This is a genomic window from Paucilactobacillus vaccinostercus DSM 20634 (genome assembly GCF_001436295.1).
GTDB lineage: Bacteria > Bacillota > Bacilli > Lactobacillales > Lactobacillaceae > Paucilactobacillus > Paucilactobacillus vaccinostercus.
Map to the genome: position 1 here is coordinate 1 of NZ_AYYY01000011.1, position 56227 is coordinate 56227.

76 protein-coding genes (1 of these 76 cut by a window edge) are annotated in these 56227 nt (G+C 40.1%); 69 read left to right on the forward strand and 7 right to left on the reverse strand.

Annotated elements, in window-relative coordinates; genetic code table 11:
* Window positions 1-51 precede the first annotated feature (51 nt).
* Complete coding sequence (locus FC26_RS02995; RefSeq protein ID WP_057777733.1) at window positions 52-300, reverse strand: Arm DNA-binding domain-containing protein; 249 nt, start codon at window positions 298-300, stop codon at window positions 52-54.
* Window positions 301-499: 199 nt separating this feature from the next.
* On the opposite strand from FC26_RS02995, the gene FC26_RS03000 reads away from it, so the two are divergent.
* Complete coding sequence (locus FC26_RS03000; protein ID WP_057777734.1) at window positions 500-1261, forward strand: hypothetical protein; 762 nt, start codon at window positions 500-502, stop codon at window positions 1259-1261.
* Between the two features lie 10 nt (window positions 1262-1271).
* Here the strand turns inward: FC26_RS03000 and FC26_RS03005 are convergent, their stop codons facing one another.
* The 4 genes from FC26_RS03005 to FC26_RS03020 all read right to left on the reverse strand — a co-directional run bounded on the left by FC26_RS03005 (window position 1272) and on the right by FC26_RS03020 (window position 3702).
* Window positions 1272-1961 (reverse strand): hypothetical protein, encoded by a 690-nt coding sequence (locus FC26_RS03005; RefSeq protein ID WP_057777735.1) that lies wholly within the window; start codon window positions 1959-1961, stop codon window positions 1272-1274.
* Window positions 1962-2018: 57 nt separating this feature from the next.
* Entirely contained in the window at window positions 2019-2837 is an 819-nt protein-coding gene (locus FC26_RS03010) for an HIRAN domain-containing protein (RefSeq protein WP_057777736.1), read from the reverse strand.
* Window positions 2838-2906: 69 nt separating this feature from the next.
* Window positions 2907-3332: an ImmA/IrrE family metallo-endopeptidase gene (locus FC26_RS03015; protein WP_057777737.1), complete on the reverse strand. Its 426-nt coding sequence runs from the start codon at window positions 3330-3332 to the stop codon at window positions 2907-2909.
* A gap of 13 nt (window positions 3333-3345) precedes the next feature.
* The gene (locus tag FC26_RS03020; RefSeq protein WP_057777738.1) at window positions 3346-3702 is read right to left on the reverse strand and encodes a helix-turn-helix domain-containing protein; all 357 of its coding nucleotides are present in this window, start codon (window positions 3700-3702) and stop codon (window positions 3346-3348) included.
* Between the two features lie 261 nt (window positions 3703-3963).
* Here FC26_RS03020 and FC26_RS03025 point away from each other — a divergent pair, with 261 nt between their 5' ends.
* On the forward strand, window positions 3964-4179 hold the full coding sequence (locus tag FC26_RS03025; RefSeq protein WP_057777739.1) for a hypothetical protein: 216 nt from the start codon (window positions 3964-3966) through the stop codon (window positions 4177-4179).
* A 16-nt stretch (window positions 4180-4195) separates the two neighbouring features.
* Window positions 4196-4816, forward strand: coding sequence for a BRO-N domain-containing protein (locus FC26_RS03030; RefSeq protein ID WP_057777740.1), 621 nt, complete (start codon window positions 4196-4198; stop codon window positions 4814-4816).
* 129 nt (window positions 4817-4945) lie between these two features.
* On the opposite strand, the gene FC26_RS03035 is transcribed toward FC26_RS03030, so the two are convergent.
* Complete coding sequence (locus tag FC26_RS03035; RefSeq protein WP_057777741.1) at window positions 4946-5275, reverse strand: hypothetical protein; 330 nt, start codon at window positions 5273-5275, stop codon at window positions 4946-4948.
* Window positions 5276-5366: 91 nt separating this feature from the next.
* On the opposite strand from FC26_RS03035, the gene FC26_RS03040 reads away from it, so the two are divergent.
* From FC26_RS03040 to trmB, 52 genes are all read left to right on the forward strand, one after another.
* Entirely contained in the window at window positions 5367-5576 is a 210-nt protein-coding gene (locus FC26_RS03040) for a hypothetical protein (RefSeq protein ID WP_057777742.1), read from the forward strand.
* Between the two features lie 117 nt (window positions 5577-5693).
* Window positions 5694-6314: a hypothetical protein gene (locus FC26_RS03045; protein ID WP_057777743.1), complete on the forward strand. Its 621-nt coding sequence runs from the start codon at window positions 5694-5696 to the stop codon at window positions 6312-6314.
* A 2-nt stretch (window positions 6315-6316) separates the two neighbouring features.
* Window positions 6317-7054, forward strand: coding sequence for an N-6 DNA methylase (locus FC26_RS03050; RefSeq protein ID WP_057777744.1), 738 nt, complete (start codon window positions 6317-6319; stop codon window positions 7052-7054).
* Window positions 7026-8147, forward strand: a complete 1122-nt coding sequence (locus FC26_RS03055) for a site-specific integrase (RefSeq protein WP_057777745.1) — start codon at window positions 7026-7028, stop codon at window positions 8145-8147. Before FC26_RS03050 ends, FC26_RS03055 begins: the two co-directional genes overlap by 29 nt.
* Before the next feature lie 142 nt (window positions 8148-8289).
* Window positions 8290-8484 (forward strand): hypothetical protein, encoded by a 195-nt coding sequence (locus tag FC26_RS03060; RefSeq protein WP_057777746.1) that lies wholly within the window; start codon window positions 8290-8292, stop codon window positions 8482-8484.
* Window positions 8468-8995 (forward strand): AP2/ERF family transcription factor, encoded by a 528-nt coding sequence (locus FC26_RS03065; protein WP_057777747.1) that lies wholly within the window; start codon window positions 8468-8470, stop codon window positions 8993-8995. The genes FC26_RS03060 and FC26_RS03065 overlap by 17 nt, the downstream gene beginning before the upstream one ends.
* 97 nt (window positions 8996-9092) lie before the next feature.
* The gene (locus FC26_RS03070) at window positions 9093-9719 is read left to right on the forward strand and encodes a DUF1351 domain-containing protein (protein WP_057777748.1); all 627 of its coding nucleotides are present in this window, start codon (window positions 9093-9095) and stop codon (window positions 9717-9719) included.
* 3 nt (window positions 9720-9722) lie between these two features.
* Window positions 9723-10436, forward strand: a complete 714-nt coding sequence (locus FC26_RS03075; RefSeq protein WP_057777749.1) for an AAA family ATPase — start codon at window positions 9723-9725, stop codon at window positions 10434-10436.
* Window positions 10436-10966 carry a DUF669 domain-containing protein gene (locus FC26_RS03080; protein ID WP_057777750.1) on the forward strand — a complete coding sequence of 177 codons (531 nt, stop codon included), beginning with the start codon at window positions 10436-10438 and terminating at the stop codon, window positions 10964-10966. The genes FC26_RS03075 and FC26_RS03080 overlap by 1 nt, the downstream gene beginning before the upstream one ends.
* Window positions 10967-10974: 8 nt before the next feature.
* On the forward strand, window positions 10975-11157 hold the full coding sequence (locus tag FC26_RS12665) for a hypothetical protein (RefSeq protein WP_157061022.1): 183 nt from the start codon (window positions 10975-10977) through the stop codon (window positions 11155-11157).
* 109 nt (window positions 11158-11266) lie between these two features.
* Window positions 11267-12019, forward strand: a complete 753-nt coding sequence (locus tag FC26_RS12670) for a hypothetical protein (RefSeq protein WP_157061023.1) — start codon at window positions 11267-11269, stop codon at window positions 12017-12019.
* Complete coding sequence (locus tag FC26_RS03090) at window positions 12003-13259, forward strand: DnaB-like helicase C-terminal domain-containing protein (protein WP_057777752.1); 1257 nt, start codon at window positions 12003-12005, stop codon at window positions 13257-13259. The genes FC26_RS12670 and FC26_RS03090 overlap by 17 nt, the downstream gene beginning before the upstream one ends.
* Window positions 13256-13666 carry a hypothetical protein gene (locus tag FC26_RS03095; RefSeq protein WP_057777753.1) on the forward strand — a complete coding sequence of 137 codons (411 nt, stop codon included), beginning with the start codon at window positions 13256-13258 and terminating at the stop codon, window positions 13664-13666. The genes FC26_RS03090 and FC26_RS03095 overlap by 4 nt, the downstream gene beginning before the upstream one ends.
* A complete protein-coding gene (locus FC26_RS03100; protein ID WP_057777754.1) occupies window positions 13666-13875 on the forward strand; it encodes a hypothetical protein in 210 nt (69 codons plus the stop codon). The genes FC26_RS03095 and FC26_RS03100 overlap by 1 nt, the downstream gene beginning before the upstream one ends.
* Window positions 13868-14287, forward strand: coding sequence for a RusA family crossover junction endodeoxyribonuclease (locus FC26_RS03105; RefSeq protein WP_057777755.1), 420 nt, complete (start codon window positions 13868-13870; stop codon window positions 14285-14287). Before FC26_RS03100 ends, FC26_RS03105 begins: the two co-directional genes overlap by 8 nt.
* Before the next feature lie 3 nt (window positions 14288-14290).
* Window positions 14291-14590, forward strand: coding sequence for a hypothetical protein (locus FC26_RS03110; RefSeq protein WP_057777756.1), 300 nt, complete (start codon window positions 14291-14293; stop codon window positions 14588-14590).
* Window positions 14591-14708: 118 nt separating this feature from the next.
* A complete protein-coding gene (locus tag FC26_RS03115; protein WP_057777757.1) occupies window positions 14709-14960 on the forward strand; it encodes a hypothetical protein in 252 nt (83 codons plus the stop codon).
* Window positions 14961-14962: 2 nt separating this feature from the next.
* A complete protein-coding gene (locus tag FC26_RS03120) occupies window positions 14963-15433 on the forward strand; it encodes a hypothetical protein (RefSeq protein ID WP_057777758.1) in 471 nt (156 codons plus the stop codon).
* Complete coding sequence (locus tag FC26_RS03125; protein WP_057777759.1) at window positions 15433-15669, forward strand: hypothetical protein; 237 nt, start codon at window positions 15433-15435, stop codon at window positions 15667-15669. The genes FC26_RS03120 and FC26_RS03125 overlap by 1 nt, the downstream gene beginning before the upstream one ends.
* Window positions 15670-16122 carry a DUF1642 domain-containing protein gene (locus tag FC26_RS12435; RefSeq protein WP_083483731.1) on the forward strand — a complete coding sequence of 151 codons (453 nt, stop codon included), beginning with the start codon at window positions 15670-15672 and terminating at the stop codon, window positions 16120-16122.
* Window positions 16119-16358 (forward strand): crAss001_48 related protein, encoded by a 240-nt coding sequence (locus tag FC26_RS03135; RefSeq protein WP_057777760.1) that lies wholly within the window; start codon window positions 16119-16121, stop codon window positions 16356-16358. Before FC26_RS12435 ends, FC26_RS03135 begins: the two co-directional genes overlap by 4 nt.
* Window positions 16359-16395: 37 nt before the next feature.
* A complete protein-coding gene (locus tag FC26_RS03140) occupies window positions 16396-16623 on the forward strand; it encodes a hypothetical protein (protein ID WP_057777761.1) in 228 nt (75 codons plus the stop codon).
* Between the two features lie 190 nt (window positions 16624-16813).
* Window positions 16814-16966, forward strand: a complete 153-nt coding sequence (locus FC26_RS12910; RefSeq protein ID WP_164478248.1) for a hypothetical protein — start codon at window positions 16814-16816, stop codon at window positions 16964-16966.
* 294 nt (window positions 16967-17260) lie between these two features.
* Window positions 17261-17689 carry an ArpU family phage packaging/lysis transcriptional regulator gene (locus FC26_RS03150; RefSeq protein WP_057777763.1) on the forward strand — a complete coding sequence of 143 codons (429 nt, stop codon included), beginning with the start codon at window positions 17261-17263 and terminating at the stop codon, window positions 17687-17689.
* A 1010-nt stretch (window positions 17690-18699) separates the two neighbouring features.
* On the forward strand, window positions 18700-19200 hold the full coding sequence (locus FC26_RS03155) for an HNH endonuclease (protein ID WP_057777764.1): 501 nt from the start codon (window positions 18700-18702) through the stop codon (window positions 19198-19200).
* 260 nt (window positions 19201-19460) lie between these two features.
* Window positions 19461-19928 (forward strand): phage terminase small subunit P27 family, encoded by a 468-nt coding sequence (locus FC26_RS03160; protein WP_057777765.1) that lies wholly within the window; start codon window positions 19461-19463, stop codon window positions 19926-19928.
* A 31-nt stretch (window positions 19929-19959) separates the two neighbouring features.
* On the forward strand, window positions 19960-21798 hold the full coding sequence (locus FC26_RS03165) for a terminase TerL endonuclease subunit (RefSeq protein WP_057777853.1): 1839 nt from the start codon (window positions 19960-19962) through the stop codon (window positions 21796-21798).
* 12 nt (window positions 21799-21810) lie between these two features.
* Window positions 21811-21984 (forward strand): DUF1056 family protein, encoded by a 174-nt coding sequence (locus FC26_RS12440; RefSeq protein WP_083483733.1) that lies wholly within the window; start codon window positions 21811-21813, stop codon window positions 21982-21984.
* Between the two features lie 4 nt (window positions 21985-21988).
* Window positions 21989-23134, forward strand: a complete 1146-nt coding sequence (locus FC26_RS03170; protein ID WP_057777766.1) for a phage portal protein — start codon at window positions 21989-21991, stop codon at window positions 23132-23134.
* A 20-nt stretch (window positions 23135-23154) separates the two neighbouring features.
* The gene (locus tag FC26_RS03175) at window positions 23155-23859 is read left to right on the forward strand and encodes a head maturation protease, ClpP-related (RefSeq protein ID WP_057777767.1); all 705 of its coding nucleotides are present in this window, start codon (window positions 23155-23157) and stop codon (window positions 23857-23859) included.
* The gene (locus tag FC26_RS03180) at window positions 23852-25030 is read left to right on the forward strand and encodes a phage major capsid protein (RefSeq protein ID WP_057777768.1); all 1179 of its coding nucleotides are present in this window, start codon (window positions 23852-23854) and stop codon (window positions 25028-25030) included. Before FC26_RS03175 ends, FC26_RS03180 begins: the two co-directional genes overlap by 8 nt.
* 67 nt (window positions 25031-25097) lie before the next feature.
* Window positions 25098-25439: a head-tail connector protein gene (locus FC26_RS03185; protein ID WP_420835217.1), complete on the forward strand. Its 342-nt coding sequence runs from the start codon at window positions 25098-25100 to the stop codon at window positions 25437-25439.
* The gene (locus FC26_RS03190; RefSeq protein WP_057777770.1) at window positions 25402-25746 is read left to right on the forward strand and encodes a phage head closure protein; all 345 of its coding nucleotides are present in this window, start codon (window positions 25402-25404) and stop codon (window positions 25744-25746) included. The genes FC26_RS03185 and FC26_RS03190 overlap by 38 nt, the downstream gene beginning before the upstream one ends.
* A gap of 3 nt (window positions 25747-25749) precedes the next feature.
* Complete coding sequence (locus FC26_RS03195) at window positions 25750-26142, forward strand: HK97-gp10 family putative phage morphogenesis protein (protein WP_057777771.1); 393 nt, start codon at window positions 25750-25752, stop codon at window positions 26140-26142.
* Complete coding sequence (locus FC26_RS03200; RefSeq protein ID WP_057777772.1) at window positions 26142-26522, forward strand: DUF806 family protein; 381 nt, start codon at window positions 26142-26144, stop codon at window positions 26520-26522. The genes FC26_RS03195 and FC26_RS03200 overlap by 1 nt, the downstream gene beginning before the upstream one ends.
* Window positions 26523-27176 (forward strand): phage tail protein, encoded by a 654-nt coding sequence (locus tag FC26_RS03205; RefSeq protein ID WP_057777773.1) that lies wholly within the window; start codon window positions 26523-26525, stop codon window positions 27174-27176.
* Window positions 27177-27246: 70 nt separating this feature from the next.
* A complete protein-coding gene (locus tag FC26_RS03210) occupies window positions 27247-27735 on the forward strand; it encodes a hypothetical protein (RefSeq protein WP_057777774.1) in 489 nt (162 codons plus the stop codon).
* Between the two features lie 212 nt (window positions 27736-27947).
* Window positions 27948-32990 carry a phage tail tape measure protein gene (locus tag FC26_RS03215; RefSeq protein ID WP_057777775.1) on the forward strand — a complete coding sequence of 1681 codons (5043 nt, stop codon included), beginning with the start codon at window positions 27948-27950 and terminating at the stop codon, window positions 32988-32990.
* Window positions 32991-33083: 93 nt separating this feature from the next.
* Window positions 33084-33839 carry a phage tail domain-containing protein gene (locus FC26_RS03220; protein ID WP_235809459.1) on the forward strand — a complete coding sequence of 252 codons (756 nt, stop codon included), beginning with the start codon at window positions 33084-33086 and terminating at the stop codon, window positions 33837-33839.
* Window positions 33840-33852: 13 nt separating this feature from the next.
* Window positions 33853-35718 (forward strand): phage tail protein, encoded by a 1866-nt coding sequence (locus FC26_RS03225; RefSeq protein ID WP_057777777.1) that lies wholly within the window; start codon window positions 33853-33855, stop codon window positions 35716-35718.
* 17 nt (window positions 35719-35735) lie between these two features.
* Window positions 35736-36419 carry a hypothetical protein gene (locus FC26_RS03230; RefSeq protein WP_057777778.1) on the forward strand — a complete coding sequence of 228 codons (684 nt, stop codon included), beginning with the start codon at window positions 35736-35738 and terminating at the stop codon, window positions 36417-36419.
* Window positions 36419-36847, forward strand: a complete 429-nt coding sequence (locus FC26_RS03235; protein ID WP_057777779.1) for a hypothetical protein — start codon at window positions 36419-36421, stop codon at window positions 36845-36847. The genes FC26_RS03230 and FC26_RS03235 overlap by 1 nt, the downstream gene beginning before the upstream one ends.
* A 15-nt stretch (window positions 36848-36862) precedes the next feature.
* Complete coding sequence (locus FC26_RS03240) at window positions 36863-37276, forward strand: hypothetical protein (RefSeq protein ID WP_057777780.1); 414 nt, start codon at window positions 36863-36865, stop codon at window positions 37274-37276.
* Window positions 37276-37398 (forward strand): XkdX family protein, encoded by a 123-nt coding sequence (locus tag FC26_RS12445; protein ID WP_083483735.1) that lies wholly within the window; start codon window positions 37276-37278, stop codon window positions 37396-37398. The genes FC26_RS03240 and FC26_RS12445 overlap by 1 nt, the downstream gene beginning before the upstream one ends.
* A gap of 33 nt (window positions 37399-37431) precedes the next feature.
* Window positions 37432-37686: a hemolysin XhlA family protein gene (locus FC26_RS03245; protein ID WP_057777781.1), complete on the forward strand. Its 255-nt coding sequence runs from the start codon at window positions 37432-37434 to the stop codon at window positions 37684-37686.
* A gap of 14 nt (window positions 37687-37700) precedes the next feature.
* Window positions 37701-38150 (forward strand): phage holin, LLH family, encoded by a 450-nt coding sequence (locus FC26_RS03250; protein ID WP_057777782.1) that lies wholly within the window; start codon window positions 37701-37703, stop codon window positions 38148-38150.
* 11 nt (window positions 38151-38161) lie between these two features.
* Complete coding sequence (locus FC26_RS03255) at window positions 38162-38776, forward strand: hypothetical protein (protein WP_057777783.1); 615 nt, start codon at window positions 38162-38164, stop codon at window positions 38774-38776.
* Window positions 38777-38780: 4 nt separating this feature from the next.
* Window positions 38781-39302, forward strand: coding sequence for a hypothetical protein (locus FC26_RS03260; protein ID WP_057777784.1), 522 nt, complete (start codon window positions 38781-38783; stop codon window positions 39300-39302).
* Window positions 39303-39314: 12 nt separating this feature from the next.
* Window positions 39315-40355 carry a GH25 family lysozyme gene (locus FC26_RS03265; RefSeq protein ID WP_057777785.1) on the forward strand — a complete coding sequence of 347 codons (1041 nt, stop codon included), beginning with the start codon at window positions 39315-39317 and terminating at the stop codon, window positions 40353-40355.
* 715 nt (window positions 40356-41070) lie between these two features.
* Window positions 41071-41817 (forward strand): ABC transporter ATP-binding protein, encoded by a 747-nt coding sequence (locus FC26_RS03270; protein ID WP_057777786.1) that lies wholly within the window; start codon window positions 41071-41073, stop codon window positions 41815-41817.
* On the forward strand, window positions 41801-43003 hold the full coding sequence (locus FC26_RS03275) for an ABC transporter permease (protein WP_057777787.1): 1203 nt from the start codon (window positions 41801-41803) through the stop codon (window positions 43001-43003). The genes FC26_RS03270 and FC26_RS03275 overlap by 17 nt, the downstream gene beginning before the upstream one ends.
* A gap of 23 nt (window positions 43004-43026) precedes the next feature.
* Entirely contained in the window at window positions 43027-43674 is a 648-nt protein-coding gene (gene trmB, locus FC26_RS03280) for a tRNA (guanosine(46)-N7)-methyltransferase TrmB (protein ID WP_057777788.1), read from the forward strand.
* A gap of 85 nt (window positions 43675-43759) precedes the next feature.
* On the opposite strand, the gene FC26_RS03285 is transcribed toward trmB, so the two are convergent.
* Window positions 43760-44101, reverse strand: coding sequence for a PepSY domain-containing protein (locus tag FC26_RS03285; protein ID WP_057777789.1), 342 nt, complete (start codon window positions 44099-44101; stop codon window positions 43760-43762).
* A gap of 174 nt (window positions 44102-44275) precedes the next feature.
* Here FC26_RS03285 and FC26_RS03290 point away from each other — a divergent pair, with 174 nt between their 5' ends.
* From FC26_RS03290 to rplT, 14 genes are all read left to right on the forward strand, one after another.
* Window positions 44276-44596 carry a thioredoxin family protein gene (locus FC26_RS03290; RefSeq protein WP_057777790.1) on the forward strand — a complete coding sequence of 107 codons (321 nt, stop codon included), beginning with the start codon at window positions 44276-44278 and terminating at the stop codon, window positions 44594-44596.
* Between the two features lie 51 nt (window positions 44597-44647).
* Complete coding sequence (ytpR, locus tag FC26_RS03295) at window positions 44648-45286, forward strand: YtpR family tRNA-binding protein (RefSeq protein ID WP_057777791.1); 639 nt, start codon at window positions 44648-44650, stop codon at window positions 45284-45286.
* 18 nt (window positions 45287-45304) lie between these two features.
* Window positions 45305-45739, forward strand: a complete 435-nt coding sequence (locus FC26_RS03300; protein ID WP_057777792.1) for a hypothetical protein — start codon at window positions 45305-45307, stop codon at window positions 45737-45739.
* 21 nt (window positions 45740-45760) lie between these two features.
* On the forward strand, window positions 45761-47092 hold the full coding sequence (gene murC / locus FC26_RS03305; protein ID WP_057777793.1) for a UDP-N-acetylmuramate--L-alanine ligase: 1332 nt from the start codon (window positions 45761-45763) through the stop codon (window positions 47090-47092).
* Between the two features lie 109 nt (window positions 47093-47201).
* Window positions 47202-47921 (forward strand): Bax inhibitor-1/YccA family protein, encoded by a 720-nt coding sequence (locus FC26_RS03310; protein ID WP_057777794.1) that lies wholly within the window; start codon window positions 47202-47204, stop codon window positions 47919-47921.
* 115 nt (window positions 47922-48036) lie between these two features.
* Window positions 48037-50703 carry a DNA polymerase I gene (gene polA / locus FC26_RS03315; protein WP_057777795.1) on the forward strand — a complete coding sequence of 889 codons (2667 nt, stop codon included), beginning with the start codon at window positions 48037-48039 and terminating at the stop codon, window positions 50701-50703.
* A gap of 25 nt (window positions 50704-50728) precedes the next feature.
* Complete coding sequence (gene mutM, locus FC26_RS03320; protein WP_057777796.1) at window positions 50729-51574, forward strand: bifunctional DNA-formamidopyrimidine glycosylase/DNA-(apurinic or apyrimidinic site) lyase; 846 nt, start codon at window positions 50729-50731, stop codon at window positions 51572-51574.
* Window positions 51567-52166 (forward strand): dephospho-CoA kinase, encoded by a 600-nt coding sequence (gene coaE / locus FC26_RS03325; RefSeq protein WP_057777797.1) that lies wholly within the window; start codon window positions 51567-51569, stop codon window positions 52164-52166. The genes mutM and coaE overlap by 8 nt, the downstream gene beginning before the upstream one ends.
* Window positions 52167-52197: 31 nt before the next feature.
* A complete protein-coding gene (gene nrdR / locus FC26_RS03330) occupies window positions 52198-52662 on the forward strand; it encodes a transcriptional regulator NrdR (RefSeq protein WP_057777798.1) in 465 nt (154 codons plus the stop codon).
* A gap of 17 nt (window positions 52663-52679) precedes the next feature.
* The gene (locus tag FC26_RS03335) at window positions 52680-54083 is read left to right on the forward strand and encodes a replication initiation and membrane attachment family protein (RefSeq protein ID WP_057777799.1); all 1404 of its coding nucleotides are present in this window, start codon (window positions 52680-52682) and stop codon (window positions 54081-54083) included.
* A gap of 2 nt (window positions 54084-54085) precedes the next feature.
* Entirely contained in the window at window positions 54086-55018 is a 933-nt protein-coding gene (gene dnaI, locus FC26_RS03340; protein ID WP_057777800.1) for a primosomal protein DnaI, read from the forward strand.
* A 223-nt stretch (window positions 55019-55241) separates the two neighbouring features.
* Complete coding sequence (gene infC, locus FC26_RS03345; protein ID WP_083483736.1) at window positions 55242-55754, forward strand: translation initiation factor IF-3; 513 nt, start codon at window positions 55242-55244, stop codon at window positions 55752-55754.
* Window positions 55755-55775: 21 nt separating this feature from the next.
* The gene (gene rpmI, locus FC26_RS03350) at window positions 55776-55970 is read left to right on the forward strand and encodes a 50S ribosomal protein L35 (RefSeq protein ID WP_057777801.1); all 195 of its coding nucleotides are present in this window, start codon (window positions 55776-55778) and stop codon (window positions 55968-55970) included.
* A gap of 41 nt (window positions 55971-56011) precedes the next feature.
* Window positions 56012-56227 carry the 5' portion of a 50S ribosomal protein L20 gene (gene rplT, locus FC26_RS03355; protein ID WP_057777802.1) on the forward strand. 138 nt of this gene lie beyond the right edge of the window, so 216 of the gene's 354 nt are visible here — the first part of the coding sequence; the start codon lies at window positions 56012-56014; its stop codon lies off the right edge, out of view.

Below are 56227 nucleotides of genomic sequence, written 5' to 3' on the forward strand. Positions count from 1 at the left end.
GGAAAACCGACAATTCTTAATTGCCTTTTTCCTGCATTTTACCGCTGCTATTTACAGTTCCGTTGTTGGTTTAAGGTTGCCATACTTATAATCCTTAACCCATTGTTCATAATATTCGGCATACGTCATTGATGACCCAGCAATACTAACGCCATCATTGCGTTCAGCTTCCATCTTCACAGCCCACTTTTGAGCTTCTTTCTTGGTTGCAAACGTTCGGCTAACTTTCTTTCTAACTGTTCCTTCCGTGACAGATACAACAACACGTGTTTTCTTGCCACGTTTTTCATAACTTGCCATAATTATTTCTCCTTTTTAGCTTCGTCCCCGTGTGCTAAAATAGAGTACACAAAGAGACCACTAGTAATAGTGTTTTCTATCGTTTAGCCATATCCTTAAGCCGTCCAAAGTTTAGGGGATATGGCTTTTAACTTAAAAGTTTGATAACAGAGTTAGGTGTGTTAAAATACGCCTAGTGATAGGGAGGTGCAGATTAAACATGAAAAAAATCTTTATATTCGTGCTAATATCCCTAACTTCAATCATGACGGTTATAAACATTTATAATGCTGTGGCAAACAATATTGTAATTAATTGGATGAGCTTAACCTCACTGGCACCTGTGATAATTGCAATGTATAGTGAATTTGATTGGATATACGTAACTTGGAACAAGCTGCGCTCTTGGGCCAAAAACAATACAGTTGCATTTAGCAGCAGTTTCTTCGTGTATACAGATGAACAAAAAAGCTATGCGGAATTGCAACAACGAGTCTCAAATGCCATGAAGACGTGTAAGTTTACATTTCAACAAGGCGTTTCAAGGGAGATTACGTCGAATTATTACAAAACAGGTTTGAAAACTTGTAATGGCCTGAATTTTTACCTGAGTATTAGCATAGACCCTTGCGAAGAACTTAATGTTATTAATGTAAAGCTTGACTATCAAATTTCAAGTCGAACTGTAAAAAACAGTTGGTCAGATTTTAAAAAATTTAGAGATGAGTTTATTAATGGGTTAGCAACTCAGAAAAAACGCTATAATATAGTTATTGATATGAAAGAGACGGGATTAAACCCTTTTTACCGTTTAACTTTAAAACCAATCAAAGCTAAGCATCTTGATGATGTTTGTTTGAAGTTTAATGAGAACGGCTTAAATGTTGAAATAACTAAGAATAGAATAGCTGCTTCGGCTCAAGACCCTGATTTAATAGACAAAATTATAAAACAATATATTCCGTTAACCTCAGTGTATTAAGATCAACTATTTATTTTAAGTAGTTGATCTTTTTTAGTACATCGATTGCAAAAGATAGCATGGGAATTTCGAATTTTTCATATCCAATTAATTTACTAAAGGACATAATCGTTCCGGATTGAGTTAACATAATTGTGTATGATTGTTGTCCAATGTCCATAGCACCGATAATTTGTGTTGCATCATCATTTTCAAGAGCCGTAAGGGCTTCAGGATTAATATCTACTTGATAGCCACTTAACGATTTGCTATTTACTCCTTGATCAGTACTGCTAAAACGGACCCCCTTTGTCTGACCAAACATATTTGAGATATCGTCTAAATCGAAGTGGATGGAATCGAAACCAAGATCAACTCCATCTGTGTTTGATAAGGCCTTTAAGAACGCTTTTGTAATAGGAGTAGTAGAGCTTGAAAACAATAGTTTTTTTGATTCGCTGTAGTACATTTTAAATGAAAATTGTTTTTTGTAGGTATCCAATTCTTTGTAGTCTTCTAATTCACGAATAAAAACAGTAATATCGTCTGATATGTCCTTTGAATAAGTACAGTCAAATACATCAAAAGTAAGCCCAGAAATATTTAAGGTGTTAGCACTTTTAATGATACTTCCCAGCGGAACTTTAGCTTTTTTAACTTCTGTTTTGCCTTCAGGAATTGAAAATTCATTGATTTTTCTAATAGATATTGAAGTTGCCATAAAGTTACTCTCCTTTTGAATTTCAGCTTTTAGCGTCATCGGAATGTGGACGTGGCGTTATATATTATTATCAAATAATCTTATATTAAATCCATACTCACTTTTACCGGTATGGATTTTTAATTTTGGATCATCTGAAAAATCATTTTCATCATCATCAGCTATTTTAAATTTTCCACCTGTTAAGTCATATTCTATTCTTAAAGAAATTTCTTTATTATTATGTTTTTCCAAAATATCAGCAATTTCTTTTGTTTTTTTTGCTGGAACATAGCCTATCATGTATTTTTTATTATCAAGAGTAGCTAGTATTTTAATAGCATTACTGTCATATTCGTTTTCAGGTTCAGGGACAAATTCTATTGAACTTATGATTCTAGATAAGTCTGTTTCAAATACTTTCTCGTATGGGGAGTATTCTTTTATTTCAGATGCAGAATATCCATCATATGGATCAAACATATCATTTTTTCTAGCGTAGTTAACCATTTTTGATAATTCATGATAGGCGATTCCGTGAACTTTAAAATGAGATATTTTTTGGCTTTTAGCATGCTTTATTATTTCTTTTGCCATTGCTAAATTTCGAGCGTGTTCTGTTTCTTCCTCGGCTATTTTTTCACGCTCAATTTTTTCTTGTGCCTCTTTTTTTCTTCTCATATCGGAAGGGCTTTCTTCTCCTATACTGTGTAAGTAATTATCACCGATTGAGTTATCCATAAAATTAGCAACATCTTTTGCCGAGGTTGATTCAGCCCAAAGCAGAACGGGGTCTACGTTGCTAGTACATGATTGACAGATGATTTTTTTATCACTTGTTTTAAACTTTTCAGAGAATAAACCAATTTTATTACCACATATTTCACACTTAGACACATTAATTCCCCCATATTGATAGCTTTTTACATTGATAGCTTTTAGCATCGATCACGTTTGGACGTAATATTAATAGATTATATTGTCAGCTGGTAGTCCATAAGAGCCAACTAGTTCGAAATAGTTATTAGGAATTCTGCAATTTTCTTCAATATATAGTTGTCCTAAAAGTGAAACGGCAAATTCATTAGCTTCATTTTCTAACTTAGCATGACCAAATCGAACGCCAACGTAGTATCCTACTAAACCTTCTTGTAAAATTACATGACCCAATTCATGGGACAAAGTGAAATACTGGATAGGTTTATTTTTTATTCTTTCATTGAGGACAATGAGTGGCGCTGAATTATCGTAAATAGTCTTACCTAATGGAAAATTACCCAGTGGCATCCAATCTACTTCAACATTCAATTTTTCAGCTAGAAGGAAAGGATTAGCCGTTTGGTAACGATCTACTATTAACTTAGTTGTACGAATAATGTCTTCTTTTTTCATAGAATAAGAGCCTCTAGTTGTGTTTATGACGACGCCAGAATATTTGTGTCATTGCAATTTTTAGTTTTTCCTTATCTTCTTCGGTAAGCTTCTCACCACCATAGGTCATTGACCCTTCGTTTTGTTCAAGAAATTTCTGCAAATCATGGGTATCTTTTTCGGTAGCCCATTCTGGTGTGTCGTTTCTGCCCAGTAAATATTCAACGGAAACATTCAAAACTTTCGCAACCGATTCAAGTGTTTCTGGATTGGGTTTTCGTTTCTTCCATTGGTACATGTAATTGGTACTAACTCCTGCCTTGCGTTCGACTTCCGCAATAGAGTAACCACGTTTTTGGGCAGTTTCTTTGATTCTATCAAACAGCGTCATTTCAGTGTTCCTCCGATATCATCAAAGACAATCTAAGAGAAGTTATAGAATTTTAGTTGCTATATTCTAAAACATGTTGTAGAATAGTCTTTGTTAAGAAAAGTTATTAAGAAATTGACCAAACTAAAAACCACTTATAAATCATCTTGACGGGCGATAGATAAGGATTTGTTGGCTTATTTCGTTATGTCTACATTCTAAGATATGTTGTAGAGAATTACAACAACTTTCTTAATAAAAATAAAGAAAAGGAGGCCACACATGTTTATTCATATGGAAACAAACAACAAGGCAGAAGCGATTAAGTCATGGCTTACTAATCATCGTGACTTAGAAACACAAGGATCACTTGCTGAACATTTTGGAAGATCGACCACATTCGTGAATCTCTCATTGAACAAGCGGATGACTACTAAGGGTGCCGAATCATTAGTAACAGAAATTTACGAATACTTGCATGAAAAATACGGAATTTAAAAAGGAGGCGTAGCAAATGAAAACAGAACTATGGAATGGACATCCAATTCGATTTGTTGAAGTTAATAACGAATGGGTTGCAGTTGCTAAAGATGTTTCCGATGCGCTGGATTACTCAGATACAAAGCAAATGACTAAACGAATTCCAGAAAAATATATCTGGACTGTCAATTTGCAAGTCCAGGGTCAGAGACGTAAATCACTTGTTTTGACAGAATTCGGAATTTACAAAGCGATCTTTGGAAGCCATAAAAAAGAGGCAGAAGAATTTCAAGAATGGGTATTCAGCGTCATCAAGCAGTTGCGTGAACAATCAGGACTGCAAGGCTTTGAGATTTTCCGAACGCTTGATAAGGAACATCAGCGTAAGACAATGAACCAACTTTGCCAATCACTATCACACCCAGTACGAATGGACTTCATGAAAGCCAACACGATTGCTAACAAGGCGGTATCAACTAAATTTGGTTATCAAAAGATGGTTAAGAAAAGTGAAATGACACCGCAAATGCTAACGGAACGTGAGCCAATTTTGGAAGACACTGTTAGCTTGATGGCTTTGCAGGATAAGTATCATCTAAATTTATCGGTGAGCAAGGTAATCTATGACGGATTAGACCAGCAAGCAACAGCATAGCGGCCTAACCGCAGAAAGAAGGTGCGATATGAAGCTTAAAGGTAAACAAAAAGCCGCAACTATTAAGAAAATTGGGCTTGGATTTATTTGTGGAACTATGGGAGGAATGTTTGGAAGCCTGGTCGTTATTTATTTCATGAGGAGATAGGTAGTGAGAGAGCCTATACCTGCTCCTAATATTGCAGTGATGGTTGGATATAACAAGTTTGTTCTTAATTCTTTGTGGAGGCTAGATTGCTGGCGTAACGCTATGGATTCAATTCGTTCCTTAGCGGTGACGGTGGGAAACAATTGAGATTCGACAATGGGGTATCCTGCATATTTAACGTATTTTTGTTTAAGTAATGGATATAGATAAGAGTAAAGATCTTTTTCATTCATGTCCATTTTGTCCGCTAAATCACTGAATTTTGGTGATGATTCCACAATGATTTTTAAAATTTTTTCTTCAGTTGTCACAAAATATCACCTCACTTTCCTATAAGTGAGTTAAGTATATCGCAACAAGCAGCACAGGAAGCGGCAAATTACAGTAAAGGAAGTGAATCACATGGCAGCAAGCGAACGTAGACCAGATGATCAATTTCCGATGATCATGAACAGAACGGAGCTAAACGAATACTTAGGTCGTAAAGGTAATGTGATTGATTTTTACATTGATCAAATGGGCTTAAGCAACGCAATGATTAAGTTAGAAGGCCGAGACACAGTGTTTGTACGTCCGAAAGTATACAAATGGTTGTGTGAAGTTGGAGCGTAGAAAGGAGTGATAAATATGGCAGCACAGATTGGATTTGTAATCGTAGTTGCTTTGATTGGTGGGTTCATTGGTTGGCACGCAAGTAAGGGTGATCTGTTTGATTAAGGAGTGATTGTGATGATCGAAAACACTTGGAACGACGCAAATATTGCTAAGCTCAAACGAATCATGATCACTGATCCATTTACGAATGAGTGCTTGAACTTAGACGAGTGTGCTGACTCATTTGGGATCACGTTAACAACTATGCGACGCCGAATTTATGAAATGCGACGAAATGGGCAACTACCACAATTTAAACCAACTGAATATCATGACGCTTATCAACGGCCGTATACCGAAAGAGAAATTAAAACAATTGCTACAATGCTTAATGCAGGCAGAACGACGATTGAGGTTGCTGACCAAATGGAACGTACGAAAAAAGGAATTGAATTTTTACGAATCAAATTAGTCGATCAAGGACGAGTTGCACCGGTTTGTAAACGCTGGTCAGCAGCGGAAGACCAATTCATTCTGGAAAATATTCAGTTAGATAAAAATGGCATCTGCGTTAATACAGCATGGCTTGCTCATGAACTCGTACGAGCACGTTCAGGTGTTGAACATCGACTTACCAAGTTACGCAAACAGAATAAATTGCCTAAGCCCACACGTCGGGGTGCGTCTGATCCAGGTATTGAAATATGGCTAGATTTTAAGAAAAAGTGGTTAAAACAAACATTTAAGAGGTGGTAATTATGGAAACTGATTTCACATTAAAAAATGTGAACAAAATTTTAGGAATCAAAGAATCATTCAAAGCACCGGATCGACTAATGGAGATTCTATTTGATCCAAAAGAACGTTTAAGAGTATTTCAAGACTTTTTGGAATTGTCCACGGATATGAGCTTCGACTGGTTTCACCAATATTTTCAGGAAGAACAAGCAGAACGAAAAACCAATAAACAGGACTTCACCCCGATGGAAGTAACACAGCTCATGAATTGTCTTGCTACGTTAGATAAGAAAGATCAGCATTCATACTTCGAAACTGCAGCTGGAACGGGTGGGTTACTAATTACGCGCTGGTATGAGGACTGTCTGAAAGAAACGCCACTCACATACATGCCACACGAACATGAGTATTTCGTTGAAGAACTGAGCGACCGAGCTATTCCGTTTCTACTGTTCAATATTGCAATTAGAGGGATGAACGCAATCGTGTTTCACGGAGATTCATTAGAGCGAACGTGCCGCGGAGTGTTCTACCTGCAAAACGATGACGATAGTCCAATTGGGTTCAGCAATATTAACATCATGCCACGCAATCAAACGGTGAAGCATGAATTCAATATTCACAAATGGACTGGTGAACCATATCCAGATCATGTTGAGTCTAACTCACAAAAATGGGCAGAAAACGTTGATCGAAACATGATGTTGAAACGGAAATGGGGTGAGATATTTGACCGAAGTTCCAATGCGACCAGCTAACGAACTTGAAGGCTACACAGAGAATCTAAACTACCATCACATGACTAGAGATGAAGCTCGTGAAATGGCGTTCTGGGATTACTTCTGCTGGTGGACGAAGAAATACAAAGTGGGACATATTCGACCGGTAACGATCAGGAAATACTACTCAAATGCGAAGTCAATTTGGATAGTAGCGCCCAATGCGAAGCTTAAAGATTTCGAGAAAAATAGACACACACTTCAAGCATTACTAGACGGCTATGGTCAAACGCATCAACATGCAACGACACTAGAGTTTAAGAATCACGTAATTGCTTCACTGCGATCAGCCACTGACGATCAGTTCATCGATGGTATTTCGATTTCACAAATCAAGGTACACACCGTCGAAGATACTTGGTCACAGCAGAAAAAGAGTGAAGTGAAAAACGAAGTTAAAACACTCGATGCCACGGAATACCGCAAATTCAAATTGCAGATTGAAATTGAATTGCAGGAGAAACTCAAAGAACCCGCGATCGTTCCGCCAACTGATCCTAGTCATTTCATTAGGCGTAAAGGTAATACTTCAATCAGTGAACAAACAAAGCTTATGGTGCTCATGATCCTGTTACACACGGGTTGCCGGTTTGCAGAAGCTATCGGAATCACATTTGAGGACGTAAGCAACGGCGAACTCAAAATTGATAAAACGTGGGATTACAAGGACAACACGGGATTTGCTAAGACGAAAAACACGAGTTCAATTCGAACGGTGTTCATCGATGCAACACTTGAAAAGATGATTAATGACTTTCATATCTGGAAGCTAAAAAACTTTGGTGAAAGCAAATTACCTATTGGCGTCGAACCTAACACGTATTTCTATAACGACACGATGAACTCATATTTCAGACGCAAACAGAAGCAATACGGAATCAATAAGAATTTGTCTATTCACAAAATTCGACATACGTATATCTCGTATCTGCTCAATGAAGGAGTTAGTGCTGAAACAATTGCACGCCAAGTTGGTCATAGTGACACAACCATGATTCAGCAAGTTTATGGTCATTTGATGGCTGAACGTCAGGCACAAGACAAATTGAAGATTTCATCATTAATGAGCTAGGAGGGACGATGAATGATCACTAAAAACAACTACCTAATCACAACTAATTGTTTATACAAAAAGACCGATACGGGTCGCACCCCATATCGGCTAATCAAAAATATTTTCAAACGAATCTTATCACGGAAAGGAAAATAGAGCAATGGAATTAGTTAAAGCACGTGAAATGAAACGTCGCATTTATGCACATGACCACTTGTTGACTGACACGTTATGGGTTGGCGATGATCCTGAATCAATGGAGTACAAGAACTGTGCTCAAGCATTCAAGAATCGCGAAGAGATGACAGCAGAATTCAACCGCTTAATGGGGTGGAAGTATGTCGAAGGTTATTGATTTAACAGGTAAACGATTTGGAAAGCTTGTTGTCGTAGGACGAGAAACTAATTGGCCGGCTAATGGGACTTTTTGGAAATGTCAGTGTGATTGTGGAACCAGTAGGATAGTTAACGGATGGAAGTTAAGAACCGGTGAAACCGTGAGTTGCGGTTGTTCGAGACGAAAAAAGGCTCGGGATAGGGCGATGAATCCCAATTCAAAATTCAGGAAAATGTCATTAGAAAAAATGAATCAGGATTCCGTTGATGGCACACGGTTAAAACAGTTATCCATGAGGGTATCCCAGCATTCGTCAAAATACAAAGGTGTCTCTTTTCATAAATCCTCTGGCATGTGGACTGCTTGTATAAAGTTTCAGCAGCATAAAAGACATTTGGGAACTTTTTCAACTGAACAGGAAGCTGCTGCGGCTTATATTACGGAAGCAAAACGATTATTCGATCCAGTTTTGATTGCCAACGGTCGAGAACCATTAAGCACAGAGCGATATTTCAAGGAGGGCTATTAATGAACCCAGATATTAACTGGGACGCTGCTACTGAACAACAGGATGACTTGAATCCAGAGAATCAATACTTTGGACCATATGTGAGGGAGGAGAACGAATGACACCAGTAGTATTCGATGGTTTCACAGAAACCAAAAGGAACCTAGAAAATGAATTAGTACCATACAAATCACTTATCATTTCAGGCGTTAAGAACGGCAAGAAAACACGAGCTAGTTTGCGTAATTTAGCTAAGCAAGTCAACGATCGCAAGAAAGAATTGAAAAGCCCGTATGTTGATGCAACGAAGCCAATGGAAGACCAAGCTAAAGAGCTGATTTCAATGATTGATGCGGTTGTGAAGCCGATTGACGATCAGATTAAGGCAATCGAATCAGAAGAACGTCAACAACGTATTGATCGCTTGAAAGCCTTAATTGCTGATATGGCGTTCAGCTACCAAATTGACCCGTATCAGGTCGATATCAAACCAAACTGGGCTAACAAGTCAATTGGTGATTTGGAACTCAAACGTCAGATTGCAGAGGAATTGTCTTTGATGGTCAAGTATGGCAAGGGCGTGCTACCTGATGGCATCAATCGTGTTAACGGTTCATTAGTGAGTGACGACGGTGAGATGGTACAGAAACACTTGCTGACTGTCTATGTAACCAATGAGCAATTAGAGACGTTGCTAAGTGATCTTAATGCTGCAGAAGTGCCATATGAAAAATTGAAGGTGTAATCAGTGGAAATTACAAACGCAAAAAATATCAAACGAAATAAGAGTTGGCGAGTAATCATCTACTCAAAGCCCGGAATTGGCAAAACATCATCGATCAAGTATTTAAAGGGCAAAACGTTAGTGCTGGATTTAGATAATTCAGCAAAGGTACTTGAGGGCTTAGACATCGATGTGATCGAATTTGACCGATCGAAGCCAGAAGAAGAACTAGTTGAGTTTCTGAAACAGGCGCCAGAGTTAGCCAAACAATATGACAATCTAGTGATCGACAATATCTCATCGCTTGAGAAAGATTGGTTTGTTGAAAAGGGACGCAAGTCGCACAACGGAATCAGCAATGAATTGCAAGATTACAGTCAATGGACTAACTACTTTGCACGAATCATGATCACAACCTATTCATTGAAAGACATCAACATTCTAACGACCGCTTGGGAGACACAGAACGATGTGACAACTGAAACGGGTCAAACATTTAGCCAGTATGCACCACAGATTCGCAAGAGCGTACGTGACGGCCTACTAGGAATGGCTGACGTTGTTGGGCGTGTAGTTGTTAATCCTAAGACTAATGGCCGTGGCGTGATCCTACAGGGTGACGATTCTATTTTCGCAAAGAACCGCCTTGATAATCGTAAACTAACACCGATTGAAGAATTATTTGATTTCGGTAAAAAGCCAGAACCTAAAGTAGAAAAGAAAGAAGGAACTAAATAATGTCAGGATTTGATTTAGATTACTCAGAAGCAACAGATTTCACTACACCGGACGACGGAACGTACGAGGCGGTTATCGGTGGGCTTAAAGAGGACGCAACAAAGAGCGGTGCTCAATTTATGAACATTGACATGATTATTCGCAATGATATCAGCGACCAGAAGTTCAAGGGTCACCATGTTTTCCGACGTATTTTCGTTAAGAAAGATACTGGAAAGTACCCAAAGGGCATGTTGATGAGTCTTGCAAAAGCATCTGGATTACCAGACAAATTCCATTTCGAAAGCTTTCCAGAAGACTACTTTGCTAAGCTTTATCACCGTCCAATTTTGATTACCGTAAAAAATGAAGAATCCGAATACCAGGGTAAAACGTATCAGAATTTGAATGTTAAAAAGTGGGAAGTATCAAAGTTTCCAAATGTGGCACATAAATTCAAATCAGATGAAATTAATAAGGCCGCTGCTAATGCGCAAGCTGGAATGAATGGTCAAGCAATTGATATTTCAGATGATTCGCTTCCCTTTTAGGTGATCGCATGGAAAAACTAACTTACAGACAAGTCAAGAAGCGACTGGAGCGTGAACTAAATATGCCAATTGATCTGCTGAACAAAGGCTATCCAATTACGGAAGCCGAGTACCAAGAAATTAAAAAAGAATTCAAACGCAAGATCGAGCTATGGAAAGAAAACATGGCACTTGATCAGTTACCGTTCTGATTGGGGTGATTAGATGTCGGGTGGGGGTTGGATAAGTCTCCATAAAAGAATAAGAAAGTCCTTCATCTGGACAAACTCAGATCAGTATAAGCTTTGGTCGTTATGTCTAATGAAGGCAAATTTTAAAGATACAAAGGTTTTATTTAATGGAAAAGAAATATCAGTGTCCAGGGGTCAATTCATCACAGGACGCGACGCATTAGCATCTGAGTTCAACGATGGTGTCCCACGTGTCCATCAAGTTGTCGGGCGTACGTTATGGAGATGGCTTCATAAATTTGAAACAGAGCAAATGTTGTCCATCACTTCGAACCCCAAATACAGCGTCATAACAATAACTAACTGGGATGAGTATCAAACAAATGACCAACAGTTGTCCAGCTCTCGTCCATCAACTGTCCATCAATTGTCCACAGATAATAATATTAATAATACTAATAATAAAACTACATCATCTGGCAATGATGGTGCGTCAAAAGTCGAACAGAATTTTGAATTGCTTTGGAAATTGTATCCACGAAAAGAAGGCAAGGACGTTGCGAGAAAAGCATACAAACGTGCCATCAAGAATGGAGCTACAAACAAAGCAATACAAGATGGCATAGTTGCTTATCGAAAACTGGTTGCTAGCGAGGGACGTGATAAGCAATATATCCGTCAAGGTGGTACGTGGTTCAACCAGAAAGGCTGGGAAGACGAATACCAGACTGAAATACCGGTAGACACATCTGAACCACAGGATGATGGTGTGCATCTGTCAGCGGATCAAGTTAAAGAAAAAGCACGACGTCAGCGTGAAGAGTTTGACCGTAAGTATCTTGCTGAACATCCAAAAGAGTTTGAAGGTGAAGAAAATCAATAGCGAGGAAATTGAACGACAGGTTATAACGGTATTACTTCATGAACCACAACTACTAGATACAGTGAACATCAACACGGAATGGTTTGTGGATCATAACTATCGAAGTGTGGTCGAGGCCATCAACGAATTAGACGCTGAGCATTACAGCTTGCTGAACATCTGGGGCAAGGCGTCATACCTGAATCCGCAGTTTGGATTGAACTATGACGACCTAAGCTCCTTGAACCGCCTGTTTGTCACTGGACACACGTTGCCGCAGATTGTGAGTGAACTTCGCAAACAAGCACTGACTCGAAAAGTGAAAGAGGCCGCCAGTGAGTATCAACGATTGCCAGTGTCGGACAACGCAGAAGCACTGTACGAATCGCTGAACAACTTGATCAACACAGAGGATACAACCGCGGACGGAAGTCTTGACGATGCGATGAATCAATTGGACTACCGGCTGAACCACCAGGTGGAAAAAGGAATCAAGACATTTGATCTGTTAGACGACATTGTGGGTGGTGGATTGTATGGCTCAATGCTGTTCACCATTGGTGCTCGGCCTAGCGTTGGTAAAACGGCATTCAGCGTCAACCTAGCCTACGAAGCATTGCAGCAGGATTCAAAACTAGAGGTCGATTACTTCACACTGGAAATGGGTAAGGCTGAAATGCTTAATCGGTTCATCTCACGACATACTGGCATCATGTCACAGTCATTACGAGACCCGGCCAGTTCATTGAGTGACATTCAGAAGAGTGTGGTTCGTTCCGCAATCAAGTGGTTGAAGGATCATAAACTCAATGTATACGACACCACACCAATGCTTGATCAGATTGTGCAGACGATCAAAAAGAACGCCGCTAAGTGCAAGACCAATAAGTATCTGGCAATTGTAGACTATATCGGTTTGATTTCGGTACAAGGAATTGATGAACAACGACCAAAGCTGGAGAAAGTGACACGTGAGTTGAAGATGCTCACGAATGATCTACACATTCCGATCGTGGCACTTGCTCAACTCAGCCGTGGAATTGAGTCGCGCAACAACAAGACACCATTGCTAAGTGATCTACGTGATTCCGGTTCGATTGAACAGGATAGCAATGTGGTTGCGTTCCTGCACAAACCTTATGCCGACAACGTCAGTGCTGAACAACTGCTGATTCAAAAGAACCGGGAAGGCGATCTAGGTAAGATCGACTTTTACTTCGATGGATCCGAAATGTTGTTCAAGGAGATCAAGCAAACATGATGGCGTATATGGATTACAACCAATACAAAGAAATTATGAACTACTACGGTTATCCAGAATCTGGTGCGGTCAAAGTCTATCTGAACCGTGCAGCACACTATAACCGTATGAAAAAACAAATGCTGAAATCACTGGATACAAAGTCATCTGAGACGATTCAGAGGTTCGTGGATCATTATGAACAAAGACGAATTGAAACCGTCTGGGAAGCTATCTGGGTAGCAGAATCGGAACATAAACAACGGTGGCGTTACTTGGAAGATTTGAATGATTTTTTGATGATTCTCAAGGCTAAATATGACGGTGATATCAGCAAACAAAACGATGAAGAAAAAATACAAATCGAATTAGCGCAACTATATCGATCATTGAATGAGGAACAACAGAAGGGTGAGTGGAGAGACTGATGACACCGAAAGAATTAGGGCTGAAATTGATTGATGCAATCAGTGTTAGTGCAAATGAATTGCCGGCTAAGATTGAGTGCCTAAATTCATTGGGATATAGAACCGATGTATCAACAACATTCAAGAAAGAGTACATTCAGTTCGTGGACGAAGAATTTGTTGAAGCTGAATACACGTTGCTAATCTACAAGGAAAAGCCGAATGATTAAACTAACGATACCGGGCGAACCAGTAGCACAGGGACGGCCGCGATTCAGTCGACAAGGCGGATTCGTTAGGACGTACGACCCGAAACCGTCGCGAGATTACAAGGCTAAGATTAAGCAGTGTGTTGAACGGCTGAAACTAACTACACAACTTGATCAGCCATTAGCAGTCACAATCAAGGTGTATCGACCCATTCAAAAGTCGACAAGCAAAAAAGATCGTGCACTGAAAATAGCAGGAAAGATACTACCGACGACCAAGCCGGATACTGATAACTACGTGAAGGGTATTCTTGATGGTTTATCACAGTCTGAAATTTGGACAGATGACAATTTAATTTGCGTAATCAAAGCACAAAAGATGTATTCAGAATCTCCGCGAGTAGAAATTGAGATTAAAGAAATTGAGGTGTGATTTATGGCAGTAACGCCAGGTAACGAACAAGAAACAATTATCAGCTATGACAAGGAATTGAAACAGTGGCACTACTATTCAGATGTACCGGAACATAATCATAAGTGGGATAAACGGGTTGAACCAACTCAACGGGTAGTTGAACCAAGCGGGCGTATTTCAGTTCTTGAAGGAACGATTAACGGGACGGTATCAGTTAATGCAAAACGAGTGTCTCATATGACGCCTGAACAACGTCAAGCGGCATCTGAAAGAATGAAACAGCTTAGGATCAATTCTAAGCGTCAGAAGCAAAGCAAGTAGTTAGCAAAACAAACATGAAATATCATTCGAGGGTAATTATGCCTGAAATAAAATCAGTCTCGTAGAGACAGTCAATACAACAGCCCACAGAGCAAAAACAAAACTGGAGGAATTTATCATGACAGAATTAAAAGACAACAGCATTGAAGTGCCAGCTATGCTAGCTGATGTACACCCAACACCAAAAGGTGTAACTAAGGTGAATTTTGAAGTTGAGACAGAGTTGCTTGACGGTCATATTGGGGAACTAGCAAATCTGCTTAATTACAACATTGTTTTAAAGATTACGCCTAATCAAACGGAGTTAGATACAGACAGTGCAAACAAAGAAGCAGACGGCCAGACTGACTTGTTGAAAGATGGTGACTAAATGTGGAAGTTGAAGATCGAAGATGGGTAGGGCAATTTGCCCTGACAGTTGAAGAAGGCCATCGAATTGATGCTTATTTCAAGCAAGCACAAGAACAGCATTGGACGTTGAAGCAAACTATGCTGCAAATAAATCGTGATCCGGTTATGCATCGGCGGATGACCAAAACAGTAATTAGTAAGCGAGCACAAAAACAAAATATTGTATTTTCTGAACATGAAGAACCAATTGGAACTAAACAACCCAACGTTGTAATAAGTGATCATGTACTTCATGAACAGCTCAATGAATTGTTTAGCAAAGATGAAATTAAATTCATTAATTGGGTAATACAAGCATTTAGCAAGAACGGATTTAAGCTCGATGATACAGTCGAATATTTTAGAAACAGTAGTAAATTGAAAAATCAGATAACACGTGAAATTGTTGTATACAAATGCAAAAAGCTACATGTGAAATTGGAGGGTATGTGATGGCAATTAGACCAAATTACTACAAGGACAAGGACGGACATGATCTGTTCTGGAAGATGGAACACGGCATGTATGATCTAGCTTGGTCGATTGGGTTCTGCCACATTAATGCTGAAAAATATGAGCGTCGCATGGGACGTAAAACGGCCATTAGTATCGAGGATGAGCGCAAGGCTCAAACGTGTCGTGACGAAGAAGAACGACTGAAACAGTTACATCGCAAGGGAGTGATTTAAATGACTAAATATATCAAGACAGGAACTACCGAGTTTGAACAGTTCGATGGTTCAGATGAAATGATTGGTAAATATGATATTGATCCCGAACAAATCGGTGAAGGAATGCCGATGTATCAGTTAGAAACACTAAAGGGAACGATACAAATCTTCATTGGCGATTGGATTGCAACGGGTGTTGAAGGTGAACACTGGCCAGTTAAGGACGAGATTTTTCAGAAAACGTATAAGAAGCTGCCAGTAATTCCTTATTCGGTTGCAAAGTATATTGAGGAAGTTAAGCGAGGTGAAACAGATCTTGATCAAGGCGAAATTAATATTTATGGTGCAATCTATGGTGCTCTTGACTGGGACCAAGCCTCATGCAAAGAAAGCGATTGGATTCAAGCTCACAGCGATGAGTTTGCTCGCGCATGGCTGGACGGTTACGAGGTAGCGGAGGTTGAAGAATGAAACCAAATAAACAAGTAATTAAAGAACTAGAAACTGAGAATTCCGAATTGAAAGTAAAAATTGAAAGATTGAAAAAATTATATAACAGGGTGGCGAATGAATACCATACGGTCGGCCATGTAACATCAGTCTCAGATGAGCAATGTACACTTCTCGGTATGCAGTTGAACGCGATGGAAGATTATGAGTATTACCTCAATGAGCGAATCAAGGATTTAAAGTCTTATGATGACTAGATTGGGATAGAAGATATGAATGGGTGGAGGTGAAAGAATGACAGAATTAGAGAAAAAACAGGCTAATTGCCCGTTTTGCCATTATGATGGGAGTCGAATGGATAATGAGAGCCTATGGGGTGGCAAATTAATTCAAGGTATTGATGATTTTGATGCAATGGCTATTAATTTGAGCAAATGTCAATTGGTAAGTACTAATGCATTGCACGCATTCTCAGTAAAAAATTGCCCTATGTGTGGCAGAAAGCTAGGTGAAGACGAATGAATTATAGGAATGGTAGAAGAATTAATGTTGGCGACGTCTTATGGGCGAAGAATGCTAGATGGATTGTAACTGACAATTACCAGATGAAACTCATGGGTAAAGGGATTGAGTTTACGCAGATGATTTTGCCGGCTTTTGTTGAATATGTCGGCAGCATTCACGAGAATCCGGAATTGTTGGAGGTAGAGAAATGAAGATTAAAACGTTTTGGACTATTTGCACCGAAGATAATAATTTCGACAATATTGTCAATAAATTCATAGAAGACAAAAAGGTTGTGCAGATTTCAACTGGCGACTACGAATTAACACATTCATTAACTATTCTTTATGAGGAGGAATAATCATGAGTGATGGTAAAAAATATCTAATTAACGTAGATCGATTCACGGTTAACGAGATTGGAGTAGATCATGTGGGAGAAGATTAGAACGGCCATTATTGGCATTATTGGGTATGGAATTGTGATCGGCTGCATTGGAATATTCATCTACCTGACTTGGTTTCACACTTCATGGGTGATCAATTTTATAAATGGACACTAAAAAACGCCCACCAAACGGTGAACGCGGAGATGATGCCTCTTATTAATATAATTTATATGTCAACTAAATTATATCATATAAGGGGTGTCAGAATTGGGACTATTTGAACAACAAACGATTTTTTCTAGCCACATCGACAAAGAGAAGACGCAAAGAAACGTAAAACGATTGTTGAAAGATGAATTGCCTCGGTTAGAAAGAATAGCTGGGGAATCATTAATAAAGGCAGCCTCAATGGACGGCATGCCTAAAGCTCCTAGTAGAGGCAATTCACAGGAAGACAGAATTGTTCAGAGACTTACAGCTCATGAAATTATAGTTGCGTCCATCAAAGCAATCCATGCTTGTAGTGCTACTAGTGAGCAAGTGTTAGATATGTTATACCTGCAAAAAATGAGTGACACAATGGTCTATATGACGATTGGGTACCAGAAATCACAGTTTTATAATCACGTTAAACCCAAGGCATTAATGGAGTTTTCGGAGGCATTTATGTACGATGATATTAAAGCATACAAATAAAAATCGGAGTTTTATCGGAGTTTTGTCGGACAAACATCGGAGTATTATCGGACTATTTGTCTTAAAAAAGGGTGTAAATTAGTAACATGGAAAGATTGGAATAGGTCAATCGGGTAGCTCCGTTATCAGCTTTATTACCCGATTACGGAATGCTGGCGTTACCTTCGGAGGACTAGAAGCAAGCCCACGTTTGTTCTAGCCGGAATTTTCAAAACAAATGAACGTGGGATTTGGAAATTCTTAACGATGGTATGTAGGTTCGACTCCTACTCGGGTGGTTGTCCGAAATGACATTAAACTATTGATACTGTGATGATGTTGGGACTGCTCTGACAGCTACGGAAAAATCTTCGGAGACGACAAGCAGATTGGCACTCAATGATGAAGAAGTTAGCCTTTTCAATACATCTTTTTTGGCTAACGCATGTCCCCTTAATAACCTGCGCTTCGATAGAGCAAAATGGTGTATCAAAAAGCAAGTCGCAATTGACAGTGTGAAGTCAATCGGGCTATCGACCCGTTATTTTTGTTGACTACGGTGCAAGCAGCTTAGAGGTTTAGAGCTTGCGTACATATATATGAGACGTCATAATCAGCGTCGTTAAATAAGTGAGCGGAAAATATTTTCCAAGTCGACTTCCGGGTCGGCTTTTTTTGTACATAACAAAGCTAACGTGCAGCGGAATAACAATAAACATTAAGCGTGCAGCACTGTTAGCTTTTTATAGTTGCATCAACAGCCGTCAAGCGCGCTGACGGTTACATAGAAAGGACTGATCAATATGGTATCAAAAGCTAAGCGTACAGATTATGGATTGGCCAGTTGCCAGTATGAGCGTGACGTGATTGCTGGAATTGACAGAAGATATGAACGAGAGCGTCGTGCTAAACAGCATGGCACTTTTAGTTTGCATAGAAAACGTGAAATTAAAACGTGGAATAAGGAGACAGCCAAATGAAATGGTTAATGATAATTAACACACGACTGGCCATCATTGAGGACGATGAAGATGCCTAGAGTACGCATATGCCGTAAAGCAGGTTGCTATCACGAGATACCCTATGATCAGTCCAATCCATACTGTAGCCAACACTCCAACTTATATCATGGAACTTACAGCAGACTTGCTAAGCACAAGCGACGCACATCTTATCAATCATACAATCGGTATAAGCGTGACAAAGAAGCCAATACATTCTACCAGTCAAAGCAATGGAAGAAGCTAAGTAGATGGCTTAAAGAGCAAGCCTACTTTACATGTGCATGCTGTGGTCATACCTATGACAAGCCAGGCTACTTAGTGACAGATCATATTGTACCTAGACGTGTGGATCGACGTAAGCAGTTGGAGGTCAACAACCTATGGGTGATCTGCAAACGATGCCACTACTGGAAGGGACAACTTGAAGATGAACTCTACCAGTCACAGTCATTGATTGAAAACCTTGATGTTAGCAAGCAATGGGACAGGGACAAAGTGACAGCATGGATCATGAAGCACGAGAAATAATAGGATGCAGTTTAAAGCTCATATTAAGCGATTTAAGCGTCTTTGAAAAAATATGGTCAACTACCTTAAAAAGATTTTAAAATATAAAAGAGGGGGGCCTATGTTGCTTGAGGGAAAGCTCACACATGAGCCGTCCATCTTTTGCGCGAGCAATTTTGAAAAAATCCCAAATTGGAAACGAAATCGCATAGTATCAATGGTTACAGTCTAAAAAGGGTACCTAAAATCGCACCTAATTTTGGAAAAAGGAGGTGATTTAATTGGAAAAGCAAGATTTTAAAATTATAAAGAGTCATAAGGTGACCAAGATTGGTAAAAAACAAAATAGTGACGAGTTAAAGCCTATCCAGGTTACCCCACCGAATCATTTATCAGTAGCTGCTAAAACGCTCTACAAAAATTTGTATTCTGAAATTCAAAAAGCAGGATATTTGAAATACATTGATCAGGCTAATTTAGAAATGTACTGCACTACATACGATCTTTACTTGGAATGTGAAGATGCAATTGGAGAATACGGTGTTTGGCTTAAAGATGGAGATGGAAATCCAATTAAGCGTGCACCGCAAGCTATTCAATTAGATTCGTGTATCAAAAATTTAAAATCGTTAGGCTTTTCGCTGGGGTTGTCATTTGATTCTGGTTTACGCCAAATAACAATTAAAGAACCACCTGAAAAGCAGAGCAATAGTCCATTGGAGGAAGCAGAATTTGGTTCAGAAATTTGATTTTACGGGTGTTCAAAATATTAAAGAGTATATGAGCACATTTAAAACTGAATACGATGATATTTTGTCAAAATATAGTGATCCTGCTACAAAATATGCCTATCAAGTTATCTTTACAGATGAGTTCATGACCGGACGGGACACTCAACTGGCATGTGTGCGTCATTTAAATGATTTAAAGCGCATCGGTGATGAAGATTTTCCATATCATTATGACTTGAATATGGTTAACGCAATCGAATATTTCACACGTATGCTGCCAAACCCTGAAAAGCTACATGAAAAAATTAAACCACAATTATGGCAATCATTCATTTTAGATAGTTTGATTGGCTGGCGGAAGCCCAATAAAGGAACACGCTACACTACAGCTATTATTTCCATTGCGCGTGCACAAGGAAAAACTTGGATTGCATCAATGCTGATTAATTTTTATTATTTCGTCGTGTGTCGGCAAGCGTCTTCACAAGATTTGCTCATTGCTAGTTATGACAATGAGCATGCAACGAAACTCTTTAATGATGTGGCTATTCAAGCTAAAAAACTAGTCAAACTAGATGATTTTAAAGACTGGGTTAAAGAAAATGATGTGAGTGTGCAATCCTATCAAATCATTGGCCGTGAAAATAAAAACACAATTCGAAAAGGCTCATCACGGGGGGGTGGGTTTGACTCATTCCATAATGTGATCGCTGTGTATGACGAAATCGGTAATTTGAGACCAGCACTGAATGAAACCTTAAAGCAGATTTCAACTGGTCAAGGTGATATTAATAATCGCATGTTTGTTCAGATTTCAACGGCCTATCCCGACATTAAAGTTAAATTTAAAAATGATCAGGACGTTACGCGAACATTACTTGAGCAAGACTCTAAACGCGATGGTGACGAAACTTTCCAAGTGCTTTATTGTCAAGACAGTGAAGATGAAGTATTTGAGCCTGAGACATGGGCAAAGTCGAATCCCTTACTCGATGGATATCCGAAGAGAAAAGCGCAAACTTTGCTAGCATCCATGATTGAATCCAGGGATAAAGATGAACGTGAAGGGACACTGGAATCGTTTGTTAATAAGAATCTCAACTTGTGGTCACGCCGGTTTCAGAATAGTTTTCTATCGTTAAGTAATATTCAAAATAGTATCATTGATCGGTTTGATATTCGTGGTCACGATGTATTTATTGGCTTTGATGCGAGTCAAACAAACGATAATACATCATTTGGCTTTATGTTTCCGTATGTGGATGGGAACAAGCATAAATATTATGCCATGCAGTATAGTTTTATTCCGTTTGCTCAAGCCAAGAGTTTACAGGCTAAATCTAAGCAAGACGGATTGAATTATGAAGCATTGCAAAACAAAGGCATTTGTGAAATCACCGATTTGCCAAGTGGTGTCATTGACGAAGAACAAGTTTATCAATGGTTAGTGGAATTTGTTGAGAAAAATAATTTAAAAGTACAAAGAGTAGTCGCTGATCCTAATTTAGCCCGCTGGTTTGTGGCAAAAGTTGAAAATTATAATAAGGATTGGACTATTGCAACCGTTAGTCCAACATCTTATCAATTATCAGATTCAACGAAGTTTTTTCAAACTAGATTTATTAATGGCGATGTCAAAATCATTGATGACCCGCTACTAATTGACGGTTTAAACAATTCTGTTTTGGTTGAAGATCGGGGTGGTGCAATCAAAATTGATCGTCAAAATCGTACCAGTACGCATATTGATACGGCAGACGCGTTAATTAATGCCGCATACAATATCCGTGAGTATTTTGAAGACTATCATGATGAAAATTACAACCCACTCAATGATATGAGTTCGGATAACAAAAATAAATTCTGGGACGCGGTTTTCGGCGGATAGGAGGTGTTAATTATGGCAAAAAAATTTGTAGAACTAATCAAAAATTGGTTTACACCGATTTTATTTATCATGGGCATGGCGCTGGTTGCATACAGTGCCTTTTTATTTAATCTAATTTTGGGATATTTGGCATTGGGTATCATTTTAATTACCATTGCTTATCTCACTGAAAAGGAAATGGGGTGATTGAATGGGACTACTTACCCCCAAAAATTATCATAAACCGAAACTTACTAATATGGTTTACCCAAGCACCCCTGGATTATTGAGTTTTAATACCAGTGTGGGCGGAATTCCTGTTAGCTACGTTGATGCGGGTGGTGCGTTAAAAAACGTCAATATTTACAGTGTAATTAACCGCATTTCTAGTGATATTGCATCAGCTCATTTTAAAACTGAAAATACAGCTGCTTTAAACCGACTAGAGAGGCCATCTAACCTCATTAGCCGGTTTTCATTTTGGCAGGGTGTTTTAATACAGCTGTGCTTGTCAGGTAATGATTATATTCCACTTTCATCAACGAATCTCGAACATGTGCCACCGTCTGATGTGCAAATTAATTATTTACCGGGTAACACGGGTATTACGTATACGGTAATGGAAAACAATAACCGTCCCGAGATGAAAATTAGCCAAGATAAAATGTTACATTTTCGGCTGATGCCGGATCCTGAATATCGTTATTTAATTGGTCGATCACCACTAGAAAGCTTGCAAACGTCGTTGACGATTGATCAGAAGACGACTGATAGCAATTTGAACACGTTAAATAATCAGATTAATTCAGCCGGCAAACTGAAAGTATCCAATTACAACAGTGATAATCCTAATGACTTAGAGCAAGCACGAGAATCTTTTGAGAAAGCTAACGGTGGCGACAATTCTGGCCGTTTGATGGTGCTTCCTGATTTTTTAGACTACGAAGCCTATGAAATGAAAACGGATGTGTTCAAGGCATTAAATGAAAATGCTTCATACTCCGCTGATCGAATTGCGACGGCGTTTGGAGTGCCAAGTGACATGTTAGGTGGTGGATCATCTACTGAAAGTCAGCATAGCAATAGCGAGCAAATTAAGGCCTTGTATTTGTCAAATCTAAATACATACGTGGGGCCGATTATTGATGAGCTAAGGCTAAAATTTAATGCTCCTGACTTGGAACTAGACATTAAGAGCATGTTAGATGTTGATGATTCAACACTAATTAAGCAGATGAATCAACTGTCTCAGTTTGACGCTTTGTCACCAGAACAAATTCAGTTTGTCTTAAAACGAGAAGGTTATCTACCGGATAATTTTCCCAAATATGTAGCACCAGAAAAAAATAATTCATAGTGAAAGGAGGTGAGAACAATATGGTTACAATCCCAGTTAAAGGTATGGTTACCAATGATGATGATGCACCGATTTATCGTGACTTTCTAGGAATGACCGTTGTTTCACCTCAAGATGTGCTCGACAGTTTGCCAGACGACGGGTCTCCAGTAACGTTAGATATTGCTTCAAATGGTGGTGAAGTTGATCCAGCTACGGAAATTTACACAGCTTTAAAAAACTATTCGGGTGATGTTACAGCACAAATTTCGGCTAACGCCTATTCAGCCGCAACTATTGTGGCGATGGGGGCTGGTAAGGTGCAAATATCGCCAGGCGCTAGAATGATGATCCACAATGCTGCTAGTGGTGCTGAGGGCAACTATCATGATATGGACCGTGCATCAAATATGCTACAAACAGTCAATCAAAGTATTGCGGCGATCTATGCTGATAAAACAGGTCGTCCAGTTGATGAGTTTTTAGGGTTGATGGATAAGGAATCGTGGTTATCCGCCCAAGATGCCATCGATTTAGGGTTAGTTGATGAAGTTATGAGTTTTGAACCCGTCACCAATTTAGCTAAGCCACCGTTAGTTAATCATCGTTCTATTATTAAAATTAAAGATTTAATTTCAGAAAACCAAAAATTGAAAAACACAACTAGTCAGATTAGTGAACACGAAAAACTCGTGCAAGCTAAGATGGCTATTTTTTATGGAAAGGATGACAATACCAATGAATAAAGAACAATTACAAGCATTATTTAACGAGGTTAGCGCTAAATGTTCAGACTTGAACGCACAACTAAGCGCAAAGCTACAAGATGATTCTGCTAAACCGGAGGATTTTACTAAGATTAAAGATGAATTGACGGCTAAGAAAGCACGCCGTGATGCAATTAATGATCAATTGAAGGAACTCGAAGCAGAAGAAAAAAATAAACCAACGAACAATAATGCAAAGCTAGCAGAACTAGGTAAAAATCTTACACCGACGAAGCCCCTGGATAAAGCGAAGAAGGCAATCAATGATTTCATTCATTCACGGGGCAAGGTAGTAGATGCTGCAAGCCAGCAGGTTACATCTACAGAAGCGGGCGTATTGATTCCGGAACAGATCATTTACGATCCCACCACCGAAATTAATTCCGTTGTGGATTTGTCGGCTTTGGTCACTAAAACGCCAGTTACTACGCCAAAAGGAACTTACCCAATCTTAAAACGTGCTACTGATCGGTTTAGTTCAGTTGCTGAACTAGCTGAAAACCCATCTTTAGCTGAACCCGAATTTACCGATGTTGATTGGTCAGTAAAAACTTATCGTGGTGCAATCCCACTCTCAGAAGAAGCAATTGCTGATTCACTAGTTGATTTGACTGCTTTAGTCGGTCAATCTATTCACGAAAAATCAGTAAATACTTATAATGCAATGATTGCTCCAGTCTTGCAAGCATTTACAGCTAAAACCACAACCACCGACACTCTGGTTGATAATTTGAAGCATATTTTAAACGTTGATCTTGATCCGGCTTACAGTAAGGCTCTTGTGGTGACTCAATCCCTATTCAATACACTAGACACTTTAAAGGACAAAAACGGTCGGTATCTATTACATGATGCTAGTGACTCAATTACTGATGGCACGGCTAAAGGAATGCTACTCGGCGTGCCAGTCTATGTAGTTGGCGACATGTTGCTAGGATCAGCTGCAGGTGATCAAAAGGCCTTTATTGGTGACTTAAAGCGAGGCGTGCTGTTTACTGATCGCCAACAAGTTACATTGGCATGGGACGAAAGTAAAATTTATGGCCGCTATCTTGGCGCAGCCTTCCGTTTTGGCGTAGAGCAAGCCGATTCCGCCGCAGGATATTTTGTAACTAATTCTGACACATCAACCGTAACTCCTGGAAAGTAACTGAACAAAATGTCGCCTAAGAAATAAACAGTAAGCGTAGCTGGCGGCTATGATTGGAGGCGATTGTTTGACTTATAATGCAGCAGTATCGGTAGCAGATATGCAGGCTTATTTGAACTTAGATAGCGATGAAGATGCAGATGTACTTCAATCATTAATTGACGTAGCCGAAACCGATATTCAAGGATCAATCGATGACAACATTGAATTAGAAAAATATCGAGAATACAAACTGTTTAATCAAGCCGTGAAAACATTAGTAGATTTCACTTACTATAACCGGGGGAATCTAGGCGAACAAAAAATCGCCTATCCGCCTAGTTATCAGTACATGATTAACGGCATTCGCTGGAAGATTAGAGGTGCTTATAGTGCAAATAGCAGTTCAGCGACTACGCAAAGTAGTTAGCTTTGGAACAGTAGACAGTGTTGAAAATGATAATACAGGCGATTATTACACTAAATTTGTGGCACAGTTCAGTAAGCACTATGCCGATTATCAGCGAACGCAAACGCAAAATTATCAAGTTAATGGGACTGATTTAGCCAATACCATCATCATTGCGATCCGGTCCACTGATAAAGTAGATAAAGCACTAAAAGCACAGTTTAAAAACTCAGAGGATGTTTATGATATCGTGGATATTTCTAAAGGTACCACCGGTAAGCCGATTGATTATGATTTAGTTACTTTGAAATTACAAAAAGGAGTGTAAATCATGGATCCGTTGCAAGATCAGTTAGACAAATGGTTTAAACAAATTGGCGACCGTGTTCCTTCAACAAAAGAATCGCAGACAATTACGGCGGCTGGGGCCGCAGTTTTGGCTAATAATTTGCAGAAAGTGACCCCTCGATCAGATCATAATGACAAAAAGTATGAGCATTTACGAGATGCCGTGACGTTTCAAGACACTGACATTGGCGGTCATAAGAATGGTAACAGCGTCGTGGGATTTGGTGAAAAAGCATACATTGCTAGATTCTTAAATGATGGTACGAAGAAAATGCCAGCCACTCATTTTGTTGATAATGCACGGAAAAGCTCGGAAGCAGAAATATTTGCCGCTGAAAAGGCAACTTATGATCGGTTAAAAGGGGGTGGTAACTAGTGGAACTGCCAGTGGTTCAAGCTAGTAATCTGATTAAATCAGCTAGTTATAGTTGGATCAACAATGTTTATCGCGGGTCTATTCCTGAAAGTGTAGTTGACGATACCGATAAAACAGACGTTCTCATTACGGAATACGTTAATGAACCAGCTTATTATGCTAATCAGACTTTTAAAGGCTGGCAAATTGGAGTAGAATTACAGATTTTTTACGCCAAAGATACGAATATTAATTTTCAAGATGTAGAAATAACAATTGCCAAGCTGTTTAACTTAGACGGTTGGCAAATTGAACAATCAAAAAATAGGATTAAAGACCCGGACACTAAGCAATGGTGCAAGGTCTTTTATTTTGTCAAAGATATTAAAGGAGGGCTTTAAATGCCAGTAGGAGTAAGTTTTAAAGACATTGCATGGGTTGAATTTGCAAATTTAGACGATAACGGCAAGATTATCACGGACGCTGTCAAAGGTCTATCAACAACAGGTATTTACCATGCCGATGGTGATGGTGAAGGTGCTACGACAGCTAATATCACTGGATTGGAAGAAAAAGGAACGCCTCAATACGCTAATGGGAAAACAAAGCGTATGGCACACGGTGCACAGACACCATCTTTAGCTCTAACAATGTTAGATATGGACGGTTCTGTCATGGCCAAAATGAAGGGCTATGTTTCCGATGGGAAGGGCGGTTATGTGCTATCAAGTACTAAGAAACCTCATGTAGCGATTATTGTAGCTTCTTATGATTTTGAAGGAAACCTATTTTACGACTGTTTTGCCAATGGTGAAATGATCGAAGTGGCTCATAATCATGGGACTAACACTAATTCCGAAGTCGACTACAACGGGACGTTTGAATATGACGCACTTGATCCACTTGGCTCAACCGTATTCGTTGATGATCAAGGTGTACAACGGCCGTACAAATATTATTACAGTGCGGATTCTGGTTTTGATGAAGCCGCTATGCGTGAGGAAGTTTTTGGCGGGTACGTGGCGCCAACTGGTACAACTGGATCAGGATCATAAGACTAATTAAACATAATTCAAGCCGCTTATGGCGGCTTTTTGTATACATAAAATTTAGGAGGAATTAGCAATGCCAAAAATTAATATCAATGCCAAAATGATTGGAATTGAAGAACCTATCGAAGTTTTTACATCTATCTATAATCACGATCTAGCCTCTAACATGGCTATTAAAATGAAAGAGGCCAACATCAGAAACCTTAAGTACAATCTAAAAATTGCTGAACAACAAGAATTGGCTGAACAAGCGGGTAAGGAAGATGGTCAAAAAGAACTATCAGAATTAGAAGAGCTTAAAATCCAACTAAAAAATGCTCAAAAATCGCTTGAAGAGGAAAAAGAAGATCAAGGCTTTACTGACACAGCTTTCGAATTTATTAAAGAAGTTTTAGGCTTGAATGCTAAACAGTTAAAAACTGCTCGAAAGAGTCTTGATGGGGAAGGTTTAGGAGCATTTACTTATTATTTGATTTCGCGAGTTAACGAAGGCCCCGACTATGATCCCCAAATTATTTTAGACGCCGAGATTGACGAGGACGAAGACCCAAAAAAAGGTTAGCACGCTATCGGCGTGAATTAGTAAAAGCTAAAAATGAGCGTGAAGATTTTCTCTATCTTAAACAGCATTTGTTGATGGAAGCGGGAATGCTGCCCAGTGAATTTGGGCAAGAGGATTTCTTTGAGCTTTTGGAACTGATGCAAGCTAAGCCACGTGAAGATCGGGTCATGTCATCAGGTGAGGCACACAGAAGGATGCGAGGAGGGTAACCAATGGGTAAAGTACAAGAAGAAATAGCAACGCGAATTAGTTTGGATAGTGTACAAGCCGTTGGCTCTCTAAAAGGACTTCAAAATGCCATTACGGGTGTTACTAGTGGGTGGAAAGCTCAAGAGATAGCACTGAAAAGTTCCGGAGACTACTTAGGTGCAGCTAAAGAAAAATACAATGGCCTGAGTAACGTTATCGATATCCAAAAGCAAAAAATTGCGGAATTAGAAACACGCCAGCGGGGACTAATCAATGTCAATCAAGAAACCGCTCGAACGTTTGAAAAATACAACGCTGAAATTTCCAAAGTTCGTCAAGAAATGTCTAGTTTAGACACATCGTTATCTGGAAATAAGCAAAAGTATGATGAACTAAATAATAAGTTAACTGAATTAAAGACAAAACGTACCGAAGAAACCAATATTACACAAAAAGATGCTGACGCTTATCTTAAATTAGAAAAACAGATTCAGTCATCCAATCGGCAACTGTCGTCTTATGAAGCTCAACAGAAGCGTGCTAGCGATGCCGTTAATTTACAAAAATCGGGTGTGCTTCAATTAAAAGAAGCAACGTCTATGGCAACTAAGGTTAACCAAGGCTATGTCGCTGTTTTGGAAGCCGAAGGTAAGACGTGGAGTGCACAAAAGGCTAAGCTAAACGGCCTAGTTGATGTTCACCAAAAGATGGATGCACAACTACAAGCTGAAAAAGGTCGCCTTAGTCAGCTCAAAAATGAATATGGTGAGACGTCATCTGAATATCAAAAACAGATTATTCGTGTTAATAGTTTAACTGCCGAATATAAAACTAACGAAACTCAAATTAAGAGTTTAAGTCATACAGTTGGTGGCATGACGACACAAGAAGTTAAAATGCGTGATGCTATGTCTGCCACCGCAGGCAAAGTAAAAAGCGGTTTCACCAGTATTAGATCAGCCGCTATTGGGGCTAGTATCGGTGTTGGAATTGTGGGGGCAGCAATGCTTTCAGGCGCTAAGAAAGCGTCTGAAATTCAAAGTGAGTATAAACTAATATCTAATAACTTAGTTACAAACGGCGAAAAGCAAGTTGAAGTAACGAAGAATGTTGCTAAAATGCAAAAAGACGGAGCAAAATATTCTGTTGAGTATGGTAAATCTCAAAAGAGTATTTCCGAGCAATACTTGGAGCTTGCAAAGCGAGGATATACTTCGACAGAAGCGCTAGGTGCTATGAAATCAATGCTTCAAGCAAGTATCGCGTCTGGAGACGATTTCAACGACGTTGTATCTGTTTCTGCTCAAACGATTGATTCCTTTGGAATGAGAACTGAGAATACCGCGAAGATGACTAAAAACTCTAAAAAAGTAGTTAATGAGTTGTCATATTCAGCCGATGAAACAGCTACTAGTTTTCAACAATTAGGAAAAGGCATGGAATACGTTGGTGATGTTTCTCATAACGCCGGATTCAAGCTGTCAGAAACTAGTGCGGCAATGGGGGAACTTAGTAATCACGGCCTTGAAGCAGATAAAGCCGGGACTGGTTTGCGAAAAGCCATTGTTAGTTTAGCTCAACCATCAGCTCAAGCAACAAGTGCTTTAAAGAGTATTGGTATCAGTTCGACCAATGTTTTCAAGGATGCAAACGGGAATTTTAAGAGCTTGTCTAGTATTATGGGAACCATTGAAAGCCACACCAAAAACTTAGGTAGTGCGCAACAGGCCGCCGTATTCAAGGCTATTTTTGGTGCTACTGGAATGACTGCGGCACAAATTCTTGCGACCAATAACAAGGAATTATCGGAGTTAACTGATAAGGTTCAAAAAGCTGGCGATAAAGGAACTTATGTACAGACATTAGCGCAAAAAAACGCTGAAACTGCACAACAATCAGAAGCACGTTTCAAGCAAGCATGGTCGAATCTAACCATTATGTTTGGTTCAAAAATGTTGCCATACATGACTGATGCTGCGAACAAGATGTCTAAAATGTTTGCAGATGAAGATTTTCAAAGGAGTATTAATAAAACTGCTACTGCAACTGCTAAGGTTGCCGGTGGCTTTTTAAAAATCGGTGAATTTGCGGCAGAACATATTGGAACAGTTAAAACGTTTGCTGAAATTCTTGGGGCTATGTGGGTCACTAATAAAGTGGCCACTTTTATTCGTTCAATGGAATCTTTGGGTGTAATTCAGTCAGCCGAAACAAAAGCGATTGTTGCACAAAATAAATTGATTAGCTTACAAACTAAAGAATACCAAGAATTAGCCGTCGCAAAAGAAGCAGCTGCTGATGTTGGTGGTACTTCTGTATCAGGAACCGCGGGAAAGGCTACAACGGCTAAAACCGGAGCAAGCGAAGCAACAAACGTTGTCGGTGATGTTGAAAAGACGGCTGGCAAGTCAAGTAGTAAATGGTCATTACTGGGCAAGTCACTTGGTACACGAATCGTCACAGGTGCTGGGCTTGCATTAACTGCTTGGGACGTTGGAAGTAGTGTTACTAAAGCTGTCACATCTGGCAAAGCCACCGCCAAGTATAAGGCGGTTGGAACGACCGCTGGTACTTTAATTGGTGGTGGTATTGGGTTTGCCTTTGGCGGACCAGTGGGTGCTGCTTGGGGCGCTGCTATTGGTGATCAGATCGGTAGTAGTAAAACTGCAAGCAACATTGTTGCTAAGCTTAGCCATGCTTTAAGTGGTAAATCAGTCACTGCTCCAAAAGTTAAGACGGAAAGCACCAAGAAAGCACTCAATGATCTACAAAAAACTTACAAATCTTATTACTCTAAGAAACAAAAACAAGATTTAGCAGATTTAAAAGAACTGCATAAGACAGGTAATATGACGGATGCAGAGTATGCTAAGCAAGTAGCTGCGGTTAAGAAGAAGGGCAGTGAACGCAATAGGTACGAAAAGCTGTCGGATGCTGATCAAAATGCAATTGCTAAATATTATGCGCAGCAAAAAGCCAGTTTAACTAACAAGTGGAATTCTACGGAAAGCAAAACACGTAAAAAATGGAATAACCAGATTGCGATTGATGAACAACGGTACGGCAAGGCTTCGTATCAAGTACAAAAGGATATTGCTAACAAGAAGGCGGCACTCAAAAGGGAAGAAAACAAGAAAGATGCGGCCCTTGATAAACTTAGGATTAAAAGCGCTACGCAGACAAGTGCTAAAGAAGCCAAATTACACACAACTTTAACTGGTAAGATTCAGAATGAATCTAATAAGCAATTGAAGATCATTAAGAAGTTGACTGATGAGAAGGGCAAGCTTTCCAACAAGCAGCTTCAAAGTGCGGTTAATGCGGCACAAAAAGAGTACGACAAAACCAAAACGCTAGCTAACAAAGAATACAGCGACAAATCGGCTGCCGCAAAGAAACAATATGAAAGTGTCACCAGTGCTGCAGATCGACAATATAAAGAAACCGTTGCTGCCGCGGACCGTCAATATAAAGGTAACAAAGGTTATGCCAAGCAACAACGAGAAAAAGTTACCCAAGAAGCACTCGATCAACTGAACAAGACGTACCAACATGCTTCGGATCAAGAAAAAAGCGTTACAGATAAGGCTGAAACACAACGCAAAAATGCTATTTCAAAGGCTGAAAATCAACGTGATCAAGTGAAAGGCGCGGCTAGAGAACAATCAAAAGGTGTCGTCACTCATGCAGTTAACCAGGCCAATAGCTCAATGGAAGCTAACAAGAAGCAAGGTGAAGGTACTGGAAGTATTTGGTCTAAGATTGCTGATTTCTTTAATAAGATTGCGAAGCCGTTTGGAGTAAAAACGATTGATGCAGGTAAGTCTGCTTATTCATATTCGCAAGCCACTATTGGTGCTTATTCAACTGGTGGTGCTATTACGCAAGCAAGTAAGGCGTTAGTTGGTGAAGCGGGAGTAGAAGCACGTTACAAGCCGTATTCTGGCCAAGTTGATTTCTTAGGTGTTAATGGTCCTGAATTTGTAGATGTCAGACCGGGTGAACAGATTTTAAATGCTAATGACACCAGAAAACTGATGAGCGGGCAATATAAAAATCATCTGCCTGGCTACGCCGATGGCACTTCTGATATTGACTCATTCATAAAAAGTGTTAGCAGTGGTGCTTCCAGTGTTTGGGATAAAATTAGTGATACTGCATCGGAAGCACTAGAAAAAATTACTGATCCGCTTAAAAGTCTAAAACAGATTGTAAGCAGCACATTCGACATTAACAGTGTTTCGGGTGTTGGATCAGAGCAACGCGGCCTTTCTGGTGGAATGACTGATAAGATTACTGACGGTGTTGCACAAGCCTTGAACAAACTCAAAAAAGCATTTGATGATTTGGGCGGCGGCGATGGGAACTCTAAAGCTGGAAAAATGAGCATGGGTGATTTTACATCAGTAGCGCACCATGCAGCATTATTGATGCACCAGTCGTTATCTGCCAGTGATATTGAGAGACTTTATTGGCAAGCAATGGTTGAATCGACGGTTAACCCTGCACAAGGCGGCGGTATTGATGATCACGATGGTACTGGGCGGCCAGTTGGATTAATGCAGTATAAGTTAAGCACTTGGAAATCGTGGGCAGTTAAGGGACATGCCAACATTCATAGTGCACTAGACCAAATTATGGCTGTTTTAAATGATTCTAACTGGCACAAGGATTTAGCGCCGTTAGGTAAGCGCCGTGGTTGGGGGCCAACAGGGCACAAACAGATGGCAACGGGTGGCTTAGTATCAACCAACCAAATGGTTGAGCTAGCAGAACACAATAAACCAGAATACGTTATTCCAACCGATCCCGCACAGCATTCACGGGCCAGCATGCTATTAAAAGAAGCGCGACAAGCCGTGGAGGGATCGTATGATTCAGGATTGGCACAAAAGGTTGAAGAATTGACGAATGTAGTCAATCAGATGGCACTGATGCTGAAAACCATCATTGGATTGAACGCTGATCAGATTATGGCTACTAAAGGAATTGGGACATTTGACCAGCAGAAAAATTACAAGCAACAAGCTCTTGATTTAAGCAAACAAAATTGGACGGGTATATAAAGGAGGGCGTTACAGATCGAGGCACAACTATATATTCAAGTGGGGCATGACCCTGAATTTGAGCTACAGGATAAAATACCAGAAGTTCACTTTTTGGGGCTAGATATGTCACCGGTTTTGACAAATGCGTATACAGACAATAGTGGTGTTGATGGGTCAATCTTCAATTACACCGTGTTCAATAAAAGCAGTATAACGGCTAATTTCATCATGCACTTTTCTGACTGGCGGAATTTCCAAGGAATTAAAAATCGGGTCTATCAATTATTTGATAATCGACAAGCAATCCGCCTACGAACTGACACACAACCCAATATGGTGATGTATGTCCACTCAAATAGCTTTGACATCAAAGTAACCGAAGACGGCGCACTAGACAGCCTGTTTAGTATTGTTTTCGATAATCCGACAGGCTATAAGTACAGCAACCTGCGAACTGATAATATGGATGATCTTTTTGACGACTATCCGCTGGGATATAATATTCCGATTCAAGACGCTGATGACTACTTCACTTCTAACAGTTCAATCAATGTTTTAAATGGCGGTGACGTTAAGATTGACCCCTATTACCAGCATCACGATTTTAAGGTAAAAATTCATTATTATGGGTCACAACTATCTATTTTCAATCACACGAATGGCAGTAGCTGGACGCTCAGTAAAACGCTAGATAAGAGTGATACGGTATTGATTGATGGTATTAATACTTACGTCAATAATGAGCTAGCAACTGACAGTACAGACTACAATACGCTGTCGCTAGACGTTGGGCAGAATAATATTGCGATTGGTGGGTCTTCTGATTTCGATGTTACTTTCAGTTTTCCATATGTATTCCTAGGTTAAGGGGGGTGAGTAGTTGGACAAGTTGTTAGTAAAAGCTCACAATGGCTCAAATGAAATCCCGCTTAATTGTATTGTTAATAGCTCGTTTTATGAGCACTGGCAATCTAATAGTACGTGGGAATTACAACTAACTGTTTATGATGATGGCTCGGTTGCTTACAATAGCTTGAGCGTGGAAGCCAGCTTGTACTGGAACAACCAAGAATTTATCATCAAACAATTCACTCCTGATTACTCCAATGGGTTAACGACTGCGGCAATTGTAGCTACACACGTCTACGCGGAAATATCACGAATTCGACAATATAATACTAGGACAGGAACGTTAACCTACTCAGTGGCTGACGTTCTTTCTTTTTACCTTGACGACAGTTCTTGTAATACGATGGGGTATACCTATCAAGTAATCGGGAACTTTGATAGTGCACAAATTACAGACTTGGGTAATAACTCAGGGCAAGATATGCTAAGCCAAATTATTAGTGCGTGGCCAACTGCAGTTATTTATCCCGATAATAAGCAAATCAGGGTTTACTCGGCAGATAGTTTTGGCAAAGACTACGGTAATCGTCTTGACTATCTATATAACACTCAAGAAGTTATGCTAACTTATGATTCAACGGGAATCGTGAATTCGGTTAAGTGTTTTGGTAAAACAGTCGATACATCTATATCTGATGACGGTTCTGATGATGATACTAATACAGATATCACTCAGTATTACTTTGATCCCTTTATCGCACAAGACATGGGCAGCATTGCTAATTGGGGAATTCACAGTGGAGATGACATCTCGGATGAATGCTTTACAGACGCTAATGCGATGCGTATTTACGCGCTAACACAGATGATTCCAGAGCCTAGTTTGTCAATTGAGATTAAGAGTGACCAATTAAGTAAGCCGATTGCCGGCGAAGTTAGACGCTTGGAAATACGACCAGTTGGGTACACGACTCATGTGCAAGTTTTAGAGTATCAATACTATCCTTTTGATAGTACCCAGCAAACAGACGTCACGCTTAATAACACTGCAAAGACAATTCTGGATTACCAGCGGGCACAATCAGTTAACTTAGACAGGCTGGTTACTATTCAGAAAGCTAAGATCGCAAGTTTATCAAACGAAGTCGCTACTGTAAGCAATACAGCTAGAGCACTGTCGAATACAACGACCACTTTGTCTGAAACTGATAAGACAATGCAAGCTACAATTGCCCAGCTTCAGCAACAAGTTAAAGACTTACAAAATAATAGTGAAAATTGGACAGCGGGCAGTATGTTTGTTGATCTATCGTCTAATAATGGAACGACCTCAACGACTGATCAAGCGGCTAGTTGGTACACCAGTCTGTATGGTAAGGGTGTTAAAGGCGCTATGATTAAGCTAACTCAAGGCAGTGATAGTGGAACAAATTACACCAATCCTATTTTCAACAGTCAAAAAGCCAATGTGATCAGTGCGGGCATGAAATATATCGGGGCATTTCACTACTTTACAGCATCTTCGGTAGCTAATGCGACCGCAGAAGCAACACACTTCTTGGAAGAACTACAATCCCGAAACATTGGCAAAAGTACAATTGTGGCTTGTGATGTGGAAGCTAGTGGGCTAAGTAAGGATGAAGCAACACTCACAAGTGAACTAGCTGCATTCTTCAAAGTCTTAACCGATGCTGGCTATACCCAAACATGTATCTATGCCTCTGAATCATGGTTTACCGGGGACAGATTTACTTTTGCAGATACGCGGGCAGTTTATCGTTGGGTCGCCGCATGGGGGTCTACTAAGCCAAACACCTGCGATGCTTGGCAATCTGCAGACACCTTTAATGGGCTTAGTTTGGACATCGATTACAGTTACAATGAAGCCTTTGTTTAATAGAGAGGAGAATTAAAGTGTCACAATATCGAGATTATACGCATATTGAGACGGTCAATACGATTGATCAGTCGCAGCTATCCGCAGAAGTATTACAGTTGGCTACATGGATTGCTAACAAGGCTTACGGTGTGGACGTTCGTGAAGCCCTTGTCCGAGCAGTCGAAACAATTGGTGCATTAGAACATGACTATAACGATGGTGTTAATTATCTACGTCAGCTCCAAGTTGATGCAACGATTGAAGACATCAAGGCCATACTTGAGGCGATCAAAGACACGCCAGTAGCTAGTTTGCAAGAAGAACTCACCAATTATCTCACGATTGCTAATCAATTAGCAGTCACCGCGAACTTAACTAGTACCGATGGTGAACAGCCATACTTTACAGGGACTATGTATACCTATGGTTTTGGGGTGCCACAAGAGGCTGATAAACCAGCCGGTGGCCAAGAAACCTTTCAAATTCATGTTAAAACTAATGCGATTGGCAGTAGCAACTACAATTTACTGGTAAATTCGTCAGAGATATTACTGCAAGACAGTGGTTTTCAGTTTACCAGTGCCACCACGGCCACCTTGGCAGCTAACAGCAAACACATCTATCTTAATGATGGTATTTACTGTCTATCCTTGGACATCCATGGAGGAACGATTAACACAATTAATTCCACAAGCTTAATTTTAGGAGGTACACAATAATGGCAATTGATATTTCAAAATCTGGCTGGGGTTCAGACCTTAATAATTTCATCGAAACCAACTCAATTAGTGACACAGGTTGGACAAACTCTGGAATTACTATGCTTAACGGATTCAAGATGGACAGCATCAACCCATTGAGTTACCGAATCTTGACGTTCGGGACCGTGAAAATGGTCTGTATTAATGGCTACATTAGTGGTGGAACAATTGCCGCTAATGGAAAGGTGAATGTCGCTCAATTTCCGGATGTAGTGATTAAAGCATATGGATTGCCGACAATTGGCGGGGCCAATGTTAAATCAGCAACTGGCTTATTCCAGTTAAATACTGATGGGACACTTGACCTGGTTCTCTACAATGGCGATTCATTGGATGCAGGTAGTGGTACTTGGGTTAACATGCTGATGATTACAAGCAAACAATAGGAAGGATGATTAATTTTGACAAAAGCAGTATATCTGTATGATTCATCAAACATGTTTACTGGCTCTAAGCTAGTGGATGATAATTATGTAATACAAGCAAGTGAAACGGAGGTTAAGCCTGTAGATGGCTTGTATACACCAATTACATGGAATGGAAATACATGGGTGGGTACTGACCAAGCAACTTGGCAGGCATCACAAGACACTGCTCAAGTCGAGTACCTTAAAGAGAACCCAGTAACACCGTCAGCTGAACAACTGGCAATCAATGAGTTAGGTCAACAATTGGCTAGCGTATCAGCTCAACTAGCACAAGCAAACACAGCGCCAGCTTCAACGGCTGAAACTACATCTGCTGAATCAACTGTTACTGGCCAAGCAAGCTCGGCTGATACAGCAAGTGACACTACTCAAGGAGGTACACAATAATGAGCATCGATTTTATCAAACAAATGTACACATGGGGCTGTGATATCAAAGGCTATGTAGTTGCTGGCAGTATCACAGCCGATCAATATAAAGAAATTACTGGGATGGACTACACAGCCTAGTCCTTTTTATTTTGGAAGAAAGTAGATGAGGTCTTGGCTGATAAAGAAGACGTAAATGTGATTGATTTATTGATGGATATTCAGCAACGCCTAGTAAAGGTCGAAACTAATACTAGTGGTGTCAATGAAACCACTAAAAAAGCCGATGAAGCTTATACACTAGCCAAGCAGAATGAAGCTGATATTAAGGATTTAAAATCAAATAGTCAGTGGTGGTCACGCACAATGTGGGTGGCGATTATTTTGCCGGTCGCGTTATTTATTGTAGAGAACTTTTTGATGAAATAAGGAGGGAATTAATTATGAACGTCCAAAATATTACTGATTTACTCGTGTCATTATTCGTTGTCGTCGTCCCTGTCATTGGGGGCTTTGTCACTAAGCATGTACTAGCTAACAAGAAAGTGGTTAGCTTACTGCAAACTGCCGAGCCGCTGGCAAAAACAGGCGTAGTTCTTGCCGAACAAGCTGGAGTAACGGAATACCTCACGAGTGAAGCGAAGAAGTCTAAAGCCGTCGCCTATGTCCTAGCAGAACTCAAAAAGCTAGGTTTCACTACGGCCGATGAAACAACTGTTGCCAATGTGGTTGAAAAACAATTCGCTGAATCAAAGCAAGCGATTGAAGCTGCTTATCCGCAAAAGACAGCCCAACAAGTCGATGCCCAAGCAAAAGCAGCAGCGTTACGACAAGCGCAAGCTGATTTAGCAACCGCGCAAGCAAAGGTAACTAGCCTCACACAAGCTCAATAAGGAGGACTAATATGCGCAATTTAAATTTCACGAGCGATAGTCCACAGTCGATTAAGTTAGGTGATTCTAGTGACACTCTCTCACTACGAGTAACCGAATTAGATCAGCCTGTGGACTTGTCCAGAGCCTCGTCGATCACAGTTAAGATCGGTAATACAGCAGGTTTTCTAACGGAAATTAATGTAGCTGTTTCCGATTTAATACACCCAACCGACGGCAGAATTGATGTCGTTATCGACAGTAAGATTTCTAGCGAATTGCCTGCTGGACAGTATTTACTAGAAGTCTGGATTGATGACACTCAGGGAAATACAGCTATTTATCCAGATACAAGTTATCCAAGTGTAATCGGTTTTTCAATCAAGAAAAACATTATGGCAGCGACATCAACTGTAATTACAACGCTCACCCTAGCTGATTTCGAAGCTAAGTTCGACGATCTGCAAAAGGATTTGCAAAGTAAGGTGACTAGCGGCTATTTCAAGGGTGACAAAGGTGACAAAGGTGACAAAGGAGACAAAGGCGACAAAGGTGACAAAGGTGATGATGCAGTAATCAAGGTCGTCACCCAATCACAGTATGATTCACTGACCGACAAGTCCGGCGTCTACTTTATTAAGGGGTGATTAAATGTCAATGATCAATGGAAAAGTATGCGTTGTTGATGGCGTAGCAGTAGACAAGGTGTTCAGCGATGGCCAGCAAGTTTATGGTAGAAATCTGTTAACAGGTACTACGGATAAAATTTTAACTGGATCTGGATCAGGGGTATCAGGTTACATTTCAAATGAAACTAATGATGATCAGCTAACCCTATTTAAAGGATTAGAAGGGGAAACTGTAACGTTCTCATTTGACTATGAATATCACGGGTTTGTTAAAGGAAGCGGTAAAAACCGTATAGGGTGGGAGATAGGAATAACAGCAGGTAGCCCATCATGGCATGGCGCATGGTACTCTCCTAATAATGATTCAGGCTCAGAAAGAATGTCAGGGACATTTGTAGTACCAGAAAACATAACAAGCATCAAGGAAGGCTCAGGATATATTCAATTTTCTGGTTCTGGGACTGGAACCCTAAGTCATCTTAAATTAGAAAAAGGATCTATTGCTACACCTTGGACACCGGCTCCAGAAGACGTATTAAAATAGGAGGTAACCTAATTGAATAAGATTAAACAATTAGTCATCGCTTCGGCGGTGGCTTTTTTAGTAGTGATCGGCATTGGTGGAACAGCCCACGCGGCACGCACCGATATGTTAGACGTGTCTGATTACAATAACAACGGGCAGTCTTTAACTACACAACAGTTTGCCAATCTACGTAATAACTACGGGATCAAGGCTGTCACGGTTAAGATTTCCGAGGGTCAAACGTGGAATGCCTCGACTGCTAAGGCCAATATTGCAGACGCTAGTCAAGCCGGACTATATACGAATGGTTATCATTTTGCCCGCTATAATTCGGTGGTCACTGCACAAGCCGAAGCACGCCATGCGGTCCAACAGGCGCAAGTTGACGGCCTAGGTATTGGATCGGTGATTGTAACAGATGCCGAGAGTTCAGCACAATCCGGCGTGTCAAAGGAAACTAATGACCAAGCGAACCAAGCATTCGCTCAAGTTGTTCAGCAAGCCGGTTATCGGTGTGATATTTACACGATGGGTAGCTGGGTTAACACTAAGATGACCGTTGCTAGTGGATCGGGTTGGATTGCCTATTATCCATACCACGTCACAACTGATCGGTATACTGACAACCACGCATGGCAATTTAGCTCCACAATGACCTTTACAGGCTTGTCAGGGCGCTATGACGTTAGTCAACTGTACGATAACTATTACACGGCTAACACCGACAAGAATGCCGTAATCAGTAACGCACAGACGACTCATGTTGCTACTCAAAATGCAGCTAAGTCTAATAAGATTGCCGTTGACGGTATTCCGGGTTATCACACATACCTAAAATTACAGCAGCTGTACGGTATGCGATATCAAGATGGCAAGATTAGTAAACCATCAGCGACTGTTAGAGTAATTCAGAAGCACTTAGGCGTTAAGCAAGACGGTTACTTCGGCCCAGTTACTTATCGGGCTATGCAGCGTAAATTAGGTACACCAGTTGATGGTAAGGTGAGCCGGCCATCGTTAATGTGGAAGCAAATTCAACGTGATATTAATAGCGGTGTGAAACCGTTTTAAATTGTGATAATATGTAGGCGATGTGTGCATAGCATATCACTTCCTATGATAAGCCTCAGTCCTTAATTGGATTGGGGCTTTTTTATTTGCTATTATTCTGAATGCATGTTAAGCTTACGAAGTTCGATTGAAACAGATATTGAACAATTCAGTGACCGGAACATCATTGGGTCGCTATTTAAAGAATTAACAGTGATTAATTTAATAGCAAATTAACAGCCTCTATCCTTAATTAGGTAGGGGCTTTTTTAGTTGTGATTAAATAAAACGTTTACAATTTATGAATAAAGTATTATGCTTGTATTGTGCTTAATTAGCAATTCTCTTTCTTTAAGGATTATCGCATAAAACCTCAGTCCCCACCGGATTGGGGCTTTTTTATTTTGCGCAAAAATAGCACCTATACCAATTAAAGCGTAGGTGCTACGTACTCTATTTTATTCTTGGGGACTTTCTGGGGACAATCCATATGTTTTTAAGTGGTTTTAAGTGATGTTAAAAAAATAAAAAGCCTGTTTTAACGCGTTTTAGTACATTTTAAAGAAGTGGGATTGGTCTTACAAAAAATACAATCGTCCATTAATAACTCCCTCTTTCGTCGTAAATATACTGTTAAGTATACAAGACAAGGGGGAGATTCGCATCTTTTTGTCGCATTAAATCGTATGATATAATAGACTTGTTTGAATAATTACGAAATTAAGAAGGAATGGATATGACATTAAAAGTTGAACACCTGATTGGTGGCTATTCACAAATTCCAGTTTTAAAAGATGTCAGTTTTGAGGTTAACGACGGTGAACTAGTCGGATTAATTGGGCTTAATGGTGCCGGTAAGTCGACCACGATTAATCATGTCATTGGGCTGTTGACGCCTTTTAGTGGCCAAATAACGATCGACGGTGTTAGTTTGCAAGAAGATAGTGAATCGTATAAATCACAAATTGCCTATATTCCCGAAACGCCTGTTTTGTACGAAGAACTCACACTGAAAGAGCATCTTGAACTCACTATAATGGCTTATCATTTGGATGAACATGAGGCATGGAAAAAGGCGCAGCGATTATTAAAAATTTTCCGGTTAGATAATAAACTCGACTGGTTTCCGATTAATTTTTCTAAAGGGATGAAACAAAAAGTAATGATTTGCAGTGCATTAATGACGAATGCGAAGCTGTTTATCATTGATGAACCATTTTATGGCCTTGATCCGCTCGCTGTACATGACTTGCTTTATGAAATTGAACAGGTGAAGAAAACGGGGGCCGCTGTCTTGATGTCTACCCATGTTTTGGATACGGCTGAAAAATATTGCGACCGATTTGTTCTACTGAAGGACGGTCAAGTTCGTGCTCAGGGGACTTTAGCGCATCTTCGCGAATTGGGAGATGGCCCAGATCAATCGTTGGATGAGATATATTTAGCATTAGCAAAGGAAGACCGCGATGACTCAACTATTTAGTCGAAGAAGAGGACAACATTTTCTGTTGCTTCTCAAATACTGGCGTCTGGTATTTAACGATCATTTTGTGATTGCCTTGTTTTTCATGTTTGGTGCACTGGCTTGGGGTTATTCTCAAGCACTTAACCAATTGAATTCACATCTTTGGTGGAGTCGGCCGGTTGCAATTATCGTGCTATTGATAATTTTACAGGTTGGGCGACTGGCAACATTAGTTAAGCCCGCGGATCCGGTATTTCTATTGCCACAAGCCAAAATGATGACGCACTATTTCCATCAAGCTTTGCATTACAGCCTTATACTGGGAGAACTGATGACACTGGCATTTAGTGCGGTGTTGATGCCGTTTATCATGGCGACGTCAACTTACACAGTAGATACTGTTATTGCAATTGCAGTTGTGATGGTGACGCTAAAAGCAACTGAGATGAACTGGCTGCTAGCCCGGCTCTTTCGATTTACATCCAAAACGGAAACAGTGATCATTTTGGTTATATTGCCAGGAGTCGTGCTGATAAGCGGATTTTATTTAAGCTGGATTGTTGCAGGGATTATTAGTACAATCGTTATGGTTGTCTCATGGCAAGTGCAACGGCGTGTAACACAGCGCTTGTTAAATTGGCGGTTAGCTGTGGCGCAGGAGCAGCAGAGAATGCTTGGAATATACAGATTTTTTAATCTGTTTACAGATGTTCCTATGGTTCAAGGCGTCGTTCATCGGCGTCGGTACCTTGATTGGCTAGTGAAACTTATGAGTCAATCGAAACAACCGTTTTCGTATTTATATGCACGTGGCTTTTTAAGAGGGACTGAAGTAAGTGGCTTAATTGTTCGTCTAACCGTCGTTGGGATGGCAATTTTGTTCTTTATCCCAATTTTTTGGTTGAATTTATTAATTATGGTATTGTTCATTTACCTTTTAACGGTTCAACTAATTCCATTTTATTGGCATTTTGACAACCATGTATTTACGCATCTTTACCCAGTGAGCCAAATTGATCAGCTCAAAAATTTCCAGAGCCTAAGTCAAAAAATCTTATTAGGGGCCACACTTTTGTTGTGGCTAGCCAGCACTGGAACGACCGTCAATATGCCACAACAGGGAGCCAAACTACTTGTTGGTGTGTGTGAAAGCTTGTTACTGGTCTACGGGTACATTAAATATCGAATCCGACAAAAAAAGTAAGTCAAAAATAAAGTGAGGTCATTATGCGAGTTAGAAATAAACCTTGGGCACAGCCATTGATTGATGCCCATCCCGAAATTATTACCGACCATGCGGAGCAAAATACTGGTCATTGGCAGGCACGGTTTGAAAAACCACAACCTATTCATGTTGAAGTGGGAATGGGAAAGGGCCAGTTTATTATTGGTATGGCTAAGGCTCATCCTGAAATAAATTTTATTGGTTTAGAAGTGCAGAAGTCCGTTGCAGCAACAGCGCTTCGTTCTGCACTGGAAGAGGAACCGTTGACTAATCTGCAATTAATTGCGGGTGCAGGGGAATCAATTGAAACCTATTTTGAGCCGGCGGAAATTACGCAACTTTATCTGAATTTTTCCGACCCATGGCCTAAGAAACGCCATACAAAACGTCGGTTAACATACAAGAGTTTTCTGGCTTCATACCAGAAAGTATTGATTTCTGATGGTGTACTGGAACTTAAGACGGATAATCAGGGCTTTTTTGAGTATTCATTGATGAGCATGAATAATTTTGGCTTGGTGTTTGATGGTGTTTGGCTAGATTTGCATAATAGTGCGGAAAATGTCGGAAACGTGCAAACTGAATATGAAAGAAAATTCAGTGAAAAGGGCCAGCCTATCTATAAGGTTGCCGCTCATTTTACCAAGTAAATGGAAGTAGCTCTCCTTACCGGAATAATTGCACAAAAAAAGATATCTCAGTCGTTAATTCGTCTGGGATATCTTTTTAAAAAATTTATTTATTCGCTTCAATTCGGCTCATTTTTAAAATTGAACCCGTCTCGGCATCTGCTAAAAATTCATAGGTAGTCCGTTGGTTATCTTCCAAGCGGGAGATTCCGCCACGATAAACACGTGTTTTATAGGCAAAACGTTGAAATGGAATTGTCTTACTCTCGATCCATGAACCCTCAAGAGGACCTTCTTTTTGAAAGCCGCGTTTAACTCGAGTTAGGATTTCGCTAGGAGATTGTTGTCGATTTTTGAGTTTTTGACCTAAAAAGAAGCCTAGGACTCCTGAAACACCAAGTGTAATTGGGAGTGTCCATGAATTAAGTTGATTTTCTGAGTTGTTCATAGCTCATACCTCCAATATCTAACGCGAGTGTAGCAAAATGTGCGATAGAAAGCCAGCAATATTACTATTTGGCTAGTCAAAGTTAAAAGATGATGGATTAAAAACAAAATTAGTGAATTTATTCGGTTTTTGGGTATAATGGACAAGTAGCAGAAAACGAAAGGGGTTATCACCATGCAAGCATTAGCTAAAACCACAAAAGATGAATTACTTGAAAAAATAAAATCCGGTAAATACATGCTCTTTTTCTCAGCAACGTGGTGCCCGGACTGCGCCTTCATTAAGCCCGCAATGCCTGCAATAGAAGCGGAATATTCAAATTATCAATTTATTGCAGTTGATCGTGACGAGAACATCGATTTAGCCGCCGAACTGAATGTGTTTGGTATTCCAAGCTTTATTGCGTTTGAGAACGGTGAAGAGATTGGCAGATTTGTCAACAAAGATCGTAAAACAAAAGAACAAGTAGAAAAGTTTATTGATTCATTAAATTAAGTAATCAAAATGGTGGTTCGCCGCCATTTTTTTGTGAGGAAAGGATACATTATGTTAATTGCAAGTTACAATCGTCAAGAGTTGGGAGATGTATTAGTCGTTATTACAGCCCCTGATACTGAGGAACAGAAGACGATTATTCGAAACAACATCGCGCAGATTACAGCAGCTGACGATGGGCATCTATTAGGCTATAACTTCTTGAATGTTCATGAGACTCTAGGTGATATTGATGCGAATGGACAATTAGAACTGACTGATAAGCAAGTAGATCAGCTTAATCAGGCTATTAAGACGGCTGGATTTGAATGCCTGCTGGAGCTTGATCGAACACCGAAGTTTGTTGTCGGTTACGTAGAACAACTTTCAGATCATCCAAAATCGGATCATTTGCATATTACCCGTACACGAATTAGTGACAATGAAACGTTGCAAATTATATCTGGATCACCGAATATTGCTGATCATATTAAGGTAGTGGTCGCCAAAGTTGGTGCAATGATGCCCAGTGGTCAGATTATTTGGCCAGGTCAATTGCGTGGTGTTGATAGCAATGGTATGATCTGTTCTGGACGTGAGTTAAAATTGAAAAATGCGCCACAGAAACCTGGGGCATTGATTTTACCTGATGATTTCCAAGAAGTTGGTGAAGCATTTAACTTTGCTAAGGGTAACCAACTATTTTTGTAGACTAGAGGGGTAATGACGATGACAAATAATTACGATGGCCCATCTTTTTATCGTCATGGTTCTGAAAATCAGCAAACTACCGGTAAGGAGAAGGTCCATTCACCAAGCCCACAAGAAAAGAAAAAGCCATTCAAAGTAACGCAGGTTCCGACATTCAAGCGACGATTGGCACCACAATCGTATGATTATAGTCGGGTCCTGCGTCATCTGAGAAAACAGCCAGCTGATTATTATGTGGTAGTCAAGGAACTAACCGAACAACCAACAAACGGTACGAGCGACGTTGGTCTGACGAAAGATGAACGTAAAATAAAAACCGCAACGCAAAAATATTCCCAGCAGAAAAACTTGGGAAATGCATTGGGACATTCACTAAATGATATTTTGAGAAGTGAACAGGATGCTCAACGGACATTAAAAATTTTCGATACAAATCAAAATAAACATCATTAAAATTGGAGAGGAACATTAGGCATGAAAAACGATACAGTCTATTATTTTGTTGGAATTAAGGGTTCAGGAATGAGTGCACTTGCGTTGGTACTGCACGATAAAGGATACCAAGTTGAGGGATCTGATATTGATCAATATACCTTTACACAGCGGGGCCTTGAGAAAGCTGGTATTTCGATTTACTCATTTGATCCTGAAAATATTCATGATGGACTAACTGTGATTGCCGGAAATTCCTTCCCAGATAGCCATCCAGAAATCGATAAGGCTCGTAAATTAGGACTTAAAGTCTATCGCTATCACGAGTTTTTAGGCGAATTAATTAATGAATACACCAGCATTGCCGTAGCGGGAGCACATGGGAAGACGAGTACGACTGGCTTGCTTGCGCACGTTTTAAGTGGTGTTGCACCAACGAGTTATTTAGTTGGCGATGGTAGTGGTCGTGGGACGGTTGATTCACGGTTCTTTGTTTTTGAAGCCGATGAATACCGTCGCCACTTTATGCCATACCATCCAGATTATGCCATCATGACTAATATCGATTTTGATCACCCCGACTATTATAGTGGTATTGATGATGTTTTTTCAGCTTTTGAAGCCTTTGGCAAGCAAGTTAAAAAGGGCATATTTGCGTGGGGGGATGATGAGAACCTTCGCAAATTAGATGTTGACGTTCCAGTTTACTACTACGGAACTAGTGAACGTGACGATTTCCAAGCTCGTGATATTAAACGGTCAACTAAGGGATCAACATTTGATGTATACTACCACGATGAATTCCTCGGCAACTTCGAAACACCATTGTTCGGAAAGCACAATATTTTGAATAGTTTGGCCGTAATCGCGGTTTCATATTTTGAAAAAGTTGATCTTGATGAGATCAGACGTGAATTACTAACGTTTAGTGGTGTCAAACGGCGCTTCAGTGAGAAAACTGTTGCTGATATGACAATCATTGATGACTATGCACATCACCCATCCGAAATCAAAGCAACTTTAGATGCCGCTCGGCAAAAATATCCTGATAAAGAAATTGTTGCTGTTTTCCAGCCACATACGTTTACGCGAACAATTGCGTTGCTGGATGATTTTGCAAAGAGTTTAAACCTGGCTGACCAAGTTTACTTAACCGATATTTTCAGTTCCGCGCGTGAAAAGTCAGGGAGTGTTTCTAGTGCTGATTTGGGTGCCAAAATTGTTAAGGGCGGTTCAGTGCTTAAATTAGATAATATGTCCCCATTACTGGATTACCATAATGCGGTAGTTGTCTTTATGGGCGCTGGTGATGTTCAGAAATACGAGCAAGCCTACGAAAAGCTATTGAGTGATGTGACCCCTAAAAACAACTAATTCATAATCAAAAAGTGTATATCACTTGAAGTCAATTTTTAAATTAGGTAGAATGTTCGGAAAGCGGGGGTGTCCCCGTAATCATTTTTTAGAAAGCGATGTGTATTGAGTGAACAATTTTAACGACGATTATTCACAGGCAAGACGTGAGGTTGGAAATGAAGCTGGACTAACACGATTTATGACGCGAATGTATGCGAATATGACGCTTGCAGTTCTAGTATCAGCCCTGAGCTCGTTTTTAACGTTAACGGTCTTTCGTGAACAGATCTTTGGTTACATGTCCCAGCATAGTGGGATGATTTGGATCATTCTGATTATACCGATTGCGTTGTCATTCGGTATCAGTTTTCGAGCTACTCGTAATCCAGTTGCCAGTTTCTTGATGTTGATGGCGATGGCTGTCATTTACGGAGTTGAGTTTGCACTGATCTGTGCGGCGTTTACGGGAACCAGTATTACAGCTGCGTTCCTTTCAGCGTCTGCGGTTTTCCTAACGATGACGATTTATGGTGGTGTGACTAAACGTGATTTGAGTAAATTTGGTGCACATGCAACGGCTGCCTTGGTTGCCTTGATTATTGCGAGTGTTATTAACATGTTTATCCAAAGTAGTGCAATTACCTATATTTTCTCGTACATTGCTGTCATTATCTTTACGGTTTTAACAGCATGGGATACACAAAATATGAAGCGGATCTATTTACAATATGGTAATCAGGTTTCAGTTGGTGGATTAGCCGTGATGGGTGCCCTACAATTATATTTAGACTTTGTTAACCTCTTTATCAGCTTGCTCCAAATTTTCGGCATGAGCAGTCGAGACTAATAAAAATGTGAGTGTGCGATTGCCACTCATTGAGAGGACGAACTTGAAACTAGTGTTTCGGGTTCGTTTTTTTGATACAATGAAAACGATACTATTAAGGTCAGGAGATAAATAAATGACGAAACAGTTATTACTAATTGATGGAAACAGCGTGGCCTTTCGTGCTTTTTTTGCCCTCCACTCACAATTGGGGAAATTCACCAATCAAAATGGATTACATACCACAGCAATTTATGGCTTTAATTTAATGCTGGATCATATTTTAAAAGAAGTGCAACCAGATGCAGCTTTAGTTGCGTTTGACGCTGGTAAAACAACCTTTCGAACTGAAATGTATGATGATTATAAAGGGGGGCGTGATAAGACCCCACCAGAATTATCCGAACAAATGCCCTATTTAAAAGAACTGATTAAAGCTTATGGGATGCATAGCTATGAATTAGCCAATTATGAAGCTGATGATATTATTGGAACACTTGCGCTACAAGCCGGGGAGCAGGGGTTTCAAACAACCATTGTGACGGGAGATCGGGATCTTACCCAGCTGTCTAGTGAAACGACGACAGTTTCTGTTACTCACAAAGGAGTCACAGAAGTTGAGCATTATACACCTGAGCATGTATTAGAAAAGTTGGGAATTAGTCCCAGTCAGATTGTTGATATGAAAGGACTGATGGGTGATACGTCAGATAATTATCCTGGGGTTACTAAAGTTGGTGAAAAAACAGCTATCAAATTGATCAAACAGTTTGGTAGCATGGAAAATCTGTATGAACATATAGATGATCTTAAGCCTAGTAAAATGAAGGAACATCTGATTGAAGATCGAGACAATGCGTTTATGTCCAAAAAGCTCGCTCAAATTAATTGTCAAGCACCCATTGAAGTAACCATTAATGATATCGACTATACGGGTCCGCAAACTGATGAACTAATTAAGTTTTATCAGGAAATGAATTTTCAGTCTTTTCTTAATAAGCTTTCAGGTTCTCAGACAGAACTTGATTTGACGGATCCTGAAATTAAGCAGATTGAATTTACATGCTTAGATAAAACTAATTTGGGTCAGATTCAGACACTTGAAGGTTCCGTTAGCTTTTATTTGGAAATGCCGGATGCTAATTACCACACGTCTGAATTTGCAGGATTTAGTATTGGAGATGGGCATCGTTGGTTTGTCAGCCGTGATGTTGAACTACTCACGTCGGCACCGGTTCGTCAGTTGCTTGAGAGTGATACAGTTAAAAAAGATGTGTTTAATGCTAAAGCAATGACAGTGGGGCTGAACCGTTTGGGTATCACATTACGGCATGTTGACTTTGATTTGTTATTGGTTTCGTACCTACTCAATACCAATGAAAATAGTAATGATTTAGGCGTTTTGGCGCGTGAACATAGTTATTTTGACGTTGACACAGATGAAGCCGTTTATGGCAAAGGAGCAAAACGGGCTATTCCAGATGTGGATCAAGTTTTGTTTGCCCACTTAGCGACTAAAACACGTGCGATTGCTGAACTTAAACCTCAGCTGATTCAGAAACTAAATGAGAACGAACAAATTGATCTGTACACGGATATTGAATTGCCATTGAGTGACGTATTAGCACAAATGGAGATAACCGGTGTGAAAGTTGATGTCGAGCGGTTAAAGGCGATGGGAAGTAAGCTAATCGAGCGGTTAAGCGAATTAGAGCAGACGATCTATCAAGAAGCCGGTGAGTCATTTAATATCAATTCACCAAAACAGTTGGGTGAAATTTTATTTGAGAAAATGAAATTACCAGTCATTAAGAAAACTAAGACTGGCTACTCAACAGCCGTTGATGTCTTAGAAAAATTACGTGATCAGGCGCCCATCGTAGATAATATTTTGTTGTATCGACAAATTTCGAAACTACAATCAACCTATATCGAGGGGTTATTGAAGGTAGTACACTCGACTGATCAGAAAATTCATACGCGGTACCTGCAAACACTGACACAAACTGGGCGACTCTCGTCGGTCGATCCTAACCTGCAAAATATTCCAATTCGACTCGAAGAAGGTCGCAAGATTCGACAAGCGTTCGTCCCAAGCCATGAGGACTGGGAAATCTTTTCATCAGATTATTCTCAGATTGAGCTTCGTGTGCTAGCTCATGTAACCGGCGATCATAATCTGCAAGAGGCTTTCATTGAAGATCAAGACATTCATGCCAGTACCGCTCGTCGAATTTTCAAGCTTGGCCCGGATGAAGAAGTAGATCGTAATTTACGACGGCAAGCAAAGGCCGTAAACTTCGGAATTGTCTACGGGATCAGTGATTATGGACTTTCACAAAATATTGGAATTTCGCGAAAACAGGCGAAGCAGTTTATCGAAACTTACTTTGAAGAATTTCCTGGCGTAAAAAAATATATTGACGAAATTGTTGAGTCTGCTCACAAACGAGGCTATGTCGAAACATTAACTCATCGCAGAAGATATTTACCAGAGATCAATGCCAAGAACTTTAATCAGCGCTCATTTGCGGAAAGAACGGCGATGAATACACCGATCCAAGGAAGTGCGGCAGATATTATTAAAATTGCAATGATTCAAATGAACCAAGCTTTAGCAACTCACCATTTAAAGGCTAAGATGTTGCTCCAAATTCATGATGAACTGGTATTTGAAGCGCCTAGTGAAGAAATTCCAGTACTTGAGAAGCTAGTTCCTAAGGTTATGGATTCGGCAGTTTCACTTGATGTGCCTTTGAAAGTGGAAAGTGCTCACGGAAAGACTTGGTACGAAGCTAAATAAAACTAGGTGAGAAAGGAAAATACAAATGCCTGAATTACCAGAAGTAGAGACGGTCCGCCGAGGACTATTAAAAATTGCCAAAGGGCGGAAAATTGCTGCGATCGATATTCACTATGAAAAAACAATTACCAATGAAAATATAGCGTGGTTCAAAGAGACCTTGATTGGTGCAACTATTGTGAATGTGGATCGACGCGGGAAATACCTTCTTTTTCGTTTTGATAATCAAATGACAATGGTTTCTCATTTACGAATGGAAGGTAAGTATTATAATTTACCCGAAGATGGAGAAATTCATAAGCACACCCATGTAGTTTTTCACTTAGATGATGACACAAAATTGTGTTATAGTGATTCTCGCAAATTTGGTCGAATGACGCTGGTTAAAAATGATGAGGCTTTGCAAGTGGCCGGACTGAAAACCATTGGGCCAGAACCAACGGCTGAAACACTGACGGTGGAATATCTACAGAAAATTATGCATGCTAGTCGTCGTGAGATAAAACCCTTTTTGTTGGATCAAAGTAACGTCGCTGGGCTGGGCAATATTTATGTGGACGAGGTTCTTTGGATGAGCAAAATCCATCCCAAGGAGCATGCCAATTTAGTATCAGATGAACAGATTGAACAACTTAGAGACAATATTATTCAAGAACTGGCAGTGGCAACCGAACATCATGGTACTACCGTTCATTCATATACTAATGCGTTTGGTAATGCAGGTGAGTTTCAGAATCATTTGCATGCTTACGGAAATGCTGGCAAGCCGTGTGAACGTTGTGGCACACCGTTTAAAAAAATAAAGGTAGCCCAACGGGGGACCACTTATTGCCCGCACTGCCAAATATTAACGGAGAATGAAAATGACTAAGGTATTAGGGCTGACCGGTGGAATCGCAACCGGCAAGTCAACTGTTAGTCGTGTTTTTGAAGAGTACCACATTCCGATTATTAGTGCAGATGAAGTTGCCCGACAGGTCGTTGAACCTGGAAGTGTGGCCCTAAATGAAATTCAAGCCCAATTCGGTCAGGTTTACGTTAATGATGACGGGACGCTTAATCGTCAGTTGCTGGGAACTTTAGTGTTTGGAAACTCGCAAAAATTAGATTTGTTGAATCAAATTATGCAACCTAAAATTCGTGCAGAAATTCAGCGACAAGTTGCGACACTAAAACAGAGAAAACCTAAACTGATTGTATTGGAAATTCCGCTGTTGTTTGAACAGCATGGAAATCAATTGGTGGATATTACGATGGTGGTTAAGGTGGCTCGTCAAGTGCAATTAGATCGTTTAATGGCCAGAAATCAGTTAAGTCAGCATGAAGCACTAAATCGAATTCATAGTCAGATGTCACTGGCTGAAAAGATAAAGCGGGCAGACGTTGTTATCGATAATGCCGGTACAGTTGAACAAACCCGCGAACAAGTGGTAAAATGGCTTGAAAACTATAAGTTTATATAATGTTATAAAATATTGACGGGAAGTGAACTAAATGCATTGCCCACATTGCCATCATAATAACTCGCGAGTAATTGATAGTCGGCCAACGGAAGATGGCCGGTGTATTAGAAGACGCCGCGAATGTGAAAATTGTGGATTCCGGTTCACAACATTTGAAAGATTTGAAGAAACACCATTATTGGTGATCAAGAAAAATGGTAATCGGGAAGAATTTAATCGAGATAAGTTATTACGCGGCCTTGTCCGGTCTGCCGAAAAACGACCATTGAGTATGGAAAAACTAACTGAAATTGTTGGAAAAGTAGAGAATAAAGTTCGCGGTCTCGGTGAAAATGAAGTCAGTAGTCAAGTTATTGGTGAGTTTGTAATGAACGAACTGAAAGATTTGGATGAAATTGCCTATATTCGTTTTGCCAGTGTTTATCGACAGTTCAAGGACGTTAGTGCCTTCATGGATGAACTTCAGGGAATTATGGGACAACATCATGATAAATAATCGAAGGGGGAATCGTTGTGACAAAGGTAGACGATACGGTTAAACCACAAACTGGGTTGATCGTTTGCTTAGCTGCTGATTACCGCACGTTCTCTCAATCGACATTAGTTGAATTTTACCAACCGATCATGGGAGCGAATGCTTTTGCGCTCCTTTTTGCGTTAAAAAATGCGGTTACTGAGCATCCGACGCTTTCTTCACGTCTTGCTCATACTAGGCTACTCGATCAACTCGGATTTGATATTACTGAATTAGAAAATGCTCGTCGTCGGCTAGAAGCACTGGGATTATTGAGGACGTACGAGACAACAGATCAGATGGGAACAGTCGTTGTCTACGAACTTCAATCAACTCAGACACCTAAGTCATTTGTTAATGACGATTTGTTGAGTGTGTTGTTGCTTGAAGCCATTGGAGAAACTAAGTTTGATGAACTGGTTAAATCTGTGACGAAATATTCAATGGATGTGAGTCAACTGACAGAAGCAACTAAAACTTTTCTGGATACGTTTCATGTCAATGCTAGTCAGATCACCGACTCACCAAGTATTATTCGTGAAAGTCGAGAACAGTTTGTGGTTAGTCAACCACGATCAAGTCATCAGATTCCGGCCGTTGATTTTGATTTTAAATTATTGACACAGTTGCTGGACAAGCAACCCATCAGTAATGAGGAAATTAATAAACATCAGACGTTGATCCGGACTGAACACGTCATGTATGGAATCGATGAACCGCAGATGGCCCGACTTATTATGGAGAGTACGGATCTAGTTAATAATGAGTTGGATGAACAGCGGTTCAAAAAAGTAATTTCAACCAATTTTCAGATGCAGCATTCTGATGAGAGCAAAACGTCCAAAGACACCGTGGCTCCGGACACTCAATTGACAGCTAATACATCAAAAACTGATCTCACGAGCAATGAGAAACAACTGATTAAGGCCTGTGAAACCTATACTCCCAATGATTTTTTACAAATCCTTATTGGGAAAAAGGGCGGATTTGTGCCTCGGAGTAGTGAGAATGCGCTCCGAAACTTAATTGAACGAGATGTTTTAAGCAAAAGTGTCATTAATATGTTGATCTATTACGTTATCCAAGAACGTAATAACACATCGTTATCACAAAATTTTATCGACACGATTGCCTCGGGGTGGTTACAGGCCCAGGTGACGACCGCTACCGAAGCATTGACGCAGATTAAAGAATTTTCGAACCGTGGAAGCTCTACCAATTCCGGTGAAAAAGCTAAGCGTACCCGATATGTGAATAAAAAGAGCGGACAGGTTCGTGAAACACTCCCAGATTGGGCCCAAGAAGGGTACCAACATCAGAGCAAAAAGGTTTCTGAGGATGAAGTTTCCAAGATTAAAGCACAACTACAAGCCATGAAACAGCAACAGGAAAGTGAGGAATAACGATGGAGAGTATCGGTGATGTGATTCAAAAACGACTCAAAAATCGTAATCTCGGTCCCGCGTATGAGAAATTAATGAAATCAGTCTATGATGATTCGGATGTTCAAGCATTTTTGACGGCGAACCAGGCGGTATTGGATAAAACAAGCATTGAACGTGGTGAAGCCAAACTATATGAATTTGTAAATGAAAAACAAAAAATTGCCAAGGGTGAGCCAACATTTGCGCCGGGATATGAACCTGTGTTAGTTGTGAGCAACCAACTGATTGATATTTCATACAAACAAACGAAGGCGTTTCAGGCCCAGCAGCAAGCTAGTCAGATGAAGCAGCGGGTTCACTCGATCAGTATGCCCAAATTAGTGAAGCAAGCGACATTTGAAAAATTTGATTTTGATGAAGAATCGCGAGTCAACGCTCTCAAAAAGGCAATTGACTTTGTTGATCAGTACCGTGAACATCCTGATGTATTTCATCCGGGACTGTACTTATATGGCAATTTCGGGGTTGGAAAGACTTATTTATTAGGTGCGATCGCGAATGAACTAGCAAAATTCAATATCACGTCGACAATGCTTCATTTTCCAAGCTTTGCGGTTGAAATGCGCAATTCAATCGGGACGGATGAACGAACGGCAGATAAGCTGAATTCTATTAAGCAAGCTAATATTCTTATGCTTGATGATATTGGGGCAGATTCAATGTCCGCATGGATTCGGGATGATGTTTTAGGTGTAATCCTAGAATATCGAATGCAAGAAGAACTACCAACATTTTTTAGTTCTAATTTTGATATGGCAACGTTTGAAAAAGAGCATTTAGCGGTTACGACAAAGGGTGATGTAGAAGCGCTTAAAGCTAAACGGATTATGGAGCGGATTCGGTTTTTATCTCGAGAAGTCACTATGGCTGGCGATAATCGACGTCCGAAGTGAAATTTTAATGTTGACAGTTTTGAATGAACTTGGTATGATATAAAAGTTGAAAGATTAAAGCAGAAGCACCCGCTTCTCGCCTTAGTGATCGGAATCGCTGGGCTGATGAGATGAAATGAATGTGGTTGAGCAATTAACTGCATCGGCGGGGTGTGTATGCACCGCGCCTTTTTGCTACGTCTTTCGCTAAAAATTTTGGAGGTGTGTTGCTATAGCTCAAGATATGATAGTCAATAACGGCATTCGTGCTCGCGAATTACGACTAATTGATGCCGATGGAAACCAGTTAGGTGTAAAAAGTAAGCAAGATGCGTTGAAGATGGCTGAAAGTGCTGAATTGGATCTTGTATTAGTTGCTCCTAAGGCTAAGCCTCCCGTTGCTCGGATCATGGATTACGGAAAGTACCGTTTTGAAATGCAGAAGAAACAACGGGAAGCTCGTAAGAAGCAAAAGGTTATTTCAGTGAAGGAAGTTCGCTTGAGCCCAACCATTGATACGAATGACTTTAACACTAAGTTAAAGAATGCTCGTAAGTTCTTAGGCAAGGGCGATAAAGTACGAGTTTCAATTCGTTTCAAAGGTCGTGCAATTACGCATAAGGATATTGGTCGTAATGTCCTTAACAAGATGGCTGAAGCAACGAAGGATGTTGCAACAGTTGAACAACATCCAAAAATGGAAGGTCGTAGCATGTTCTTAACATTAGCTCCGATCTCTGATAATTCAAAAAAATAAAGAGAAGGTAGGATAATAGTTATGCCAAAAATGAAGACTAACCGTGCTGCTGCAAAGCGGTTCAAGAAAACTGCAAATGGTGGATTAAAGAGTGCCAATGCTTATACAAGTCACCGTTTCCACGGCAAAACAAAGAAGCAACGTCGTCAATTGCGTGGCCTTAGCATGATGGACAAGACGAACGTTAAACGTTACAAGAAGCTTATCCAAGCTTAATCATAAATTTTTATTTTTAGATAATTTAGGAGGATACCACAATGCGAGTTAAAGGTGGAACAGTTACACACGCACGGCGTAAACGTGTTTTAAAATTAGCGAAGGGTTACCGTGGCGGTAAGCACCGTCTCTTCAAAACTGCTAAAGATCAAGTTATGAAGTCATATGCTTACTCATTCCGTGATCGTAAGACAAAGAAACGTAATTATCGTCAACTTTGGATTACACGGATCAATGCTGCAGCACGGATTAACAAC

What these genes read in the sequence shown, in the direction of transcription:
- trmB (WP_057777788.1), top strand. Translation starts at nt 43,027, where the DNA reads ATGCGAGTTAGAAATAAACCTTGGGCACAGCCATTGATTGATGCCCAT.
- FC26_RS03135 (WP_057777760.1), top strand. Translation starts at nt 16,119, where the DNA reads ATGAAACCAAATAAACAAGTAATTAAAGAACTAGAAACTGAGAATTCC.
- nrdR (WP_057777798.1), top strand. Translation starts at nt 52,198, where the DNA reads ATGCATTGCCCACATTGCCATCATAATAACTCGCGAGTAATTGATAGT.
- FC26_RS03095 (WP_057777753.1), top strand. Translation starts at nt 13,256, where the DNA reads ATGATGGCGTATATGGATTACAACCAATACAAAGAAATTATGAACTAC.
- FC26_RS03105 (WP_057777755.1), top strand. Translation starts at nt 13,868, where the DNA reads ATGATTAAACTAACGATACCGGGCGAACCAGTAGCACAGGGACGGCCG.
- FC26_RS12445 (WP_083483735.1), top strand. Translation starts at nt 37,276, where the DNA reads ATGAGCATCGATTTTATCAAACAAATGTACACATGGGGCTGTGATATC.
- rpmI (WP_057777801.1), top strand. Translation starts at nt 55,776, where the DNA reads ATGCCAAAAATGAAGACTAACCGTGCTGCTGCAAAGCGGTTCAAGAAA.
- FC26_RS03175 (WP_057777767.1), top strand. Translation starts at nt 23,155, where the DNA reads ATGGTTACAATCCCAGTTAAAGGTATGGTTACCAATGATGATGATGCA.
- FC26_RS03205 (WP_057777773.1), top strand. Translation starts at nt 26,523, where the DNA reads ATGCCAGTAGGAGTAAGTTTTAAAGACATTGCATGGGTTGAATTTGCA.
- FC26_RS03050 (WP_057777744.1), top strand. Translation starts at nt 6,317, where the DNA reads ATGGAAACTGATTTCACATTAAAAAATGTGAACAAAATTTTAGGAATC.
- FC26_RS03020 (WP_057777738.1), bottom strand. Translation starts at nt 3,702, where the DNA reads ATGACGCTGTTTGATAGAATCAAAGAAACTGCCCAAAAACGTGGTTAC.
- coaE (WP_057777797.1), top strand. Translation starts at nt 51,567, where the DNA reads ATGACTAAGGTATTAGGGCTGACCGGTGGAATCGCAACCGGCAAGTCA.
- FC26_RS03235 (WP_057777779.1), top strand. Translation starts at nt 36,419, where the DNA reads ATGGCAATTGATATTTCAAAATCTGGCTGGGGTTCAGACCTTAATAAT.
- ytpR (WP_057777791.1), top strand. Translation starts at nt 44,648, where the DNA reads ATGTTAATTGCAAGTTACAATCGTCAAGAGTTGGGAGATGTATTAGTC.
- FC26_RS03215 (WP_057777775.1), top strand. Translation starts at nt 27,948, where the DNA reads ATGGGTAAAGTACAAGAAGAAATAGCAACGCGAATTAGTTTGGATAGT.
- FC26_RS03180 (WP_057777768.1), top strand. Translation starts at nt 23,852, where the DNA reads ATGAATAAAGAACAATTACAAGCATTATTTAACGAGGTTAGCGCTAAA.
- FC26_RS03155 (WP_057777764.1), top strand. Translation starts at nt 18,700, where the DNA reads ATGCCTAGAGTACGCATATGCCGTAAAGCAGGTTGCTATCACGAGATA.
- FC26_RS03165 (WP_057777853.1), top strand. Translation starts at nt 19,960, where the DNA reads ATGAGCACATTTAAAACTGAATACGATGATATTTTGTCAAAATATAGT.
- FC26_RS03210 (WP_057777774.1), top strand. Translation starts at nt 27,247, where the DNA reads ATGCCAAAAATTAATATCAATGCCAAAATGATTGGAATTGAAGAACCT.
- FC26_RS02995 (WP_057777733.1), bottom strand. Translation starts at nt 300, where the DNA reads ATGGCAAGTTATGAAAAACGTGGCAAGAAAACACGTGTTGTTGTATCT.
- FC26_RS03025 (WP_057777739.1), top strand. Translation starts at nt 3,964, where the DNA reads ATGTTTATTCATATGGAAACAAACAACAAGGCAGAAGCGATTAAGTCA.
- FC26_RS03195 (WP_057777771.1), top strand. Translation starts at nt 25,750, where the DNA reads ATGGATCCGTTGCAAGATCAGTTAGACAAATGGTTTAAACAAATTGGC.
- murC (WP_057777793.1), top strand. Translation starts at nt 45,761, where the DNA reads ATGAAAAACGATACAGTCTATTATTTTGTTGGAATTAAGGGTTCAGGA.
- FC26_RS12670 (WP_157061023.1), top strand. Translation starts at nt 11,267, where the DNA reads ATGAAGGCAAATTTTAAAGATACAAAGGTTTTATTTAATGGAAAAGAA.
- FC26_RS03100 (WP_057777754.1), top strand. Translation starts at nt 13,666, where the DNA reads ATGACACCGAAAGAATTAGGGCTGAAATTGATTGATGCAATCAGTGTT.
- FC26_RS03045 (WP_057777743.1), top strand. Translation starts at nt 5,694, where the DNA reads ATGATCGAAAACACTTGGAACGACGCAAATATTGCTAAGCTCAAACGA.
- FC26_RS03170 (WP_057777766.1), top strand. Translation starts at nt 21,989, where the DNA reads ATGGGACTACTTACCCCCAAAAATTATCATAAACCGAAACTTACTAAT.
- FC26_RS12910 (WP_164478248.1), top strand. Translation starts at nt 16,814, where the DNA reads ATGAAGATTAAAACGTTTTGGACTATTTGCACCGAAGATAATAATTTC.
- FC26_RS03030 (WP_057777740.1), top strand. Translation starts at nt 4,196, where the DNA reads ATGAAAACAGAACTATGGAATGGACATCCAATTCGATTTGTTGAAGTT.
- FC26_RS03290 (WP_057777790.1), top strand. Translation starts at nt 44,276, where the DNA reads ATGCAAGCATTAGCTAAAACCACAAAAGATGAATTACTTGAAAAAATA.
- FC26_RS03015 (WP_057777737.1), bottom strand. Translation starts at nt 3,332, where the DNA reads ATGAAAAAAGAAGACATTATTCGTACAACTAAGTTAATAGTAGATCGT.
- FC26_RS03275 (WP_057777787.1), top strand. Translation starts at nt 41,801, where the DNA reads ATGACTCAACTATTTAGTCGAAGAAGAGGACAACATTTTCTGTTGCTT.
- FC26_RS03140 (WP_057777761.1), top strand. Translation starts at nt 16,396, where the DNA reads ATGACAGAATTAGAGAAAAAACAGGCTAATTGCCCGTTTTGCCATTAT.
- FC26_RS03115 (WP_057777757.1), top strand. Translation starts at nt 14,709, where the DNA reads ATGACAGAATTAAAAGACAACAGCATTGAAGTGCCAGCTATGCTAGCT.
- FC26_RS03040 (WP_057777742.1), top strand. Translation starts at nt 5,367, where the DNA reads ATGGCAGCAAGCGAACGTAGACCAGATGATCAATTTCCGATGATCATG.
- FC26_RS03000 (WP_057777734.1), top strand. Translation starts at nt 500, where the DNA reads ATGAAAAAAATCTTTATATTCGTGCTAATATCCCTAACTTCAATCATG.
- FC26_RS03065 (WP_057777747.1), top strand. Translation starts at nt 8,468, where the DNA reads ATGTCGAAGGTTATTGATTTAACAGGTAAACGATTTGGAAAGCTTGTT.
- FC26_RS03255 (WP_057777783.1), top strand. Translation starts at nt 38,162, where the DNA reads ATGCGCAATTTAAATTTCACGAGCGATAGTCCACAGTCGATTAAGTTA.
- FC26_RS12665 (WP_157061022.1), top strand. Translation starts at nt 10,975, where the DNA reads ATGGAAAAACTAACTTACAGACAAGTCAAGAAGCGACTGGAGCGTGAA.
- FC26_RS03260 (WP_057777784.1), top strand. Translation starts at nt 38,781, where the DNA reads ATGTCAATGATCAATGGAAAAGTATGCGTTGTTGATGGCGTAGCAGTA.
- dnaI (WP_057777800.1), top strand. Translation starts at nt 54,086, where the DNA reads ATGGAGAGTATCGGTGATGTGATTCAAAAACGACTCAAAAATCGTAAT.
- FC26_RS03060 (WP_057777746.1), top strand. Translation starts at nt 8,290, where the DNA reads ATGGAATTAGTTAAAGCACGTGAAATGAAACGTCGCATTTATGCACAT.
- FC26_RS03005 (WP_057777735.1), bottom strand. Translation starts at nt 1,961, where the DNA reads ATGGCAACTTCAATATCTATTAGAAAAATCAATGAATTTTCAATTCCT.
- mutM (WP_057777796.1), top strand. Translation starts at nt 50,729, where the DNA reads ATGCCTGAATTACCAGAAGTAGAGACGGTCCGCCGAGGACTATTAAAA.
- polA (WP_057777795.1), top strand. Translation starts at nt 48,037, where the DNA reads ATGACGAAACAGTTATTACTAATTGATGGAAACAGCGTGGCCTTTCGT.
- FC26_RS03285 (WP_057777789.1), bottom strand. Translation starts at nt 44,101, where the DNA reads ATGAACAACTCAGAAAATCAACTTAATTCATGGACACTCCCAATTACA.
- FC26_RS03125 (WP_057777759.1), top strand. Translation starts at nt 15,433, where the DNA reads ATGGCAATTAGACCAAATTACTACAAGGACAAGGACGGACATGATCTG.
- infC (WP_083483736.1), top strand. Translation starts at nt 55,242, where the DNA reads ATGATAGTCAATAACGGCATTCGTGCTCGCGAATTACGACTAATTGAT.
- FC26_RS03300 (WP_057777792.1), top strand. Translation starts at nt 45,305, where the DNA reads ATGACAAATAATTACGATGGCCCATCTTTTTATCGTCATGGTTCTGAA.
- FC26_RS03270 (WP_057777786.1), top strand. Translation starts at nt 41,071, where the DNA reads ATGACATTAAAAGTTGAACACCTGATTGGTGGCTATTCACAAATTCCA.
- FC26_RS03250 (WP_057777782.1), top strand. Translation starts at nt 37,701, where the DNA reads ATGAACGTCCAAAATATTACTGATTTACTCGTGTCATTATTCGTTGTC.
- FC26_RS03110 (WP_057777756.1), top strand. Translation starts at nt 14,291, where the DNA reads ATGGCAGTAACGCCAGGTAACGAACAAGAAACAATTATCAGCTATGAC.
- FC26_RS12440 (WP_083483733.1), top strand. Translation starts at nt 21,811, where the DNA reads ATGGCAAAAAAATTTGTAGAACTAATCAAAAATTGGTTTACACCGATT.
- FC26_RS12435 (WP_083483731.1), top strand. Translation starts at nt 15,670, where the DNA reads ATGACTAAATATATCAAGACAGGAACTACCGAGTTTGAACAGTTCGAT.
- FC26_RS03070 (WP_057777748.1), top strand. Translation starts at nt 9,093, where the DNA reads ATGACACCAGTAGTATTCGATGGTTTCACAGAAACCAAAAGGAACCTA.
- FC26_RS03080 (WP_057777750.1), top strand. Translation starts at nt 10,436, where the DNA reads ATGTCAGGATTTGATTTAGATTACTCAGAAGCAACAGATTTCACTACA.